The organism is Aeromonas sp. FDAARGOS 1415 (genome assembly GCF_019048365.1).
Lineage (GTDB): Bacteria > Pseudomonadota > Gammaproteobacteria > Enterobacterales > Aeromonadaceae > Aeromonas > Aeromonas taiwanensis.
Genome location: NZ_CP077363.1, coordinates 535,001 through 589,671, shown reverse-complemented (window position 1 = coordinate 589,671; position 54,671 = coordinate 535,001). Strand labels below are relative to the sequence as shown.

At 64.7% G+C, this 54,671-nt stretch carries 50 protein-coding genes (2 of these 50 running past the window's edge); 27 read left to right on the top strand and 23 right to left on the bottom strand.

The genetic code is table 11. The features are described from left to right. Together I6L45_RS02745 and I6L45_RS02740 are read left to right on the top strand one after the other, a co-directional pair. Positions 1 to 1,173: the 3' portion of an MFS transporter gene (locus I6L45_RS02745; RefSeq protein ID WP_216983397.1), read on the top strand. The gene continues 66 nt to the left of window position 1, outside the view; only the last 1,173 of its 1,239 coding nucleotides appear in the window; its start codon lies beyond the left edge, outside the window; the stop codon is at positions 1,171 to 1,173. 162 nt (positions 1,174 to 1,335) lie between these two features. Next, positions 1,336 to 2,157: a Cof-type HAD-IIB family hydrolase gene (locus I6L45_RS02740; protein ID WP_216983396.1), complete on the top strand. Its 822-nt coding sequence runs from the start codon at positions 1,336 to 1,338 to the stop codon at positions 2,155 to 2,157. Between the two features lie 59 nt (positions 2,158 to 2,216). Here I6L45_RS02740 and I6L45_RS02735 read toward each other — a convergent pair whose 3' ends face one another. Then, positions 2,217 to 2,780 (bottom strand): DUF2799 domain-containing protein, encoded by a 564-nt coding sequence (locus tag I6L45_RS02735; protein ID WP_210549556.1) that lies wholly within the window; start codon positions 2,778 to 2,780, stop codon positions 2,217 to 2,219. A 200-nt stretch (positions 2,781 to 2,980) separates the two neighbouring features. Between I6L45_RS02735 and I6L45_RS02730 the strand changes: the two genes are divergently transcribed. The 3 genes from I6L45_RS02730 to I6L45_RS02720 all read left to right on the top strand — a co-directional run bounded on the left by I6L45_RS02730 (position 2,981) and on the right by I6L45_RS02720 (position 7,090). Next, on the top strand, positions 2,981 to 3,820 hold the full coding sequence (locus I6L45_RS02730) for an isopenicillin N synthase family oxygenase (RefSeq protein ID WP_043757990.1): 840 nt from the start codon (positions 2,981 to 2,983) through the stop codon (positions 3,818 to 3,820). A 209-nt stretch (positions 3,821 to 4,029) separates the two neighbouring features. Then, on the top strand, positions 4,030 to 5,343 hold the full coding sequence (locus I6L45_RS02725; protein ID WP_216983395.1) for a sodium-dependent transporter: 1,314 nt from the start codon (positions 4,030 to 4,032) through the stop codon (positions 5,341 to 5,343). A 433-nt stretch (positions 5,344 to 5,776) separates the two neighbouring features. Continuing rightward, positions 5,777 to 7,090, top strand: a complete 1,314-nt coding sequence (locus tag I6L45_RS02720) for a sodium-dependent transporter (RefSeq protein ID WP_216983394.1) — start codon at positions 5,777 to 5,779, stop codon at positions 7,088 to 7,090. A gap of 103 nt (positions 7,091 to 7,193) precedes the next feature. Here I6L45_RS02720 and I6L45_RS02715 read toward each other — a convergent pair whose 3' ends face one another. Together I6L45_RS02715 and I6L45_RS02710 are read right to left on the bottom strand one after the other, a co-directional pair. After that, positions 7,194 to 7,658 (bottom strand): hypothetical protein, encoded by a 465-nt coding sequence (locus I6L45_RS02715; protein WP_216983393.1) that lies wholly within the window; start codon positions 7,656 to 7,658, stop codon positions 7,194 to 7,196. Between the two features lie 27 nt (positions 7,659 to 7,685). Further along, positions 7,686 to 9,062, bottom strand: coding sequence for a PLP-dependent aminotransferase family protein (locus I6L45_RS02710; protein ID WP_216983392.1), 1,377 nt, complete (start codon positions 9,060 to 9,062; stop codon positions 7,686 to 7,688). Between the two features lie 118 nt (positions 9,063 to 9,180). Here I6L45_RS02710 and I6L45_RS02705 point away from each other — a divergent pair, with 118 nt between their 5' ends. The 4 genes from I6L45_RS02705 to I6L45_RS02690 all read left to right on the top strand — a co-directional run bounded on the left by I6L45_RS02705 (position 9,181) and on the right by I6L45_RS02690 (position 12,724). Next, positions 9,181 to 9,777 (top strand): LysE family translocator, encoded by a 597-nt coding sequence (locus I6L45_RS02705; protein WP_216983391.1) that lies wholly within the window; start codon positions 9,181 to 9,183, stop codon positions 9,775 to 9,777. Positions 9,778 to 9,879: 102 nt separating this feature from the next. After that, positions 9,880 to 10,470, top strand: a complete 591-nt coding sequence (locus I6L45_RS02700) for a LysE family translocator (protein WP_043758011.1) — start codon at positions 9,880 to 9,882, stop codon at positions 10,468 to 10,470. 117 nt (positions 10,471 to 10,587) lie between these two features. Next, entirely contained in the window at positions 10,588 to 11,280 is a 693-nt protein-coding gene (locus I6L45_RS02695) for an aspartate/glutamate racemase family protein (RefSeq protein WP_043758014.1), read from the top strand. A 229-nt stretch (positions 11,281 to 11,509) separates the two neighbouring features. Continuing rightward, on the top strand, positions 11,510 to 12,724 hold the full coding sequence (locus I6L45_RS02690) for an aldose 1-epimerase family protein (protein WP_216983390.1): 1,215 nt from the start codon (positions 11,510 to 11,512) through the stop codon (positions 12,722 to 12,724). Positions 12,725 to 12,803: 79 nt separating this feature from the next. On the opposite strand, the gene I6L45_RS02685 is transcribed toward I6L45_RS02690, so the two are convergent. Then, a complete protein-coding gene (locus I6L45_RS02685) occupies positions 12,804 to 13,535 on the bottom strand; it encodes a lipopolysaccharide kinase InaA family protein (RefSeq protein WP_216983389.1) in 732 nt (243 codons plus the stop codon). A gap of 151 nt (positions 13,536 to 13,686) precedes the next feature. After that, positions 13,687 to 15,477 (bottom strand): long-chain fatty acid--CoA ligase, encoded by a 1,791-nt coding sequence (locus tag I6L45_RS02680; RefSeq protein ID WP_114523145.1) that lies wholly within the window; start codon positions 15,475 to 15,477, stop codon positions 13,687 to 13,689. 180 nt (positions 15,478 to 15,657) lie between these two features. Here I6L45_RS02680 and I6L45_RS02675 point away from each other — a divergent pair, with 180 nt between their 5' ends. Further along, positions 15,658 to 16,200 (top strand): thioredoxin family protein, encoded by a 543-nt coding sequence (locus I6L45_RS02675; protein ID WP_216983388.1) that lies wholly within the window; start codon positions 15,658 to 15,660, stop codon positions 16,198 to 16,200. A gap of 60 nt (positions 16,201 to 16,260) precedes the next feature. Here the strand turns inward: I6L45_RS02675 and rimI are convergent, their stop codons facing one another. Together rimI and I6L45_RS02665 are read right to left on the bottom strand one after the other, a co-directional pair. Continuing rightward, complete coding sequence (gene rimI, locus I6L45_RS02670; protein ID WP_043758024.1) at positions 16,261 to 16,722, bottom strand: ribosomal protein S18-alanine N-acetyltransferase; 462 nt, start codon at positions 16,720 to 16,722, stop codon at positions 16,261 to 16,263. Between the two features lie 75 nt (positions 16,723 to 16,797). Beyond that, positions 16,798 to 17,229, bottom strand: coding sequence for a DNA polymerase III subunit psi (locus tag I6L45_RS02665; protein WP_254204364.1), 432 nt, complete (start codon positions 17,227 to 17,229; stop codon positions 16,798 to 16,800). A 215-nt stretch (positions 17,230 to 17,444) separates the two neighbouring features. Between I6L45_RS02665 and I6L45_RS02660 the strand changes: the two genes are divergently transcribed. Further along, the gene (locus I6L45_RS02660; protein WP_216983387.1) at positions 17,445 to 19,052 is read left to right on the top strand and encodes an ATPase RavA domain-containing protein; all 1,608 of its coding nucleotides are present in this window, start codon (positions 17,445 to 17,447) and stop codon (positions 19,050 to 19,052) included. A gap of 85 nt (positions 19,053 to 19,137) precedes the next feature. Further along, positions 19,138 to 20,592, top strand: coding sequence for an ATPase RavA stimulator ViaA (viaA, locus tag I6L45_RS02655; protein WP_216983386.1), 1,455 nt, complete (start codon positions 19,138 to 19,140; stop codon positions 20,590 to 20,592). Here the strand turns inward: viaA and I6L45_RS02650 are convergent. After that, entirely contained in the window at positions 20,539 to 21,462 is a 924-nt protein-coding gene (locus I6L45_RS02650; protein WP_134696050.1) for a DMT family transporter, read from the bottom strand. The two genes, viaA and I6L45_RS02650, sit on opposite strands and share 54 nt — an antisense overlap. Before the next feature lie 137 nt (positions 21,463 to 21,599). Between I6L45_RS02650 and I6L45_RS02645 the strand changes: the two genes are divergently transcribed. Further along, a complete protein-coding gene (locus I6L45_RS02645; protein WP_043758031.1) occupies positions 21,600 to 22,052 on the top strand; it encodes an Lrp/AsnC family transcriptional regulator in 453 nt (150 codons plus the stop codon). Positions 22,053 to 22,058: 6 nt separating this feature from the next. Here I6L45_RS02645 and I6L45_RS02640 read toward each other — a convergent pair whose 3' ends face one another. Further along, positions 22,059 to 23,063, bottom strand: a complete 1,005-nt coding sequence (locus I6L45_RS02640) for a sensor domain-containing diguanylate cyclase (RefSeq protein WP_216983385.1) — start codon at positions 23,061 to 23,063, stop codon at positions 22,059 to 22,061. A 197-nt stretch (positions 23,064 to 23,260) separates the two neighbouring features. On the opposite strand from I6L45_RS02640, the gene I6L45_RS02635 reads away from it, so the two are divergent. The 3 genes from I6L45_RS02635 to I6L45_RS02625 all read left to right on the top strand — a co-directional run bounded on the left by I6L45_RS02635 (position 23,261) and on the right by I6L45_RS02625 (position 27,468). Further along, positions 23,261 to 25,126: a GGDEF domain-containing protein gene (locus I6L45_RS02635; RefSeq protein ID WP_216983384.1), complete on the top strand. Its 1,866-nt coding sequence runs from the start codon at positions 23,261 to 23,263 to the stop codon at positions 25,124 to 25,126. A gap of 248 nt (positions 25,127 to 25,374) precedes the next feature. Beyond that, positions 25,375 to 26,964, top strand: a complete 1,590-nt coding sequence (gene prfC, locus I6L45_RS02630) for a peptide chain release factor 3 (protein ID WP_152552594.1) — start codon at positions 25,375 to 25,377, stop codon at positions 26,962 to 26,964. Between the two features lie 165 nt (positions 26,965 to 27,129). After that, positions 27,130 to 27,468, top strand: a complete 339-nt coding sequence (locus I6L45_RS02625) for a nuclear transport factor 2 family protein (RefSeq protein WP_216983383.1) — start codon at positions 27,130 to 27,132, stop codon at positions 27,466 to 27,468. 134 nt (positions 27,469 to 27,602) lie between these two features. On the opposite strand, the gene I6L45_RS02620 is transcribed toward I6L45_RS02625, so the two are convergent. The 3 genes from I6L45_RS02620 to I6L45_RS02610 all read right to left on the bottom strand — a co-directional run bounded on the left by I6L45_RS02620 (position 27,603) and on the right by I6L45_RS02610 (position 30,282). Beyond that, on the bottom strand, positions 27,603 to 28,064 hold the full coding sequence (locus tag I6L45_RS02620; protein ID WP_216983382.1) for an acyltransferase: 462 nt from the start codon (positions 28,062 to 28,064) through the stop codon (positions 27,603 to 27,605). Next, on the bottom strand, positions 28,061 to 28,987 hold the full coding sequence (locus I6L45_RS02615) for a GNAT family N-acetyltransferase (protein ID WP_216983381.1): 927 nt from the start codon (positions 28,985 to 28,987) through the stop codon (positions 28,061 to 28,063). Before I6L45_RS02615 ends, I6L45_RS02620 begins: the two co-directional genes overlap by 4 nt. Before the next feature lie 257 nt (positions 28,988 to 29,244). Then, positions 29,245 to 30,282 (bottom strand): alkene reductase, encoded by a 1,038-nt coding sequence (locus I6L45_RS02610; protein ID WP_216983380.1) that lies wholly within the window; start codon positions 30,280 to 30,282, stop codon positions 29,245 to 29,247. A 169-nt stretch (positions 30,283 to 30,451) separates the two neighbouring features. Between I6L45_RS02610 and I6L45_RS02605 the strand changes: the two genes are divergently transcribed. Further along, entirely contained in the window at positions 30,452 to 31,024 is a 573-nt protein-coding gene (locus I6L45_RS02605) for a TetR/AcrR family transcriptional regulator (RefSeq protein ID WP_043758054.1), read from the top strand. 93 nt (positions 31,025 to 31,117) lie between these two features. After that, positions 31,118 to 32,530: a DUF2252 domain-containing protein gene (locus tag I6L45_RS02600; protein WP_216983379.1), complete on the top strand. Its 1,413-nt coding sequence runs from the start codon at positions 31,118 to 31,120 to the stop codon at positions 32,528 to 32,530. A gap of 221 nt (positions 32,531 to 32,751) precedes the next feature. Here the strand turns inward: I6L45_RS02600 and I6L45_RS02595 are convergent, their stop codons facing one another. Continuing rightward, positions 32,752 to 33,663, bottom strand: a complete 912-nt coding sequence (locus tag I6L45_RS02595) for a LysR family transcriptional regulator (protein ID WP_216984159.1) — start codon at positions 33,661 to 33,663, stop codon at positions 32,752 to 32,754. 146 nt (positions 33,664 to 33,809) lie between these two features. Between I6L45_RS02595 and aguA the strand changes: the two genes are divergently transcribed. Both aguA and I6L45_RS02585 read left to right on the top strand, forming a co-directional pair. Continuing rightward, positions 33,810 to 34,907, top strand: coding sequence for an agmatine deiminase (gene aguA, locus I6L45_RS02590; RefSeq protein ID WP_216983378.1), 1,098 nt, complete (start codon positions 33,810 to 33,812; stop codon positions 34,905 to 34,907). Positions 34,908 to 35,061: 154 nt separating this feature from the next. Beyond that, positions 35,062 to 36,765: an amidase gene (locus I6L45_RS02585; RefSeq protein WP_216983377.1), complete on the top strand. Its 1,704-nt coding sequence runs from the start codon at positions 35,062 to 35,064 to the stop codon at positions 36,763 to 36,765. Between the two features lie 79 nt (positions 36,766 to 36,844). Here the strand turns inward: I6L45_RS02585 and I6L45_RS02580 are convergent, their stop codons facing one another. The 5 genes from I6L45_RS02580 to I6L45_RS02560 form a co-directional block, all read right to left on the bottom strand. After that, complete coding sequence (locus tag I6L45_RS02580; RefSeq protein ID WP_216983376.1) at positions 36,845 to 37,615, bottom strand: hypothetical protein; 771 nt, start codon at positions 37,613 to 37,615, stop codon at positions 36,845 to 36,847. After that, the gene (locus I6L45_RS02575; RefSeq protein WP_216983375.1) at positions 37,599 to 38,669 is read right to left on the bottom strand and encodes a hypothetical protein; all 1,071 of its coding nucleotides are present in this window, start codon (positions 38,667 to 38,669) and stop codon (positions 37,599 to 37,601) included. Before I6L45_RS02575 ends, I6L45_RS02580 begins: the two co-directional genes overlap by 17 nt. 500 nt (positions 38,670 to 39,169) lie before the next feature. Then, on the bottom strand, positions 39,170 to 40,393 hold the full coding sequence (locus I6L45_RS02570) for a ferric reductase-like transmembrane domain-containing protein (protein WP_216983374.1): 1,224 nt from the start codon (positions 40,391 to 40,393) through the stop codon (positions 39,170 to 39,172). Between the two features lie 142 nt (positions 40,394 to 40,535). Continuing rightward, positions 40,536 to 41,774 carry a DEAD/DEAH box helicase gene (locus I6L45_RS02565; protein ID WP_216983373.1) on the bottom strand — a complete coding sequence of 413 codons (1,239 nt, stop codon included), beginning with the start codon at positions 41,772 to 41,774 and terminating at the stop codon, positions 40,536 to 40,538. Between the two features lie 171 nt (positions 41,775 to 41,945). Beyond that, positions 41,946 to 42,404: a hypothetical protein gene (locus I6L45_RS02560; protein ID WP_210549579.1), complete on the bottom strand. Its 459-nt coding sequence runs from the start codon at positions 42,402 to 42,404 to the stop codon at positions 41,946 to 41,948. A gap of 151 nt (positions 42,405 to 42,555) precedes the next feature. Here I6L45_RS02560 and I6L45_RS02555 point away from each other — a divergent pair, with 151 nt between their 5' ends. Next, complete coding sequence (locus I6L45_RS02555) at positions 42,556 to 43,464, top strand: S-adenosyl-l-methionine hydroxide adenosyltransferase family protein (RefSeq protein WP_216983372.1); 909 nt, start codon at positions 42,556 to 42,558, stop codon at positions 43,462 to 43,464. Positions 43,465 to 43,794: 330 nt separating this feature from the next. After that, positions 43,795 to 45,690 carry a PhoX family phosphatase gene (locus I6L45_RS02550; protein WP_216983371.1) on the top strand — a complete coding sequence of 632 codons (1,896 nt, stop codon included), beginning with the start codon at positions 43,795 to 43,797 and terminating at the stop codon, positions 45,688 to 45,690. 216 nt (positions 45,691 to 45,906) lie between these two features. On the opposite strand, the gene I6L45_RS02545 is transcribed toward I6L45_RS02550, so the two are convergent. Then, positions 45,907 to 47,856 carry a MacB family efflux pump subunit gene (locus I6L45_RS02545; RefSeq protein ID WP_367947690.1) on the bottom strand — a complete coding sequence of 650 codons (1,950 nt, stop codon included), beginning with the start codon at positions 47,854 to 47,856 and terminating at the stop codon, positions 45,907 to 45,909. Between the two features lie 2 nt (positions 47,857 to 47,858). After that, entirely contained in the window at positions 47,859 to 49,019 is a 1,161-nt protein-coding gene (locus tag I6L45_RS02540) for an efflux RND transporter periplasmic adaptor subunit (RefSeq protein WP_216983369.1), read from the bottom strand. Between the two features lie 148 nt (positions 49,020 to 49,167). Here I6L45_RS02540 and I6L45_RS02535 point away from each other — a divergent pair, with 148 nt between their 5' ends. Continuing rightward, a complete protein-coding gene (locus I6L45_RS02535; RefSeq protein ID WP_216983368.1) occupies positions 49,168 to 49,848 on the top strand; it encodes a response regulator transcription factor in 681 nt (226 codons plus the stop codon). Next, on the top strand, positions 49,845 to 51,182 hold the full coding sequence (locus tag I6L45_RS02530; RefSeq protein WP_216983367.1) for an ATP-binding protein: 1,338 nt from the start codon (positions 49,845 to 49,847) through the stop codon (positions 51,180 to 51,182). The genes I6L45_RS02535 and I6L45_RS02530 overlap by 4 nt, the downstream gene beginning before the upstream one ends. A gap of 88 nt (positions 51,183 to 51,270) precedes the next feature. Here the strand turns inward: I6L45_RS02530 and I6L45_RS02525 are convergent, their stop codons facing one another. From I6L45_RS02525 to I6L45_RS02515, 3 genes are all read right to left on the bottom strand, one after another. Then, the gene (locus I6L45_RS02525) at positions 51,271 to 51,687 is read right to left on the bottom strand and encodes a DUF6515 family protein (RefSeq protein ID WP_216983366.1); all 417 of its coding nucleotides are present in this window, start codon (positions 51,685 to 51,687) and stop codon (positions 51,271 to 51,273) included. A 1-nt stretch (position 51,688) separates the two neighbouring features. After that, complete coding sequence (locus tag I6L45_RS02520) at positions 51,689 to 51,982, bottom strand: hypothetical protein (protein WP_216983365.1); 294 nt, start codon at positions 51,980 to 51,982, stop codon at positions 51,689 to 51,691. Positions 51,983 to 52,126: 144 nt separating this feature from the next. Then, positions 52,127 to 52,687 carry a carbonate dehydratase gene (locus I6L45_RS02515; protein WP_043758100.1) on the bottom strand — a complete coding sequence of 187 codons (561 nt, stop codon included), beginning with the start codon at positions 52,685 to 52,687 and terminating at the stop codon, positions 52,127 to 52,129. Positions 52,688 to 52,921: 234 nt separating this feature from the next. Here I6L45_RS02515 and I6L45_RS02510 point away from each other — a divergent pair, with 234 nt between their 5' ends. From I6L45_RS02510 to I6L45_RS02500, 3 genes are all read left to right on the top strand, one after another. Then, positions 52,922 to 53,563, top strand: coding sequence for a ribonuclease (locus I6L45_RS02510; protein WP_216983364.1), 642 nt, complete (start codon positions 52,922 to 52,924; stop codon positions 53,561 to 53,563). 69 nt (positions 53,564 to 53,632) lie between these two features. Further along, the gene (locus I6L45_RS02505) at positions 53,633 to 53,908 is read left to right on the top strand and encodes a helix-hairpin-helix domain-containing protein (RefSeq protein ID WP_210549589.1); all 276 of its coding nucleotides are present in this window, start codon (positions 53,633 to 53,635) and stop codon (positions 53,906 to 53,908) included. Beyond that, positions 53,905 to 54,671 carry the 5' portion of a nitronate monooxygenase family protein gene (locus I6L45_RS02500; protein WP_216983363.1) on the top strand. Its footprint extends 280 nt past the window's final position, so 767 of the gene's 1,047 nt are visible here — the first part of the coding sequence; its start codon is at positions 53,905 to 53,907; its stop codon lies off the right edge, out of view. Before I6L45_RS02505 ends, I6L45_RS02500 begins: the two co-directional genes overlap by 4 nt.

Here is a 54,671-nt window from a genome sequence, read left to right as displayed (position 1 = left end):
GGATTCAGCCTGCCGTCCCCCGTGCTGGCACCGCTGATGCTGGATCCGGCCCAGGGCATGCTGACGCCGGAAGCGCCGGACTGGAGCCGCAAGGTGTGGCTGGGTGTGATCATGGGGCTCTATCCGCTGTTTCAACTGCTGGGGGCCCCCTGGCTCGGCAAGCTGTCGGATCGGCATGGCCGCAAGCCGGTGCTGACCCTCTGCCTGGTGGGCGTGCTGGCGGGATATGTGCTGATGGCGTTGGGGATCGCCTGGCGCTCCCTGCCGCTGTTGCTGCTGAGCCGGGTGGTGGAGGGTTTCTTCAACGGCGACATCGCCATCGTGCAGGCCATGGCGGCAGACATGAGCACGGCGAAAACCAAGGCGCGCAACTTCGCCCGCATCAACATCGGCATGAATCTGGGCTGGGTGCTGGGCCCCATGATAGGGGGCTATGCGGCCGTGGTGTCGGGGGATTACAGCCTGGCGGCCTGGCTGGCGGTGGGGATGACGGTGATCAACCTGCTGCTGGTGCTCTGGCTACTGCCAAATCGGCCACCGGTGTCGGCTGTGCAGGACGACATTCCCCTCACGACCCGCCAGCTGCTGCTGCAACCTCGCCTCCTACCTTACTTCGCGCTGACCCTGGCAAGCTACGGGGCGGTGCAGCTCTACTTCACCTATTTCAACGTCTGGCTGGTGGAGCGGCTCGCCTGGGATCCGGTGCAGCTGGCCCAGGCCGCCGTGCTGGTGAGCGTGCCCATGATGCTGGGTTCCTGGATCGGGGAGCAGCTGGCACGCCACTGGCGCGGCAGCTCCCTTGGCATCGTCGGCCACCTGGTGATGGCGGCGGGCATGCTGATATTCATCCTGCCGACCCAGTGGTGGGGGCTGGCGCTCACCTTCATCCCGGCCGGCATCGGCATGAGCCTGGGGGAGCTCGCGACCTCGGTAGCGGTCTCCAACCGCAGTGATGCCAGCCAGCAGGGGCAGGCGATGGGGATCTATCGCGGCCTGGCGGTGGGCAGCGAGATCCTGGCGGTGGGGCTGGGCAGCCTGGTGTTGCTGGCGGGCACCGAGTGGCCCTTCTACCTGGCGACGCTCTGCGGTGTGCTCTGTGCCCTCGGCTTCTACGGGCTGCGCCGGCGGGCGGACAGGAGAGAGGCCGTCACCGGGTGCGCGGAGGCGGGCTGATCCCGACGCGGCGGGATCACAGATTGGCGCCGGGGCGGCAGCCCGGGCTTGCATCGCGGCGCCGAGTCTGGGACGGTATGACTTCTTGCTCCGATTTACCCCGTCGCCCGGCGACCGCTTTCTCCATCATGCGCCCCGCGATGCCCACTCTTTGGAGGTGATATGAGGCAATATCAGGCCATTGCTCTGGATATGGATGGCACTCTGCTGACCCGGGATCACAAGATCTCGTCCGCTACCCGGGCCGCCCTGGCCCAGGCCCGGGCTCACGGCATCAAGGTACTGCTGGTGACCGGCCGTCACTTCATGACGGCGCGCCCCTTCCACCACGAACTGGCCCTCGACACCCCCATCATCTGCAGCAACGGTGCCTACCTCTATGATCCGGCGCAGGAGAGGATCCTCGCCGGGGATCCCCTGGCGGTGGCGCCCCTCACCGCCCTGCTGGCCGAGGTGCAGTCCCAGGAGATGGGGGCGCTCTTCCATCTGGGGGACGGCATCGGCTACCTCGGCTGCGAGGAGCACGTGGGCCGGATGCGGCGCTGGTCCGCGAACCAGCCGGATCACCTCAAGGTCTCCCTGTTGCCGGCCCAGGATCTCGACGCCTGGCTGCAACACCCCATCTGGAAGCTGGAGCTGTTTCACCAGGATCCCGGCCGGCTGCACCGTTTCGTGGGGGAGGTGGTGCAGGGGTTGCCCTTCACCCAGGACTGGGCTGCCCCCTATGCGGTGGAGCTGGTGCAACCCGGCTGCAGCAAGGGCAACCGGCTGGCCCAGTGGGCGGCGAGCGAAGGGATTGCGATGGAGGACGTGGTGGCGTTTGGTGACAACAACAACGACATCAGCATGTTCGAACAGGTGGGACTGGCGGTGGCCATGGGCAACGCGGCCCCCCAGATCCAGGCCCATGCCGACCGGGTCACCGCCGACCACAACGAGGATGGCATCGCTCTGGCGCTGCAGCGCTGGGTCCTGCCCGCCTGAGGGGAAGAAACAGACAGCGGCAGAAACAGAAAGGGGCCATGTCGGCCCCTTTCTGTTTGTCAGCTCCCGAAGGAGAACTGGATCACCCGATCCGGGAAGCGGATGCGGTTGTACTCACGGCGCACTCCCTCGTAATGGCGAATGGCGCGCTCGCGCTGGGCACGGTAGTAGTCGCGCTGCTTGCTGTCGCTCTCGCTGCGGATCTGTTGATCGAACTGGTAGATGCTTCGCTCGGTGCGCTCCAGCTCCTGTTGCAGTTCGGAGAGACGCTGCTCCAGCAGGTACTCCTTGCGACCGCGCTCGAACTGGGTGAGGAAGCTGGTGTCATTGGGGCAGACCCCCAGGTATTCGCTTCCCCCCCGCCCCTTGGTGTAGGCGAGCTCGGGGATGCAGTAGAGCTCCAGCCCCTTGGCGTAGCCGCGCTGCCACTCGGCCTCGTCCACCCTGAGGCCGTACTCCCCGCAGGTTTTCTTGTAGTCGCCGGTGGCGGCCCGGGTCTTGCCCTGCTCCCCGTCCTGATAGCCCTGGTTGTACCAGCTCATGGCACGGCACTCCTCCTCCGACAGGGAGCTGCACCCGGCGAGCAGCAAGGGGAGGGTCAACAGCAGGATCTTGGGGGACATGAAGGGGCTCCGAGAGTAAGGGTGGAGAGGCATTCTAGAAGAGGAGGCCTGCCCGGGACAAGGGCCGGGCTGCCAGGCGGTGTCATGATGTTTTTGTCAGTATTTTCAACCCGTTGCGAATGGACTGTCGGCAACCTTTTCTTGCCGGGGGAGGCAGGGTAAACTGCGCCTACTTTTAACTGGCATGTAACAAAAAAACAATGAAAGTCCTGACCGTCGATTACCGCTCCCCCGACGCGGCCGAGCGTTTCACCGAATCCCTGCGGACCACGGGGTTCGGGGTGCTGACCAATCACCCCATCCCGAAAGAACTCGTGCAGTCCATCTATGACAACTGGTATCGCTTCTTCATGAGCGAGCAGAAGCAGGATTTCCTGTTCAACCGCGAGACCCAGGACGGCTACTTCCCGCCCTCGGTGTCCGAGGTGGCCAAGGGGCACAGCCAGAAGGACATCAAGGAGTACTTCCACATCTACCCCTGGGGCCAGATGCCGGAAGAGCTGAAGGCGCAGGCGATGGAGTACTACCGCCTCGCCAACGGTCTGGCTGCCGAGCTGCTGGGCTGGGTGGAGCAGTACACCCCGGGCGACATCGCCGCCCACTACAGCTGCCCGCTCTCTTCCATGATTGAAGAGAGTCAGAAGACCTTGCTGCGGGTGCTGCACTACCCGCCGTTCGACGGGACCGAGGAGCCGGGCGCCATCCGCGCCGCCGCCCACGAAGACATCAACCTGCTGACCATACTGCCCGCCGCCAACGAACCTGGCCTGCAGGTGAAGGGGTCCGATGGCGAGTGGATGGATGTGCCCTGCGATTTTGGCACCCTCATCATCAACATCGGTGACATGCTGCAGGAGGCCTCTCGCGGCTACTACCCCTCCACCACCCACCGCGTCATCAACCCGACCGGGGGCAGTGCCGCCAAGTCGCGCATCTCCTTGCCGCTCTTCCTGCACCCCCGTCCGGACGTGGTGCTCTCCGAGCGTCACACCGCCCACAGCTATCTGATGGAGCGGTTGCGGGAGCTGGGGGTCATCTAATCCCGCCAGCCCCAGGCAGACAACAAACCGGAGCATCCCCGCTCCGGTTTTTATTTTGTGGCACGATTGGTTGGTTATCCGAATTTTATTGGTTAATGATGCTAAAAACTGAGTTTTATATCGGATATACGCCGAGTGATTGCGCGCCTGCGGGCGTACTCTGAGCGCCATTTCGGGCCTCGCTGGCAGGCCCTTCGCGTGGAGTTCTTATGAAGCAGTCCCAATGGTCATCCCGGCTCGGTTACATCCTGGCCGCCGCAGGTTCCGCGGTCGGTCTCGGCGCCATCTGGAAGTTCCCCTATGTCACCGCCGCCAACGGTGGCGGTGCCTTCCTGCTGGTCTTTCTGCTGTTCAGCTTCACCCTGGGGGTGGCAGTGCTGATGGGGGAGACCCTGATCGGCAGCCTGACCCGGCGTGGAGTGGTGGGAGCCTTTGGTGAACTGATGGGCAGGCGCTGGCGCTGGGTCGGTGCCATGGGTCTGCTGTGCAGCCTGCTCATCTTCTGTTTCTACAGCGTGGTGGGGGGCTGGACCCTGGGGTACACGGGCATGGCCCTGGCGGGGGAGCTGCAACAGGGGGACGGCGCGGCACTGACCGCCCGTTTCAACGACTACGTCGGTGATCCCCTCTGGCCTGTGCTGACCCATCTGCTGTTCGCCGGATTGACCTGGTGGTTCGTGCGGGGCGGCGTGCAGCAAGGGGTGGAGCGCACCCTGCGCTGGATGATGCCGGCCCTCTTCATCATGATCCTGTTGCTGGTGGCGTTCGGCCTCACCTTGCCCAACGCCATGGCCGGGGTGCGCCACTTCCTGATGCCCGACTTCAGCAAGCTCGGCATGTCAGGTGTGCTGGACGCCATGGGGCTGGCCTTCTTCTCCCTTTCCATCGGCCTTGGCATCCACACCACCTACGGCGCCTACCTGCCCTCCAGCGAGGGGGTCGGCCGCTCCAGCCTCTGGGTGGTGCTGCTGGCGAGCGTCATCGCCGTGCTGGCGGGCCTGATGATCTTCCCGGTACTGGCGGCGACCGGCATCGATCCCGCTTCGGGTCCGGGCCTTACCTTCATGACCATGCCGGCGGTGTTCCAGCAACTGCCCTTCGGCCAGGGGCTGGCGGTGGTGTTCTTCTCCCTGCTGGTAGTGGCGGCGCTCTCCTCCTCCATCTCCCTGCTGGAGCATTTGCAGTGCTTCCTGTGCGAGAGCCTGGGCTGGTCGCGCCGTGCGGCATGCACCTTCGTCATCGCCCTGGTGATGGCGGGCGGCATCCCGGTCAGCCTGTCGTTCGGTCCCTGGGCCACCCTGACCCTGTTTGGCAAGAACATCTTCGAGCTGCTGGATTTCATCACCTCCAATCTGATGATGCCGCTGTTCGGGCTGGCCCTGACGCTGCTGCTGGGCTGGCAGCTCGGTCGCCGGGCGCTGCCTGCCGGGCTGGCACCGCACTGGCGGACTCTGCTGATGGGCTGCTGGCGCTGGCTGGCCCCCTTGCTCATCGGTGGCATCCTGGTGCGCGGGCTGGTGTAAGGCAGGGCAAGTGGCGGGCCCGGGGCCCGCCATCAGGGCATCTCCGGGGGATTGCGCCAGACCGGGCATGTCTCCTGCGGGATTGACACTATATAAAAGTCTGTAAAATAGAAGATATTCAAAGTATTCATCATGAATATCTTTGTTTTATGTTTTTATATTCCATTTTTAGTGCCTTTGTTGACGAATAACTGTCAACTTCTCTTGCCATGGTTTAGGCTGTGGCCCCTTTTCCCGTGCAGGCGGCGCGTATCATGTCACCCCTCATCGCCCTCTTTGGCCGATTTTTACGCTCGCAAGAGAGGTGACCTTGCACGTGCCGTTTGTCTGAATGCCCATTGCAAAGGTCGCCGCCAGGCGGCCTTTTTTGTTGTGACGCAGAGCGCGTCTACCCATGGAGTATCGATGTGATGTTGTCTTGCCCGGAGGTTGTATGAGCCAGGTTCAGTGGTCTTCCCGTCTCGGTCATGTGCTGGCTGCCGCCGGCTCGGCGATCGGTCTTGGCGCCATCTGGAAGTTTCCCTATGTGACCGCCACCAACGGCGGTGGTGCCTTCCTGCTGGTGTTTCTGCTGTTCAGCTTCACCCTGGGGGTGGCGGTGCTGGTGGGGGAGACCCTGCTCGGCAGCCGCAGCCAGCGCGGGGTGCTCGGCGCCTTCCACAAGCTGGTGGGGCCGAACTGGCGCTGGATGGGTTACATGGGGATCCTGTGCGGCTTCTTCATCTACAGCTTCTACAGCGTGGTGGGGGGCTGGACCGTGGGGTATGCGGCCCTGGCCATTGGTGGTGAGCTCAACCTCGGTGAGGCGAGCGCCCTCACCGCGCTCTTTACCGGTTACGTGAGCGATCCCCTCTGGCCGGCCATCACCCACCTCATCTTCGCCGGGCTCACCTGGTGGTTCGTGCAGGGGGGTCTGCAGAAGGGGGTGGAGCGGGCGCTGCGCTGGATGATGCCGGCCCTGTTCGTGATGATGCTGCTGCTGGTGGTGACCGGTCTCTCCATGCCGGGGGCCATGGCCGGGGTGCGCCAGTTCCTGCTGCCCGACTTCAGCCAGCTCACCGGCCAGGGGGTGCTGGACGCCCTGGGGCTGGCCTTCTTCTCCCTCTCCATTGGCCTGGGGGTACATACCACCTATGGCGCCTACCTGCCGAACAGTGAGGGCGTGCTGCGCTCCGGGGTCTGGGTGGTGACGCTGGCGAGCCTCATCTCTGTGCTGGCGGGGCTGATGATCTTCCCGGTGCTCGCCTCCACCGGTATCGATCCGACCGCCGGCCCCGGCCTCACCTTCATGACCATGCCGGCGGTGTTCAACCACCTGCCGTTCGGGCAGGGGCTGGCGGTGATCTTCTTCCTGTTGCTGCTGGTGGCGGCGCTCTCCTCCTCCATCTCCATGCTAGAGCACCTGGTGCGCTTCACCACCGAGGAGTGGGGCTGGTCGCGCCGCAGTGCCTGCCGGGTGCTGACCCTGCTGATCATGGCCTGTGGCATCCCGGTCAGTCTGTCGTTCGGCCCCTGGGCCGAGTACACCCTGTTCGGCAAGACCCTGTTCGATCTGCTGGACTACCTCACCTCCAACCTGATGATGCCGATGTTCGGCCTGGTGCTGACCCTGCTGCTGGGCTGGCGGCTCGGGGACAGCATGGTGCCGGCGGATCTCTCGCCGGGGCTGCGCCTGGCCCTGCTCTGGTGTTGGCGTCTGGTGGCGCCGCTGCTGATCGCCGGGATCCTGGTGCGCGGTCTGCTGTGATCCGGGGCCGCATAACGGAGACCTTGTCCCTTGCGCGGTGTGTTGCTCATTCAAATAGACAAGAGGGGTTGGCCTGGGCCAACCCCTCTTCTGTTCTGGCGGGTTATTGCAGGCCAGGGCCCCTGGCGGAGAAGGGGCAGTCGCGCTGCTGGATGAGGCGGCTGCCCGGCTGGCCCTCTCCCTGCCAGGCGAGCTCTAGCTGACCGAGGCGACCGAGGTGGCGCAGCTCGAACTCGTAGCGCAGGCAGGGCTCGTCGAGGGGCAGGCTGGCCATGCCGGCCGGCAGGCGGTAGTCGTAGCGCAGCAGGGGGCCGTCCTGCAGCCGGCTCTGCACGGGCACCAGCCCTTCCGCCGTCGGAGCGGGGGCCTGGAGGTGGCGGCGCAGGGTCACAGGCGCATCTATGGCCTTCTGGTAGTGCAACCCGTTCATGGCCGCCAGCTCCTCCTCCAGCCGCGTCAGCTCCCCCTCCAGTCCGCTCAGGGCTGCTCCCAGCTGTTGATGGGCGGGGGAGGCGCAGCCTCCCAGCAACAGGGTGACAAGCAGCAGGGCGGGGCGGATGACAGACATGTTCACTCCTAGTGGCCGGGTCAATGACTATAGCAGGGGATTGGTGGGCGGCGTGGCGCGCAGCAGGCTGGCGAGCCGCTCCAGCCCTTCCGCGACGCGGGCGTCGGTGGCGGGCTGGCTCAGGCTCAGGCGCACCCCCTGGGGGGCGGCGAACTGGCCGGCGGCGAAGTGTTCTCCGCTCGCCACCCCGACGTCAAGGGTGTTGGCGGCCTCGGCGAACTCCTGGCTGCGCCAGGGCTCCGGCAGCGGCAACCAGGCGTGCATGGAGCCCGCCTGCCAGCGGGCTCCCGGCAAGAGGTGGCGTAGCAGCTCGCCGCGACGTGCCAGGATCTGCCGCTGCTGCTCGACCAATGGCATGATCTGGCGCTGGCTCACCAGCTTGCAGGCCAGCTCGATGAGGAGCGGGCTCACCATCCAGCTCGACAGTCGCATCGCCTGGGCGAAGGCGCCGCGCAAGTGGGGCGGGGTCAGCACGAAGCCGACCCGCAGACCGCCGCAGGCGATCTTGGCCAGGCTGCCGAGGTAGATGACCCGCTCCGGTGCCAGGTTGACCAGGGGCGTCACCGGCTGCTGGGGCAGCAGGCCGTTGACGTCATCCTCGATGATGAGCAGGTCGTGGCGACGGGCGATGGCGACGATGGCCTCCCGCCGCGCCAGGCTCATGGTGGCGGTGGTGGGGTTCTGCAGGGTGGGGGTCAGGTAGAGCAGCTTGGCGCGACGGGTGCGGCAGGCCGCCTCCAGCGCCTCGGGCAACAGCCCCTCCTCGTCCATCGCCAGCCCCACCACCTGGTTCTTCAGCTGGCGCGCATTGCCCAGCATGCCGGGGTAGCTGAGCCCCTCGCAAAAGAGGGTCTCCCCCACGCAGCCGGTGGCCAGCAGGGCCAGCATGATGCCGTGCTGGGCGCCGTGGCTGAACAGCAGGTACTCCTCGCGGCCCTCCACCCCCTGCTCGGCCAGCCAGTCGATGAACAGCTGGCGCTGGGCGGGCTGGCCCGCCTCCTTGTCGTAGCCGAGCAGGGCGTTGAGATCCCCGTCCGCCACTGCCGCCAGCATGGGGCGGATGATGGCGGCCCGATCCAGCTGCACCGGCAGGTTCTGCCACAGCTCGATGCGGTGCCCCTCCTCCTTGCGGATCACCCAGGCGTTGGCCGGATCCTCGCTCTCTCCCTTGACCCAGGTGCCGTGCCCCACCCGGGCGGCCAGCAGGCCGCGCCGCTCCGCCTCGCCATAGGCGCGGGTGACGGTGCCGACGGTGACCCCCAGCTTGTCCGCCAGCGCCCTGTGGGTGGGCAGTCGGGTCTCGGGCGGCAGGGTGCCGTCCTGAATGGCCTGCTCGATGGCCTTCACCAGTTTGAGGTAGAGGGGGCCGGCGAAGGGGGTGAGGTCCGGAGTCCAGATTGTCATGGTGACAATAAATCCATTGATCGAAGTGTATCGGCAATATAGCGTGAATTCAGACCGAATGACAATCAAGTACGGCACATTGTATCGATACAATGTGGCGGTTCAGGAGTACAAAAAGATGACGATCGAATGGTATGCCACCCTGTTTGGCTTTGCGCTGCTCACCTGCGGCACACCAGGCCCCAACAATCTCATGCTGACCGCGTCCGGCGCGAACTTCGGGGTGCGCCGCACCCTGCCCCACCTCATCGGGGTGGCCGTGGGCCAGCCCGTGCTGCAACTGGTACTGGCGCTCGGCTTCTATCCGTTGTTCGAGCGCTGGCCCCTGCTCAAGCTCAGCTTGCAGGTGCTGGGCAGCCTCTATCTGCTCTGGCTGGCCTGGCGCATCGCCGTGGCCGGGGCTCCCGGTGATCCGGCCAGCCGTGCCCGCCCGCTGACCCTGCTGGAGGGGCTGGGGTTCCAGTTCCTCAATCCCAAGGCCTGGATGATGGGGATCTCCGCCATCAGCCTGTTCAGTCTGCCGGGGAGCGACTACTGGCCCAGCATGGGGGGCATCATGGCCGTCTTCCCCATGGCGGGACTGCCGGTCTGCTTTGCCTGGGTGGTGTTCGGTCATCAGCTCAGCCGCTGGATCAACTCGGACAAGGGGTGGCGCCGGCTCAATGGCAGCCTGGGGGCGCTCACCGCCCTCTGTGTGGTGATGCTCTGGTATTGATGCTTGCCTGATTATTCATGCAAAGAAAATGCATTGCCGGCCTTGTCGCCAGGGCGTCGGCTCTGCATATTAGGAGGCTTGCCGTATCTGAAAGAGGTTGAGATGGATCTGAACTGGTTGCTTCCCCTGGCGGGCTTTGCCCTCATCACCTGTGGCACGCCGGGCCCCAACAACATGTTGCTCACCAGTGCCGGGGCCGCCCAGGGATTTCGCCGCAGCGTGCCCCTGCTGGTGGGGGTGGTAGGAGGCATCAACCTGATGATCCTGGCCACGGCCCTGGGGCTCGGAGTGGTGTTCGAGCAGGTGCCGCTGCTGCACGACGGCCTCAAGTTGGTGGGCTCGGCCTACCTGCTCTGGCTGGCCTGGAAGGTGGCCAACGCCAGTGGCCCGGCCGAGGGCAACCGGCCGCTCATCCCGGCCCATCAGGGGGCCATGCTGCAGCTGCTCAACCCCAAGGCCTGGATGATGGCGCTCTCCGCCATCAGCGGCTTCACCCTGGCGGGGGAGTCCTACTGGCCGTCTGCCGGCTGGGTGCTCGGCATCTTCTTCGTGACCGGCCTCTATACCGGTGCCTTCTGGGTGTTGTTCGGTGCCCAGGTGCGCCGTCTCATCCGCACCGCCAGGGGCTGGCGTCGTTTCAATCTGGGCATGGGGCTCGCCACCGCGGCCTGCGTGCTGATGATCTGGGTTTAGGCCTCGGCCTGAGCCTTTACCGGCTGTCTTGTTGGCCCTTCGGGGCCTTTTTTTATGCCGTCGGCGGTGCACCATGAGGCGAGCACTGCCCTGTGCCCCGAGGGGCAAGGAGGTCCCATGAAATGTATCGGTCTGCTGGGTGGCATGAGCTGGGAGTCCACCGTCAGCTATTACCAGGCTCTCAACCGGGGCGTGCGAGCGCGCCTCGGCGGCCTGCACTCGGCGCGGGTGCTGCTTGCCAGCGTCGACTTCGCCGAGATAGAGCGGCTGCAGCACGCCGGTGACTGGCCCGCCACTGCCCGCCTGCTGGCGGCCGAGGCCAGGGCCATCCAGGCTGGCGGCGCGGATTTCCTGCTGATCGGCACCAACACCATGCACAAGGTGGCGCCAGAGATCGAGGCCGCCATCGACATCCCGCTGCTCCATATCGCCGATGCCACCGCTCGTCAGCTGCAGGCGGACGGGATACAAAGGGTCGGCCTGCTCGGTACCCGCTTCACCATGGAGCAGGATTTCTACAAGGGGCGGCTGCAGGAGCGCTTCGGGCTGGAGGTACTGGTGCCAGAGGAGGCCGAGCGAGAGCGGGTGCACCGCATCATCTATGACGAGCTCTGCCTCGGCGATCTTCGCGAGTCGTCCCGGGCCGAGTACCTGGCCATCATCGCCGCCCTGGCCGCGGCGGGTGCCCAGGCGGTGATCCTGGGGTGCACCGAGATAGCTCTGTTGGTGGGGGAGTGCGAGGCAGCCGTGCCCCTCTACGACACCACCGCCATCCACGCCGAGGCCGCAGTGGCGCTGGCCCTTGCCTGATGTGATGCGGGCGGGGTGAGAGGGCCTGCTCCCTCTCGGCGCCCCGCCGGTTTTCCCTCCTTTCATAACTGTGAGTCAGCCTTCACTTCAGCAGGGCAAGTGCCGTTTTTATTGTCAATCGGCTCACATTTTCCCCTTTTGTCTCTTGAGTCCGGGGCGTCAGACGCCTAGTTTTCGATCACTGAAACGATTCAGCTTCTACAAAAACAAGAGACACGAGGATAAAGCCATGTTGAAGAAACTCTCCATCGCCGTGTTGCTCGCCCTGGGCACTACCGCAGGCCATGCCGCCGAATTCCTGCTGACTGACTCCCAGCAGGGACTGGACGTGGGGGACTGGAAGATCACCAGCGACAAGCTGGGGATCAAGAGCCCGACCCCCTTCACCATCGAGAAGAAGCGCCTGCATGGCGGCCGTCAGGAGGGGGTGGATCTGCTCATCGTCGACAACGGCGTCATGAAGATCACCCTGGTGCCGACCCGCGGCATGGGGATCAAGGAGGTCAAGGCGGCCGATCTGCGCCTCGGCTGGGATTCGCCGGTCAAGGAGGTGGTCAACCCCGCCTTCATCGATCTGGAGAGCCGTGCCGGCCTTGGCTGGCTCGACGGCTTCAACGAGATGCTGGTGCGTTGCGGCTATGAGTGGACGGGTCACCCCGGGGTGGATGACGACGGCCGCCTCAAGAGCCTGCACGGCCGGGTGCAGAACATCCCCGCCTCCGTGGTCAGCGTGACCGTGGACGAGGAGCCCCCCTATGCCATCCATGTGCTGGGCCGGGTGGACGAGCGCACCTTCAAGATGAGCGAGCTGGTCACCTGGACCCAGCTGAGCGTAGTGCCGGGCCAGGCGGAGTTTGCCCTGCAGGACAAGCTGACCAACCACGCGGACTACGAGAACGAGTACCAGATCATCTATCACGGCAACTTCGGGGCTCCCATTCTGGAGGAGGGAGCCAGGGTGAGCACGCCGGTGAAGCAGATCTCCCCGTTCAACGACTACGCCAAGGCCGGACTCAAGGGCTGGCAAACCTATCTGGGGCCCACCAAGGGCTTCGACGAGATGGTGTTCAACCTGGTGCCCTACAGCGACGCCGACGGCAATACTCTGGCGGTGCTGAACAACAAGGCCGGCAACGCCGGGGTGGCGGTGGGTTACAACACCAGACAGCTGCCGGTGCTCACGCTCTGGAAGAACACCGACACCCGGGCCCAGGGCTATGTGACCGGCATCGAACCCGGTACCAGCTATGCCTACAGCACCAAGTACCAGCGCCCGCTCGGGCTGGTCCCCAAGATCCAGCCGGGGGAGACCAAGACCTTCGATCTGACCTATCGTCTGCTGCAAAATGCCGACGAGGTGAACGAAGCCCTGGCCCGGGTGGAGAAGATCCAGGGCGGCCGGGCCACCGAGCTGCGCGAGCAGCCCCTGGTCAAGTTGCCCTGAGTCGCAGGCAGACAGCCACAAGCCGCTCCATGAGCGGCTTTTTCATTGTCCTGCCCCCGGGGGCGGGAGCACGGGCTGGTCAGCGGGGTTCCGGCTTCATAAGGGAGGGGTGAGGCAGTCCCGCCAGGCGCCGCAGCTGGGTCAGCAAGTAATCCCGGTAGCACTGCCCGAACAGCTTGCCGGGCTCAAGGGAGGCGAGGATTGTCTTGCGCAGCCGCTCCCGGTTGCCGGGCAGGCGGCGCACATGGGTATCGATCCAGACGATGTGGCCGGAAGGGGAGAGCATCAGGTTGCCCAGATGCAGATCCCGGTGGTAGTAGCCGTGCCTCGCCAGCTGATAGATGTCCCGGGCGAGCCGTTGTAGCAGGGCCAGGCGAGCCGCCTCGTCGGCCTGCTCGAAGTAGTGCTCGCCGGAGCAGTGTTCCGCCAGGTAGTGCACCGCCAGGAAGGAGGCGTGGGGATTGAGCGGGTTGAGGGCGATGCCGGCCGCCTTGCACTGGACGGTCTGGAGCCCGGCCTTGCGCAGGCGGCGATTGCTCTGCCACTCGCGCAGGGCGTCGATATGACCGACCAGGCGCTTGCTGAGCTGGTCCCGGCACCACCAGCGGAGAGTCCAGCGCGGGTACTTGTCGGGCACTATCTTGCACAGGCTGTTGCTGGCGGGATGAAGCCAGAACTGGCTGCTGGCGATGCGCTCCAGACGGCGGGTCTGGTCGGTCTGCTGCAGCGACCAGTGGTCCAGCTCGAGCTGGTCATGGAGCAGCAGGTAGTAGTGTTTCTTGCCGTGCAGGTCGAGCTTGGTCAGCTTCATGGGAATGGGCGTTGAGTGGCGTGATACATCGCTTCCTCGAAGGAGGCTCCTTGTCAGGTGTGCCAATGTGCGTTGTCGTGGCTGACTGGCGCTGAACGAGCAACAAAAAAGCCGCTCATGGAGCGGCTTTGTTGGCGATGCAGAGGCAGTGTCAGACGTGGCTGTACATGGCTTCTATCTCGCGCTGGTACTTGGCCTCGATGATCTTGCGGCGCAGCTTCATGGTGGGGGTGATCTCCCCGAGCTCCATGGAGAAGGCGCTCGGCAGCAGGGTGAACTTCTTCACCTGCTCGAACTTGGCCAGCTCCTTTTGCAGATCCTGGATGCGAGCCTCGAAGAACTCCATCACCCTGGAGTGGCGCAAAAGCTCGGTCTTGCACTGGTATTGCAGATTGATGGAGCGGGCGTACTCCTCCAGCGATTCGAAGCAGGGCACGATGAGCGCCGACACGAAGTGGCGGGCATCGGCGACGATGGCGATCTGTTCGATGAAGCGATCCTTGCCCAGCGTCCCTTCCACCAGCTGGGGGGCCACGTACTTGCCGTTGGAGGTCTTCATCAGCTCCTTGAGGCGCTCGGTGAAGTAGATGTTGCCCTGGCCGTCCAGCTCGCCGGCATCGCCGGTGCGCAGGAAGCCGTCCTCGGTCATCACCTCGGCAGTGGCTTGCGGCTTGTTGTAGTAGCCGCGCATCACGGTCGGGGAGCGCACCAGCAGTTCGTTGTTCTCACCGAGTTTCACCTCGATGCCGCCGAGGGCCGTACCGATGGAGCCCAGCTTGAACCGGGTGTCCTCGTAGCAGCAGACGGTGGCGGTGGTTTCTGTCATGCCATAGCCGTACTTGAGGTTGAGCCCCATGGCCTGGAAGAAGAGGTTCACCTCGTCGGCGAGGCGGGCGCCGGCCACCGGCAGGAAGCGGGTGCGGCCGCCGAAGCGGGCGCGCAGCTTGCGAAACACCAGGCGCTCGGCGAGCCAGAGCTGGCCGTAGAGCAGGGGGGAGGCGGTCTTGCCCGCCTGGCGGGTGGCGACCATCTGCTTGCCCACCCGGGTGGCCCAGCCGAACAGGGCGCGGCGCAGGGGCGGGGCCTCGGCGACCTTCGCCTGGATCATGGCATAGGCCTTCTCGTAGAGGCGGGGGACGGCGCACATCACGGTGGGTTTCACCTCGCCGATCACCTCCATCACCTTCTGGGGGTCGCGGATGTAGACGTTCTCGGCACCGCAGTAGAGCACGTAGTAGGTCCAGGCGCGCTCGAACACGTGGCTGAGCGGCAGCATGCACAGAGACACATCCTGCTCGCTGAGGTCGAGGCGGCGATCGTGCATCTCGAAGCAGGCGGCCATGTTGGCGAAATCGAGCATGACCCCCTTGGGCTCGCCCGTGGTGCCCGAGGTGTAGATCAGGGTCAGCAGATCGTCCATCCGGTACTTCTGCTCCCGCTCCTGACGCACCAGCTCGCTGGGCTGATGGTTGCCGGAGACGAGGAAGGTCTGGAAGTGGCTGGCCGCCGCGCAGCCGCGCAGATCGACGGTGCCGTCCAGGGCGACAATCTGGGCGATCTCGCCCGCTTGCAGCAGACTCAGCGCCTGATCGAACTGGGGCTGTTCCCCCACGAACAGCACCTTGATGCCGGCGTCCTTGACGATGTAGCGCAGCTGATCCTGGGTGCTGGTGGGGTAGATGGGCACGCTGACGCCACGGGCGGCCAGGATGCCGAGATCGGCCTGGGTCCACTCCGGCATGTTGCGGGCGTAGATGCCGACCATCTCGCCGGACTGGTGGCCGGCGCGGATCAGCCCCTGGGCGCAGTAATCCATGGCCTGGCCCAGGGTTCGCCAGCCGATGGCGCGCCATTGACCATCCTGCTGGACGCGCAAGGCTGCCTTGTTGCCAAGGCGCGCAATACGCTCGCGCATCACTCTAACCAGATGAAACTGCGACATCTCACTCATCCTCAAGTAACAGTTGTGCGCCCGCAGGGGCACTGAAAACGGGGCTGGAGTTTAAACTCTACTATTACAGCTTACAAGTGTTCGCCATTTGTCCTGGATCACAAAGTCGTCAACTTGGGGAGAGTCAGGCATGATAAGCGCAAGGGTCGGATTCATTCAGGGAGTCGAGCCATGAACATCGGGATCAAGAGTCTGTTCACCGGAGCCTTGCTGCTCCTGGCCGGGGCCGGCGCGCTCTGGTTTGCGCTGGGTGGGGGAGATGGGCAGGAGAATCCCTGGCTGAACGGGGCCGAGGGATACGAGCAGGCTCAGCGCCTGGCCCTGAGCGAGGGCTATCCCCTGCTCTATGTGATCGAACGCGCCAAGTGTCGGCGCTGCAAGGCTCTCGACAAGCTGTTGTGGCGTGCCCCCGAGATGCAGTCCGCCCTGGCGGGGCTGGCCAAGGTGCGGCTCAATCCGGAGGCGGGGGATGGCAGCGAGCATATCCTGCGCCGCTTCCCCAGGGTGGCGACGGCCCCTGGCATCTATGTCCAGCGCCCCGGGGAGCCCCTGCGCCCCGTCAAGATTGCGGTGGATCTGGAACAGATCTGGATGCCGGGCGTCACCTATGGTCGCGGCTTCTTCATGCCGCTCTCTGAACCCGCCTTCGAGGCCGTGCTGAGGGTGACCCTCAGCCTGGAGGATCCCGCCATCGACAATGCGCCCCTGCCCTGATGGGGGCGGATAACGGGATCCGGCCATGAACAGTGGCCGAAACCCTGAGATGCCGCGTTCTTAACCGAAGTCGAACAGGCGGGACATCAGCACGGCATCTTCCCGATCCTGGCCGGTGCCGTAGTAGTCGGCGCGGCGGCAATACTCGGCAAACCCCTCGCTCTCGTAGAGGTTGATGGCGGTCTGGTTGCCGGCCCTGACCTCGAGGAACCAGGCCTCGGCCTTGCCGGCCTTGCTGCGGGCCAGGTACTCCCTGAGCAGCGCCCGGCCGAGCCCCTTGCCCTGGAAGTCGGGGTGCACGCAGATGTTCATCAGGGAGCTGTCCCCCGCCACCAGATCCGAGATATAGAAACCGGCGGGGCGGTTGCCCACCAGCATCAGGCCGTTGAGATAGCGGGGCCCGAAGCAGGAGAGCAGGTTGGCCTGGCTCCAGGGCTCCCGATGGGCGGCCTGCTCTATGGGGTAGATGGCCTCGAAATCGGATTCGAGCAGGGGGCGAAAGCTGGGTGAGAGGTCAGACATGGTGACTCCGGGCGGGATTCGGACTTGCGAGGGATACCATGGCCGTGCCATGGTCGTTGCGTCAGGGGGCCCGGTTCAACCGGGCTGGCGATGCCGGCACTGCTGCCACAGGGCGCGCTTGTGCGCCGCGTCCGGGGCGAGCGGGCAGATCAGGGCGTCGGGCCAGCGGGCATCCGGCGCAGTGAGCCAGATCAGGGGGGGCGTCGTCCCCTCGGGCAGCGGGGGGATCCTGGCAATCAGGGAGACTTCGTCCGTGCCAAGACCCAGCCAGCGGCAGATATCCCCGAGCAGGGACGGGGCGGGCAGGGCGTCGGCCTGCAGCCAGAGTTTGCCGGGGGGCAGCGCGGCCGCCACCGGCGGATGCCCGGTCTCTGCCTGCGTCGGCTCGGCCTCCTGCATCGGAGCCGGCGTCTGGCCCGGCAGGGCCTGGCCTCTCAGCTGCCAGACGGCGATGCCCATACGGGCCAGGATGCGCTGGCGCAGCGGGTCCAGCAGGGGATCTTGCATGACGAAGGCTCACTCTTGATCTGCATTGGGGTAAATTCTGATGCGCAGAGTACACTCTCGCGGGTTTTGCTGCACCCCGGACGTTGCCTTTTCGCCTCGCGGCGATGGTGGGTGAACGCCGGCCGAGGGGCAGACGTGACAGACAATGACGACGGGACGGGGCCAGAGGCCGGACCCCGAATCCCTATGACCATACCAGCTTCGGAACTGTGCCTATGCCGCCTTTAGCCCAGAATACTGTTCGTGCCACCCCCATCCATGAGCGTCTGCCCAGGTTGCTGGCCGCCCTCGGAGAGGGGTTGTACGAGCGCCAGGATGCCCTGCGGCTCGGCCTCCTGGCGGCCCTGTGTGGCGAGAGCGTCTTCCTGCTGGGGCCCCCCGGCATCGCCAAGAGCCTGATCGCGCGGCGTCTCAAGCTGGCCTTCCAGGATGCCCGCCACTTCGAATACCTGATGACCCGCTTCAGTACGCCGGAGGAGGTGTTCGGCCCCCTCTCCATCCAGGCACTCAAGGAGGACGGCAAGTACCTGAGACTGACCAGCGGCTACCTGCCGGAGGCCGAGGTGGTCTTCCTCGACGAGATCTGGAAGGCGGGGCCCGCCATCCTCAACACCCTGCTCACCGCCATCAACGAGCGGCAGTTTCGCAACGGCGACAGCCAGCGCCCCATCCCCATGCGGCTGCTGGTCACCGCCTCCAACGAGCTGCCCGCCCCGGACAGCGGGCTGGAGGCACTCTATGACCGCATGCTGGTAAGGGTCTGGATGGACAGGGTGCAGGAGAAGTCCAACTTCCAGGCCATGCTGGCGAGCGATGGCCAGTCCCACCAGAACCTGACCCCGGCGGTGCAGATCCGCGGGGAGGAGTACGACGCCTGGCAGGAGGAGATAGAGCAGGTGCGCCTGCCCGACGCCTGCTTCGAGCTCATCTACCAGCTGCGCCAGCAGCTCGACAGCCAGCTCGGACACGGCTGCTATGTCTCTGATCGGCGCTGGAAGAAGGCCGTGCGGCTCATCAAGGCGAGCGCCTTCTTCAATGGCCGCGACGAGGTGGCGCCGCTGGATCTGCTGCTGTTCAAGGATTGCCTGTGGCACGACGAGGCGTCCCGCACGTCGCTGCTGGAGATGATCGGCGAGTTTTCCCGCCTCTACGGCTATCAGCAGCTGGCGCTGACCCGGGAGCTGCTCTCCTTGCGCGAGGCGTTCAAGCAGTTGCAGGGGGCCGTCGCCCAGCGCATCGGCTGCAAGGCGGTCAAGCGCAAGCAGTGGTTCGGCCGTCGTGCCCGCGGCACCGAGCTGCCGCTGGCCAACGCCAAGCCGTTCGGCAAGCTGGTGCATTTCCAGCTGCTCACCCCGGCGCCCCTGGATGGCAGCGACCCGGAGCGCCTCACCGGCACCCTCACCTTCGATCGCGCCCTGCTCTCCCACTGGCACCCCACCGGGGAGGCGCTGGTGGGCTGGCCGCTTGGCAACCCCAAGGAGGGGCACTACGAGCTGGTGCTGGACGAGCAGCTGCGGCTGCACGTGCTGGACATCCAGCGCCAGCCCGTGCCCCTGATGCTGGTGGAGCGGACCCCCATCCCCGAGGTGGTGATGAGCCCCTGGCTGGCGGAACTGGGGGAGCTGGCGAGCCGGGTGAACCGGGTGCAGCAGAGCCTCAAGGGACAGCGGAACCTGTTCGAGCGCCACCAGCCCCACCTGTTCGTGGGGGAGCACTGGCTGCGGCAGGTGGAGGACAGCTTCTTCGTGCTGAACCGGGATCTGGAGCGCCTGGGGGCCGAGTTGCAGCAGTGGCGGGATCGCCTGCCGGGTCTCGACGGGTGAGGTGCCTGTCGCCGACGGCCCGGACCGGGATGCCGCGAGTTGAGCGGCCCGGCGACGCCGCGCGCCACCTGAACGGGAGGTGCGGATGCTGGAGATAGGCATGATGGATCTGGGGCTCCTCATGGGAGAGGGGGAGCTGGCGGGGGAGATGGCGCTCTTGCTCGCCTCCAGCCCCAAGATCTCCGAGTTTCTCAAGCGCTCGCCCCTGCAGGGCAAGCTGCTGCAAAAGCGCATCCGGCGCTGGAGCGAGCAGCTTGGGGAGGAGATGCGCCACAAGCCGGTGCCGGTGGCCCTGGAGCGAGAGTACCTGCTCTATCAGGCGCATCGCCAGTTGCCCCTGCCGGAGCTGGTGGGACGGCTGCCGACCCTGCTGGAGGCCCTGGAGCAGCACAGCCCCTTCGCCGGGGACGCCCGCAGCCTGGTGCGCCAGATAGTGGCCCAGCCCACCGAGAGCCTGCGCCAGCTCTTCATCGAGAAGTGGCGCGCCAGCCTGGTGGGCAGCCTGCTGCAGTTGCAGCAGCAGATCGCCGAGGCGGAGCGGGAGAAGCAGCGCCAGGAGATAGAGGATCAGCTGCTGGCGAACCGGACCCTGGCCGATGCCCTGGATCCGCACCAGATTTCGGCGGGTGGGCTCTGGGATCTGGCCCAGGGCAGCTGGCACAAGCGCAGCCTGGTGCTGGTGAAACAGTACGCCCGCATGTTGCAGCAGGAGCCCCTGCTGGCGGAGATCGCCGCCCTGCTGGGGCGCAGCGAGCGGGAGCAGCGCAGCGAGGACAGGACCCAGCCGCCGATCCCCGTCCATGAGCTGGAAGAGGTGCAGAGTGACGACGTGCCTGACGATCTGGTGGGGGTGCACCCGGCCAGCGATCTGATGCGGTTGCTGCCGAGCGAGGCGGTGATGCTGGCGCTGCCGGAGCTGGAGCTGGAGTTCTATCGCCGCTATCTGGAGCGGCGCCTGCTGAGCTACCAGTCCAGGGGCACCCTGCCGCGGCAGCGCCTGATGCTGCGCTCCCCCGAGCAGGGGGGGCAGGAGGTGCAGCCCCGCGGCCCCTTCATCGTCTGCGTCGATACCTCGGGCTCCATGGGGGGTTACCCCGAGGAGTGCGCCAAGGCGCTGTTCCTGGCGCTGCTCAAGGTGGCGATGGACGAGAAGCGCGGCTGCTATCTGATGCTCTTCTCCACCGAGGTGGCGACCCTGGAGATCACCGCCGACACCGGGTTGGAGAAGGCGGAGCGCTTCCTATCCATGAGTTTCCACGGCGGCACCGATCTGGTGCCTTGCCTCGAGCAGGCGCTGATCCAGCTGGAGCAGCCGACCTTTGCCAAGGCCGATGTGCTGGTGGTCTCCGACTTCATCGCCCAGAGCCTGCCCCACGACCTGCTGGCGCGGATGAACCAGCGGCGGGCGCAGCAGACCCGCTTCCACGCCGTGGCCATGTCCCGCCACGCCAAGGCGGCCATCCTGCGGGTGTTCGACAACAGCTGGCTACTCGACTGCGGCCTGCGCGGTCGCCTGCTGCGCCGCTGGCAGCGCAGCTGACACGCGCCGTGCCGGCAGACTGGCCAGCACCACCCCGACACACAAGAGGCCAAGCGCAAGCCACACCGGCGGCGTGACGGTTTCCCCCAGCAGCCACCAGGCCAGCATGGCCGCCATCACGGGCGTGAGGGAGCCCAGCGCCGAGCTCACCTCGGCGCCCAGGGTGCGGATGGCATGGGCGTAACAGAGCGCCGCCAGCAAGCCGGCGCCTATCCCTTGCAGCAGGCCCTGCCACAGCCAGACGCTGGCATGGCTCACGGTGGGCAAGGGGCTCCACAGGAGCGTCGGCAACAGCAACAGGGCCGAGGGCACCGCCACCAGCGCGGCGGCATCCAGCGCCGCCAGCCCGCTGCGTCTGACCGCCAGCGTAAACAGGGCCCACAGCAGGGCCGCCCCCAGAAAGCAGAGTTGTCCCTGCCATAATCCCGGTTTTCCGCCCAGCAACAGGATTGCGGTGGCCAGGGCGATGAGGGCGAGCCCCCAGCGTCGCTGCACGGGGCAGGGGGCGCGCCACAGCAGCAAGCCCAGCAGGCTGACCATGAGGGGCACAGTGCCCGGGATCAGGGCGCTGCCCTGCGCCACGGGGGCCAGCTGCATGCCGGTGGCGCCGAGCCAGAAGAAGGGCAGGCCGGCCCCCGCCAGCATGGCCAGCTGCCAGCGCAGGGGCGTGCGGCGCAGGCGGATGCGGTGACGCCAGTAATAGGGGAGGAGCAGCAGGGCCGGGATGCCAAAGCGCAGCAGCGCCAGCGCCTGCGGCGGCAGCTTCTCCTCGGCGCCCAGGCGCAGGGAGAGAAAGAAACCGGACCAGAGCAGCACGGTGGCGAGGGCGGCGGCCCAGCCGCTGCAACGGGGTGATGGTGTGAATGACATCGGGCTCCCTCCATGGTGTGTCCCGGGTCATTATCCCGCCAGGGGGGAGGGTGTTGCAGGGCAAACTGTTTGAGAAATCCGGGGGTAATTGCTAGTTTCAGCCAATTCAAAAGGGATTTTTACCGGATATCACCAAGATGCTCGACAGGATTGATTTACATCTGCTGCGCTTGCTGCAACAAGATGGGCGCCTCACGACCGTGGAGCTGGCGGAGCAGGTCGGCTTGTCTGCCTCCCCCTGTGCCCGGCGTCTGAAGCGGCTGGAGGGGGAGGGCCATATACGGGGGTATCGCGCCGTGCTGGCGCGGGAGAAGCTCGGGCTTGGCATCACCATCTTCGTCAACGTGCGGCTCAGTCAGCACAGGGAGCCGCTGGTGGAGGCCTTCGAGCAGGCGGTGGCGGCCATGGCGGAGGTGATCAGTTGTCACACCGTCTCCGGCAACTACGACTACCTGCTGGAGGTGGTGGTGTCCGACCTGCCCGCCTACGAGCAGTGGATCCGGCGGTTGCAGTCCCAGGACATGGTCAACGACATCAGCAGCCACTTCGCCATTCGCGCGGTCAAGGTGATGGGGCCGCTTCCCATTTGACCCTCTTCAGGTGCGGGGCCTGTGGTAGAGACCCCGCTCGTTGACCTGCTCCTGGTCCAGCAATGGCTGACCGCTCGGGTGGGCGATGTGGAAGCCGTGCTTGGTGCCGCGCTTGACCCTGTACATGGCCTGGTCGGCCCGGGCCAGGGCCGTGCTGAAGTCGTCCTGGGGCCGGATGGCAGCGATCCCCATGCTCAGCCCCACCGAGGCGTCACCGTTGGGCAGCTCGAATGGCGTGGCGATGGCGTCGATGCACTGGCGGGCGAGGTGACTGGTCCTGGGATCGTCGCTCGGCCAGGGCAGCAACAGCACGAATTCGTCCCCGCCAATCCGGCCGAGCCTCACCTCCTCGCCGCAGCAATGGCGAAGGCGCTGGGCGAGGGCAATCAGCAGTTCGTCGCCGGCGCGGTGACCCAGGTTGTCGTTGACCAGCTTGAAGTCGTCCAGATCGATGAAGCAGATGGCCTGATGCTCGCCGGGGAACTGGCGGTGCAGGGCCGTGCGGTTGAGCAGGTTGGTGAGGGGATCCCGGTGGGCAAGCTGGGCAAGCTGCTGCTCGTACTCCTTCTCGTGGGTGATGTCGATGTGGGTGCCCATCACCCGGACGGGGTTGCCCTGCTCATCCCGCTCCACCACCCGGCCCCGGTCCAGCACCCAGGTGGTCTTGCCATCCTTGGCGATCATCCGGTGCATCGCCTGATAAAACGGGCTCTTGCCCGCCAGGTGATCGAAGAAGGCCTGCAGCACCTGTTCCCTGTCCTCCGGGTGCAGGTGTTCGCGCCAGACGTCGAAGTGGGCCGACAGCTCCTTGGGCTGATAGCCGAGCATGGAGCCCCAGCGCCGGTTGAAGATGATGAGTTTGCCGGTGGGCACATGGTTCTGCCAGATGCACAGGCCGGTGCCGTCCATGGCGGCATCCAGCTTCTCCCGCGCGTCGTCGGCGATGCGCTTGAGGCGTTCGTTCTCCAGCAACAACCTGTCGTAAGCCTCCCGCAGCTCCTCGTAGGTCATTCCTCATCCCTTCCTCGTTTGAAAGCCTATATAGTCGATGCAGACTTTCCTTCTGTAAAGAAGGAGATAGCAGGGGGCGGTTTCGTGGGCGATGAAGGTCTCGATGCCCTGGCGACTGTGCGGCCGGGGGGCAGGAGGGATATGATTGGAGCGTTGAACGCGGCATCCTGGCTGGCGAACGGGGGGAGTGAATCTGCATGAAGATCCTGATGGGATTGAGCCTGCTGCTGTGGCTGGGGATGACCCCTGCCCTGGCGCAGCCCTCGGGGCCCGAGCTGCTGCATGAATTGCAGCAGCTGGAAGACTCGTCGCTGCCCGTCCAGCACTTTCGCGAGCGCGTCGCCGCCCTGGCCGCCGCAGAAGCACAATATCCGCCCGAGGTACAGGGGCGCCTCGTTCGTCTGCTGTGCTGGGCCCAGCCGAGCGAGCGGGACGACGACTTCCGGCGCGCCGTGGCATTTGCCGAGCAGGGGCTGGCCGAGGCCAGAGCCCGCAAGGACAGGGTCACGGAGGCGGGCCTGCTCGCCTGTCGCGGCTATCACCGCCAGTTGCTTGGCAACATGGTCGAGGCCAGAGAGGATTACGACGCGGCCCTGACTCTGGCCCGCCGGCTGGGTGACGAGCGTCAGCGGGCCGACACCCTCAACCTGCGGGGGGAGATGTACGCCTATCAGGGAGAGCTGGCCGAGGGGCTGATGGATCTCATCGATGCCCACCGCCGCTACGAGTCCCTCGGACTGGAGGCCAAGGGGCGCGAGGTGCTGACCCGGATCGCCAACACCTACCGCAGGATGGGCTTCTACGAGCGGGCCGAGAGCTACTTCAAGGATCTGGAGCACGACTACCGGCAGCTCGAAGACGAGGAGCATCTGGTGGACATCCACAGCCAGCAGGGGCTCCTCTATATGGAGACGGAAGAGTACGGCAAGGCGCTGCCCCTGATGGCGGAGGCGGAGCGCTACTACCTGGGGCAGCAGCAGGAGGCCATGCTGGCCTGGACCCGGATCGAGATGGCCACCATCCTGCTCAAGCAGGGCAAGACACCGCAGGCCAAGACCAAGCTGGCAGAGGCCGCCGCTCTGCTGCACCAGAGGGAAGGGGCCGATAGCGTGACCCTGGGCCACTGGCACATCGTCATGGCCATGGCCCTGGAGGCCGAAGGCAAGCTGGCCGAGGCCCTGCAACACCTCGGGAAGGCGGAACCCGTCTTCACCCGGGAGCAGAACCTGCGTTTTCTCGCCCGGGTGCATGAGGTGCGTGCCCGGGTGCTGGAGCGCCAGGGGCACATCCAGGCGGCGCTGACCAGTCTCAAGAGCTTCGTCCAGACCCGTCATGCCCTCGAGCAGCGGCTGCGGGAGCAACGCACCCTGCAGATGCGCTTCGAGTTCGATCTCTCCCGCAAGGAGCTGGAGAACCAGACCCTGAGAGCGAGCCAGCAGTTGCAGGCCGAGAAGCTCAAGCAGTTGCAGGAGCGGCGCTACTGGCAATATCTGGTGTTGTTCCTGCTGCTGCTGGTGATGGGCATTCTGGTGGTGCACCAGCGTGGACGGACCCGCAAGATGCAGCGCCTCGCCATGACGGACGAGTTGACGGGCATCCACAACCGGCGCCAGATCCAGGCCAAGGGGCGCAAGTGGTTTATCCAGGCGCGGGAGGAGGGCAAGCCCCTGTGCGTGCTGCTGCTGGACATCGACCACTTCAAGCGTGTCAATGACACTCTTGGCCACCACGTCGGGGACAGGGTGCTGACCGCCGTGGCCCAGTGCATCGAGTCTCAGCTGCGCAGCCTGGACAGGGTGGGGCGCAACGGCGGCGAGGAGTTTCTGGTGCTGCTGCCGGACACCCGTCTCGACGAGGCCGCCGAGGTGGCGGAGCGGATCCGCCAGGAGGTCGCCCGTCTCGTCATCGAGGAGGTGCCGGCGGATCACCCCATCCGCATCAGCATCGGCTGCGCCGAGTTCAAGCGCGAGGATGACAACCTGGGCGAACTGATCCGCCGCGCCGATGAGGCCATGTACGAGGCCAAGCTGGCGGGCCGCAACCGGGTGATGAGGGCGTCGTGATCCCGCCCGGGCCAGCGCCGTCGATGCCGGGCTGGGTATTTTTCACTCGCGCGGGTATAATGCCGCGCAATTTTGCTTTGGCTCAGGCGAGAAGACCCATGTAACGCAACCCTCTTCCTTGTTTCCACCGGCCGGTCCCTGACCCGCCCGCGTGGCGCTGTTGCCTGCATGGGCGCCCTGATCCCGAGGTGCTGTCCCGCATTTATTCCCACGGTGGCCCGTGCCGCCGCTCAATAGAAGAACGTCGAATTATGTCAGCTGAATTTCTGAGTGAAGTCTCCAAGAGACGCACTTTTGCGATCATCTCGCACCCGGATGCGGGTAAAACCACCATCACCGAAAAGGTCTTGCTGTTCGGACAGGCCATTCAGCGCGCCGGTACCGTCAAGGGCCGTGGCTCGGGCCAGCACGCCAAGTCCGACTGGATGGAGATGGAGAAGCAGCGCGGTATCTCCATCACCACCTCCGTGATGCAGTTCCCCTACGCCGACTGCCTGGTCAACCTGCTCGATACCCCGGGTCACGAGGACTTCTCCGAAGATACCTACCGTACCCTGACGGCGGTCGACTGTTGCCTGATGGTCATCGACGCCGCCAAGGGTGTTGAAGACCGGACCCGCAAGCTGATGGAAGTGACCCGGCTGCGCGACACCCCCATCCTCACCTTCATGAACAAGCTGGACCGCGAAGTGCGCGATCCCATGGAGGTCATGGACGAGGTGGAGCGTGAGCTCAACATCATGTGCGCCCCCATCACCTGGCCCATCGGCTGCGGCAAGTCCTTCAAGGGTGTCTACCACCTCTACAAGGACGAGACCTATCTGTATCAGAGCGGTCAGGGCCACACCATCCAGGAGAAGCGGGTGGTCAAGGGGCTGAACAACCCCGAGCTGGACGCCGCCATCGGCGAGGATCTGGCAGCCCAGCTGCGCGGTGAGCTGGAGCTGGTGCAGGGCGCCTCCCCCGAGTTCGATCATGACGCCTTCATCGCCGGCGAGATGACCCCTGTCTTCTTCGGTACCGCACTCGGCAACTTCGGTGTCGACCACATGCTGGACGGCCTGACCGACTGGGCGCCGGCCCCCATGCCGCGCAAGGCCGAGAGCCGCGAAGTGGTGGCGACCGAGGAGAAGTTCTCCGGCTTCGTGTTCAAGATCCAGGCGAACATGGACCCGAAACACCGCGACCGTATCGCCTTCATGCGCATCGTGTCAGGCACCTACTCCAAGGGCATGAAGATGCGCCACGTGCGCATCGGCAAGGACGTGAACATCTCCGACGCCGTGACCTTCATGGCCGGTGACCGCGAACAGGCGGTCGAGGCCTGTGCCGGCGACATCATCGGCCTGCACAACCACGGCACCATCCAGATCGGTGACACCTTCACCCAGGGTGAGGATCTCAAGTTCACCGGCATCCCGAACTTCGCGCCGGAACTGTTCCGCCGCATCCGCCTGCGCGATCCGCTCAAGCAGAAGCAGCTGCTCAAGGGGCTGGTGCAGCTCTCCGAAGAGGGGGCGGTGCAGGTGTTCCGTCCGCTCATCAGCAACGATCTCATCGTCGGTGCGGTCGGTGTGCTGCAGTTCGACGTGGTGGTCTCGCGCCTCAAGAGCGAGTACAACGTCGAGGCCATCTACGAGGCGGTCAACGTCGCCACCGCCCGCTGGGTGGAAGGGACAGACGTCAAGAAGTTCGAGGAGTTCAAGCGCAAGAACGAGGTCAACCTGGCCCTGGATGGCGGTGACAACCTCACCTACATCGCACCGACCATGGTCAACCTGCGCCTGGCCCAGGAGCGGCACGCCGACGTCCAGTTCCGCCAGACCCGCGAACACTAATCACCACGCCCGCGCCCAGCGGGTAGCTGATGACCAGAGAGACCCCGCTTCGGCGGGGTTTTTTGTTATGGGGCGTTTTCTGGGAGGGGGGAGATCCCCATCCGGGGCTTGATGGGTGAATAAAAAAAAGGATAAGTGATTTAAATTTCATTCATGGAGAGGAACATGTCCGTCATCCAACCCGTAGAGGTGCAGTTTGCCGCCTACAATGCCCACGACCTCGACGCCTTCGTGGCCTGCTTTGCCACGGATTTCAGAGGCTATCGCATGCCGACCGAAACCCCCTCCCTCGTCGGCAAGGAGGCGCTGCGGGCCTTCTATGCGGAGCACAGATTCAACAAACCGCTGCTCAAGGCCGAGCTGTTGTCACGCACTGTCATGGGCAACAAGGTGTTCGATCACGAGAAGATCCATGGCCTCTCCCCCGAGCCCATCGAGAGCGTGGCGGTGTTCGAGGTGGAGGACGCCCTTATCAAGACCGCCTGGTTCTATTTCCCCTCCTGAGTGCCCACTCCCGAAGGGAGAGGGCAGACATCCTGTGTCTGCCCGAAACTGGGCGGGATCTTGTTTGCCTCCTTCCCCCTCCTTGCCAGATAAACGGGAGAAGGGGTTGGGATGACGGACAGAGGACGCGCTGACTAGAAGGTGCGCAGCAATCTGGCGGGGTTGCCGGCATAGGTGCCGGGGATAGTGATGTCTCGGGTCACCACGGCGCCGGCACCGATGACGGCCCCCTGACAGATCCGCACCGGCAGAATGGTGGCGTTTGAACCGATGGATACATTGTCCCCGATGTGGGTGCGGCCCCAGCTGGCGGGATCCGGGTCGGGGGCTCCACCTTGAAAGAGGTCATTGGCAAACATGACGCCGTGGCCGATGAAGCAGCGCTCCCCTATGGTCACATGCTCGCAGATGAAGCTGTGGGACTGGATGCGGGTTGCACGCCCGATGGAGACGTTCGACTGTATTTCCACGAAGGGGCCGACAAAGACATCGTCAGCCAGGGTGCAGCCGTAGAGATTGACGGGTTCAACCAGCCTCACCCGTTCGCCGAAGCTGACATCCCGTATGCCGGCAGAGAGCCGTATCGGTTCATTCATATTGCCTCCTTCCCGTCGAGCGCCAGCACCATGCAGATCTCGCAGGCGTCGTGACCGGTGCAGCCCAGGGGGCCGGGCAGGTGCTCGAAGCCCAGGGACTCGTAGAGGCTGGTGGCCTCGCGCAAGACTTCGGTGGTCTCCAGATAGCAGCGCTGATAACCCAGGATGCGGGCCTCGGCCAGGGCCTGCAGCACCAGGCGCCGCCCCAGCCCGAGCCCGCGCAGGGCGGGCAGGAAGTACATCTTCTGCAGCTCGCACACATCCGGTGCCCCCGCCAGCGGCGCTATGCCGCCGCCGCCCAGAATGGTGCCATCGGGGCCCTCGATCACCCAGTAGCGGCTGCGCTCCCCCTGATAGGTCTCGTGGAGGAAGTCGAGGTTGGGATCCGCCACCCCGTAGCCCTTGTCGGCAGTGAGGCCGTATTCGGCGGAGACGGCGCGCACCACGGCGGCGATCCGGGGATCGTCGTCGGCCCGGATGGGGCGGATGACGTAGCCGTGCTGACGGCGGGCGCGGGAGAGGGCGCTGCGATAGAGTCGTATCCCCTCCCAGATCTGCTCGCACTCGGCGGGGGAGAGCTGGGCCAGGGCGCCGGCCATGGTCTCGTCCATCTGCCGGTGCAGCTCCTCGAGCTGTGTCGCGCCCTGCTCTGTGAGGGTGGCCTCCTTGCTGCGCCCGTCCGAGGGGTGGGGCTGCCAGGCGATGAGCCCCCGCTCAGCGAGGCGGGTCAGGGGGCGGCTGGCGTTGGATTTGTCGATGCGAAGGCGCTCGGCCAGCTGCTGGTTGGTGGCGGGGCCGTTTTCCAGCTCGATCAGCAGGTGGGCTTCCAGGGGGCTGAGGGCCAGGGAGCCACACTGTTGGGAGAGCATGCCGAGTTCGCGTACCAGTTCCCGTGACAGGGCGCGCAGGGGGCGGGGATCCATGGATGAGTGTCCTTCTGGTGATGTTGGTTGTGATACGCAACCAATATAGCCTTTTGGTTGTTGGTGACAACTATTTTTTCGGTGGGCAGAAGGGGGCGAACGGGCGGAGAAAAACGGGCAGAAAAAAGGGCCCGGGAGGGGGCCCAAACATTGGAAACCCGCGCCGGGGCGCGGATCCCATCCTTGGTCAGTGACGTTGCCCGCCACACCCGCTTAGCCAGCCAGGTATCGGCTGCGGAGCGGTGTCGGGGCGTGGCTTATACCAGTTCCGCCAGCATGGTGTCGGCATAGGGAGTCAGCGCCTCCCCCTTCTTCACCTTGGCGAGGTAGTCCGGGTTGGCGATGAGCGGGCGACCGATGGCGATGAGATCGAAGCGCTCGGCATTGATGGCATCGAGCGCGGTCTCGGCGCTGTAGTTGCCCACCCCCACCAGGTGGCCGTCGTAGCGGGCACGTAGGTAGTCGGAGGCGCGGCCGTCCAGGTAGTCGAAGGTGAGGCTGTCATCGAAGATGCCAAGGTGGACATAGGCCAGGGTGCGCTGGTTCAGTTCGGCCAGCAGGTGGTCGAACACGGCGCGATCCCGCGCATCCCCTGCCAGGTGCACGTAGGCACCGGGGGAGAGGCGAAGGCCGGTGCGATCCCCGCCGATGCGGGCGGCGATGGCATCCACCACCTCCAGGGCGAAGCGGCTCATCTTCTCGGGGCTGCCGCCGTAGCTGTCGGTGCGCAGGTTGCTTGAGTGGTGCAGGAACTGATCGATGAGGTAGCCGTTGGCACCGTGGATCTCCACCCCGTCGAAGCCCGCCTCGATGGCGTTGGCGGCGGCCTGGGCGTAATCCTCGACCAGCTGGGCAATCTCGCTCTCGGTCAGGGCACGGGGCACCTGATAGACCAGGTCGCGCATGCGCGGCACCGTGCCCTCATGGGCGACGGCGGAGGGGGCCAGCACCTCGGCGTTGTGGAAGAAGGGGTGGGAGAGACGGCCCACGTGCCACAGCTGGGCGAAGATCTTGCCGCCGTTGGCATGCACGGCGCCGGTTACCTTCTTCCATCCTTCGATCTGCTCGGCGCTGTAGAGCCCCGGCGTGTTGGGGTAGCCTTGGCCGTCCGGACGAATGATGGTCGCTTCGGAGATGATGAGGCCGATGTCGGCGCGGCGGCCGTAGTAGGCGGCCATCTGCTCGGTCGGCACCAGTCCCGGGCCCGCCATGCAGCGGGTGAGGGGAGCCATCATGAAACGGTTCGCGAGGGTGAGAGTGTCGTTGAGGCGGTACGGCTGAAACAGGGTATCCATGGTCGTCTGTCCTGAGGGGATGATTCTTGAATGCGCATTCAAGACGTTTTTTGGTTTGTGTGCAAGTCTTTTTTGAGCAAGCATTCAACATGGATTGGACAGGTCTGCTGGGGTAAACTTGCCGCCCTGTTTTTCACCGTCCTGCGGGACCATAGCCAACGGAGACCCCATGCGCACTGCCGAATACGATCGGGCGTTTGTCCTGCGAAGCGCCATGGAGGCGTTTCGCGCCAAAGGGTATGCCAAGACCACTATGCAGGAGCTGGTGGCGGCGACCGGTCTGCACCCGGGCAGCCTCTACGCGGCCTTTGGCAACAAGCGCGGCCTGCTGCTGGCGGCGGTGGATCACTACGTGGAAGAGAAGGGTTCCCTGCGTCGCAGCTGTTTTGCACAGGGGAGTCCGCTGGTCGGGCTGCACGCCTACTTCACCCGGCTGGTGGACGATGCCCTCTGCGGCACCTGCCTGGTGACCCGTACCCTGATGGAGCTGGCGGCACAGGATGAAGAGCTGCACCAGCGCTTCAAGGCCATCTATGGGGAGCTGGAAAGCGACCTGGCCTGGCTGCTGGGCCAGGCGAGCGAGCAGGGGGAGCTGGTGGCCGGGTGCGACGTGCCCACCCTGACCGCCTTCCTGCAGGTCAATATCCAGGGGCTGATCACCTTCGCCCAGTGTCACCCCGATCGCGCCCTGCTGGAGGGGGTCGTCAACCAGGTGATGGCCGCCCTGCCCAGAACGCGCTAACGCGTTATTCTACCGCTCATTTTTCCTCTTCCCCCTTGCCCTTGCGGCGCCCCTCTTCCATCTTGATGGGGGGATCCCGTGGAGGAAGATGAAATGCCCAAAAAGTCCAAGTCACAGGCGATGCTGCTGCACTTCACGTCGCCGCGCCTCTCCATCGAAGAGCGCTTTGCCGCCGGCAAGGCCCTGCGTGAACACGTTCCTCGTGAATCCCATTCCCTGTTGCCAGCCCCCCATCCGGGACGGGATCCCATTGCCGTGCTCAAGGCCCAGGCCGACACCCGGGTGCAGTGGCTGGTGCCGGTGCGCCACGCCCGAATGCAGGAGTCCCCCTTCGCCTTCCTGCGGGGGGCGGCGGCCATCATGGCGTCCGATCTGGTGGACACCCCGAGAACCGGGCTCATGGTGCAGGCCTGCGGTGACATGCACGTGGCCAACATCGGCCTCTATGCGAGTGCTGAGCGCAATCTGGTGCTGGCCATCAATGACTTCGACGAGACCCACATCGGACCCTGGGAGTGGGATCTCAAGCGTCTCGCCACGAGCGCCCTGGTGGCGGCGGACTACCTCGGGGCCAGCGCCGCCCGCCAGCGGGAGGCGGCCAGGATGATAGTGAGCGGATACCGCACCCGGATGCGGGAGTACGGCAAGATGGGCTTCATGCATGTCTGGTACGATCGCATCGATCAGGCCTCCGTCCTTCACGCCTTCTCCGAGGATGCCCACCGCAGCGTCGAAGCCGCCTTCGCCAAGGCCAGGGGGCGCAACCACCTGCAGGTGCTCGGCAAGATGACGGATCTGGTGGACGATCAGCACAGGATCCGCGAGCTCCACCCCTTCGTCATCCGTGAAACCCACACCGAGAACGGCGAGCCCATCGATGTGGTGCTCGGCGATCTGCTGGAGGCCTATCTGGCTTCCCTGCCGGCCGACAGGCGCATTCTGCTCAAGCGCTATCGCGTGGTCGACGTGGCCCGCAAGGTGGTCGGGGTCGGCAGCGTGGGCACCCGGTGCTGGGTGATCCTGATGACGGGGGCCGACGACGATGACCCGTTGTTCCTGCAGGTCAAGGAGGCCCAGCCCTCGGTGCTGGCGCCCTATTTCACCTCCGAGGATGACAGCGGCAACCAGGGGCAGCGGGTGGTCAGGGGGCAGCGGATGATCCAGGGCTCGCCGGATATCTTCCTCGGCTGGTGCGAGCTGCGGGAGCGCCACTACTACGTGCGCCAGCTGCGGGACATGAAGGGGGGCATGGATCTGACCCCAGGCACGGTCAAGCCACGCCACTTCGTGGAATATTGCCAGCTCTGCGGCTGGGCGCTGGCCCTGGCCCATGCCAAGTCCGGGGATGCGGCGCGGATCGCCGGCTATCTCGGCAAGTCGGACGTGATGGACGAGGCCATCACCGAGTTTGCGGTGGCCTATGGAGAGCGCACCCGGGAGGATCATGGCCGCCTGCTGGCCGCCATCGCCTGTGGCGAACTGGAGGCGGCCAGCGAGGCCCGCTAATCCTTGGGGCATCACGGCATCAGCGGCGGTGCCCCGGGCGCCGCCGCTCCTTTTCCGCTTGCTCCCCTCTATCCCTCTTTGCACTAGACCCGCCAGGATGCCCGCATGTGGTATGCCAGACGCAGGGGGCTAGTCCGGATTAACCAGCGCCCTCATCAGCGCTTTCAGCCAGATCAAGGCCGGCTGCTGCGCGTGGTACCTGGCATGCCAGACGCAGGGGGTTACTCCTGATTGACCAGCTCTCTCATCAGCGCTTTCAGCCAGACCAAGGCAGGCTGCTGCGCATGCACCGGGTGCCAGACGCAGTTGAGGTGGTAGTCCGGCACGTCCTCGGGCAGGGGCAGGCTCTTGAGCGGCCAGTGATGGGCGAGCAGCTCCGCCACCATGCTCGGCAGCACCAGCAGGTGATCGCTCTGGCTCACGATGGCGGCGGCGGACATATAGCTCTGGCTGTTGACCGAGATGGTACGACTGAAGCCAAGCGTCTTCAGGTAGCGATCCAGGCTCGCCTCCGAGGTGCCCAGCGGCGAGTGGAACACGTGGGGCATCGCGATCAGCTGCGCCAGCGTGATGCGTTCGTCCTCCAGGGGCAGGGTGTCGCGCACCAGCCCGGCCAGGGGCTCGGTGAGCCAGGTCTCCTTGCCCAGATACCCCGGCACCTGCATGTATTCGTCAAACCCCAGCACCAGGTCTATCTCGCCGCTCGCCAGCTCCGCCTCCGGCAGGGTGTCGCGCAGGATGCGGATCTCGATGGTGACGCCCGGCGCCAGCCCCCTGAGGCGCTGGATAAGGGGCGGGATCAGCACGCACTCCACGTAGTCCGTGGTGCAGAGCACAAAGCGCCGCTTCGAGTGGCGCGGGTCGAACTCGTCCTCCTCGCTGAGCTGCTGCTCCAGCAGCCGCAGCGCCTGCTGCACCCCCAGGTGCAGGCGCTGGGCGCGGGCGGTCGGCAGCATCCCCTGGGGGGTGCGCACCAGCAATGGGTCGTCGAAGAAGGTGCGCAGGCGATTGAGCGCGTGGCTCATGGCGGGCTGGCTGACGAAGAGCGATTCGGCGGCGCGGGTCACGCTGCCTTGCGTCATCAGGGCGTCAAAGGCGAGCAGCAGATTGAGGTCGAGCTGGTGCAGTTTCATGGGGGGATTATTCGCCATATCTATGGGACAATCCATCCTATTCATTTGATGGATGGGCGCGCAACTTCTTACACTGCGGCTCACTCTTATTTTTCCAGGGTTCCCGTCTCAATCCGGGGGCCTCAATCCATGCAAGGAGCCTTGCGATGAGCATCAAGACCATGAACACCACGCCGGCCGCCGACGGCTTCACCATGCCCGCCGAGTGGGCGCACCAGCAGGCCGTCTGGATGATCTGGCCGTTCCGTCCGGACAACTGGCGTGAGGCCGGCCGCTTCGCGCAAGCCACCTTCGCCAAGGTGGCCGATGCCATCGGCGGCGCGACTCCGGTCTTTATGGGGGTGCCGGCCCAGTTCATGGAGCAGGCCCGCGCCGTGATGCCCGCCCACGTCACCCTGGTCGAGATGGCCAGCGATGACTGCTGGGCCCGCGACAGCGGCCCGACCGTGGTCACCAACGCCGCCGGCGAGTGCCGCGGGGTGGACTGGGGCTTCAACGCCTGGGGTGGCCACAAGGGCGGCCTCTACTATCCCTGGGATCAGGACGAGAAAGTGGCGGCCCAGATGCTGGAACAGCACGGTATGGATCGCTACGACGCGCCGCTGATCCTGGAAGGGGGCTCCATCCACGTGGACGGCGAAGGCACCTGCATGACCACCGCAGAATGCCTGCTCAACGAGAACCGCAACCCGGATCTCACCAAGGCGCAGATTGAAGCTCACCTGCGCGACTATCTGGGCGTCACCAGCTTTATCTGGCTGGACGAGGGCGTCTACATGGACGAGACCGACGGCCACATCGACAACATGTGCTGCTTCGTGCGCCCGGGTGAAGTGGCCCTGCACTGGACCGACGACGAGACCGATCCCCAGTACGCCCGCTCCCTGGCCGCCCTCAAGGTGCTCGAGGCTGCCGTGGACGCCAAGGGTCGCAAGCTTAAAGTCTGGAAGCTGCCCCAGCCGGGCCCGCTGTTCTGCACCGAAGAGGAATCCGCCGGCGTCGAGAGCGGCACCGGTGTACCGCGTGAGGCAGAGGGTCGTCTGGCCGGTTCCTACGTGAACTTCCTCATCACCAACGATCGCATCGTCTACCCGCTGCTGGATGCCGCCACCGACGGCGAGGCCCAGCGCATCCTGGAGGAGATCTTCCCGGATTACAAAGTGGTCGGCGTGCCGGCCCGCGAGATCCTGCTGGGCGGTGGCAATATCCACTGCATCACCCAGCAGATCCCCTCCGGCCAATAAGCCGCCGGGTAACGCCCCCCGGTCTTGGGGGGCGCTGATTGCTATCGTGGTTGCATCGGCAGAGCAGCTGCTGCGACCACTGCCTCACGGCGCCAAGCCTGCCCCGTGCGGCCCATATCCTGACACCGTCACCCTATTGCAGGAGATCCCAAAAATGATCGAAGTGACCGAGGTTTCCATTGCCGAGCTGCGTGCCGCGCTCGAATCCGGCCGTACCACAGCGGTCGAACTGGTCAAGGCCTATCTGGCCCGTATCGAGGCCTATGACGGCCCCGAGACAGACACCAAACTTAACGCCGTCGTGGTGCGCAACCCCGATGCCCTGAAGGAGGCCGAAGCCTCCGATGCCCGCCGCGCCCGTGGCGAAACCCTGGGGCCGCTCGACGGCATCCCCTACACCGCGAAAGACAGCTACCTGGTCAAGGGGCTGACCGCCGCCTCCGGCAGCCCGGCCTTCAAGGATCTGGTGGCCCAGCGCGATGCCTTTACCGTTGAGCGCCTGCGCGCCGCCGGTGCCATCTGCCTGGGCAAGACCAATATGCCGCCGATGGCCAATGGCGGCATGCAGCGCGGCGTCTATGGCCGTGCGGAGAGCCCCTACAACGCCGACTACCTGACCGCGCCCTTTGCCTCCGGCTCCTCCAACGGTGCCGGTACCGCCACCGCCGCCAGCTTCTCCGCCTTTGGTCTCGCCGAAGAGACCTGGTCGAGCGGCCGGGGCCCTGCTTCCAACAACGGTCTGTGTGCCTACACCCCGTCCCGTGGCGTGATTTCGGTGCGCGGCAACTGGCCCCTGACCCCGACCATGGACGTCGTGGTGCCCTATGCCCGCACCATGAGCGATCTCTTGGAAGTGCTGGATGTGGTAGTCGCCGACGACGTCGACACCCGCGGTGATCTGTGGCGCATGCAGCCCTGGGTGCAGCTGCCCAAGGCTTCCGAGGTGCGCCCTGCGTCCTATCTGGATCTGGCCGCCCAGCCCGATGCCCTCAAGGGCAAGCGCCTCGGCGTGCCGCGCATGTTTATCAACAAGGATGAACTGGCGGGCACCAGCGACCACCCCGGCATCGGCGGCCCGACCGGTCAGCGTATCCAGACTCGCGACTCCGTGATTGCCCTGTGGGAACAGGCCCGTCAGGCCCTGGAAGCGGCCGGCGCCGAAGTTATCGAGGTGGACTTCCCGCTGGTTTCCAACTGCGAAGGGGACCGACCCGGCGCGCCCACCGTGTTCAATCGCGGCATCGTGAGCCCTGAATTCCTTAACGACGAGCTGTGGGAGCTCTCCGGCTGGGCGTTTGACGACTTCCTGCGTGCCAACGGCGATCCCAAGCTCAATAAACTCGCCGATGTCGACGGGCCCAAGATCTTCCCCCACGATCCGGGCACCCTGCCAAACCGCGAAGGGGATCTGGCGGCGGGCATGGACGAGTACGTCAATATGGCCAAGCGTGGCCTCAAGCGCTTTGACGAGATTGCCTCGGTGCCGGATGGCCTGCGCGGTCTGGAGCAGACCCGCAAGCTGGACTTGGAAGAGTGGATGGACGGGCTCAAGCTCGACGCCGTGCTGTTCCCGACCGTGGCCGATGTGGGCCCGGCTGACGCGGACGTGAATCCGGCCTCCGCCGATATCGCCTGGAGCAACGGCATCTGGGTTGCCAACGGCAACCTCGCCATTCGCCATCTCGGTGTGCCGACCGTCACCGTCCCCATGGGTGTGATGGCCGATATCGGTATGCCGGTGGGGCTGACCTTCGCCGGTCGCGCCTATGACGACAACAACCTGCTGCGTGTCGCCTCGGCCTTCGAGTCCACCGGCAACAAGCGCAGGGTGCCGCCACGCACGCCGCCGTTGGGGTGATTGGTGTGGTGGGTTAATTCTCTCGGAGTCATTCTGAGATAATGAAAAAACCACCCGTTATGCGGGTGGTTTTTTGTTTCTACTTCTCAGCTTTAGAGGCTTCTATTTCTAATAATTTTATCTTTTCAACAAGAGATGCATTCTCTGCTTTTAAAGTTTCAATTTCGGACTGTAATATTTTTTTCTTATTAGGTATATTTAGATTTAAACCTATTTCCAATTCATCCTTATATGGAATGATTGACTCAAATAATTGTTGGTATGCTCGTCCTACAGCACCTGAAAAAAGTTTGAGGTTTGGTATGTTTTTACCACAGTTCAATATGTGGTCATTAGCTATACCAGGATATGGATCTATAAAAACAACGGTGTTTATACCTAATTGGTATGCTTTTTTTGCACAGAGTTCACATGGGCTTGCTGTTGTGTATAACCGTCCGCCCTTAATTGACATCCCTCCATGTTTTGAAATTTGCAAAAAGGCATTTTCTTCTGCATGCAGAGCCCTTGTGTGGACTTGATTTTTTTCTCCATCAATCGAGTTTTTAATATCTTTAAAGCAAAAAGAAACAGGTTTCCCACCAAAAGGTATACTTTTTCCAGGTTTGAATGAATATATTTCACCAATTCTTTCTTTGAAAGTAGTATTGTTTTTTTCAAAAAGGCTGAAAGCCGATTCATCTTCGTTATTAATTAAATCTTCTACTCTTCTTAGATTACATGGAGTTTGTCCTTGAGCAACATTATTCCAACCAATAGATTTGATAGATAATTCGGCATCAGTGACAACGGCCCCAACCTGACGAGATAAACAGCCTGAATTTAGTTTCGCATTAAAAGCAATGTGCATGCACCATCTCATCCTGAGATGGTGTAATAATTCCTGGGTGCATAATCAATGAGAGATATTTTACGAGTTGTGTTTTTAGCTCTTTGAGCTTACCAGCATTGTCTGGATTATAGAGGTGGATATCTGATATCTCTATACAACGTTGAATATCCAAGGACCAGAATCTATCTTCCCCCTTTAGCGAACTGGGGTTTTCTCTGTCGTCGATACCCGCAACCTCTAAGTTTGATATTCCAGGTTGGCTGAGCAAACGGTTAACTCGCATTTGATGTTCTGTAGAAACGGATATGAGATAGAATGCAGAATATCTTTCTTTAAAGAAAAATGCCTCGTATGGGTTTCTTATGGCATCTAAAACAACACAAACATTCTCATTTGTTACTTTGGATTTATGTCTTAGTATTTTTATTAATTTACTCGCTCTTTGAGCAAATAAATATATTTTCTCTCCATCATAATTGTTACTATCAGCACTGCCTGACTTTCTTATATTGTTACCTACTAGTTGATATAGCTTTGTGTAAGAGCCTGATTGTATTTTATTTAGGAATTTTTTAAGCTTGCTTGTAAACTCTGGAACTTGTTTGAAGTAGAAATCATATGTCACTGCATCATATAGATTACCTTGTTTTTGTTGAGCAAACTCTTTTGCATGTATACGAGCTTGATGGTGTTCATCATAATATGCTTTTATTTTTTCATCTAGGCTTGGGTCGTTATTGCCGATCTTCCCATCTAAAACAGATTTGTAAAGGGCATCGAATTTTTCAAATGAAAGCTCCAAAATAAAAGTTGATACAATATCACTCATCCGGATATGGTAAAATTTCACCCATTGCATTTTTAGATAATCATAAACAACCTTATATTTCCTCTCCTCATCATTGATAAACAAACTGGACTTAGGTCTTGGTGGGTTAAATTCTCCAAAAGTGTCATGAGTAAGAAGATTAGCTAATGTTGTACACCCTGAACCTGTTCGTCCAGTTAGACCTAAAATAATAAATCTCCTTCTCTCTTTATATATGGTGTCTAGTCCGCTAGTAGTAGTCATAAAAACCTCAATAAAATTTAATTATATATATCAGTTGCGTTTTCTACGCAGTTTACCGCTGTATGGGCTTTGCATGAAGCCTTTCTGTGCAGGGGTGTGAAGCTCCGCATATTCATGAGAGGTGCGTAGGTTCGAATAGCGAAGCGTATTCGGACGTTCGCGAACAGGAGGGCGCAGCCGATTATTCCGGACTTCCCCCAGACTTCACCCTGGCTTCACACTGCCTCATTTTCCCCTCACATATCCCTTCTATCTTCTGCCCACTGATAAATGGGCCCGCTTGCCACAGGGTGGCAAGGGGCCAAAGAGAGGGGAGCAAGACGATGAAATCCTGGATCAAATACGGGTTGGCCGGGGCCCTGATACTGGTGGCGAGTTTCTGGGGTGGCAGCGTGCGGGCGGCGGGGGCGTGGCCCGCTCAAGGGGGCCCGTGCCCACCCGTCTCCCAGCCCCTTTTATATCAACCGGCGGCCAATGACTGAACGCGCCGGTCTGGCCCCTCAGCGGAAGCGGAACAGCTCCCGGTGCAGCGGCGAGGTGAGGTGGACATCCAGGGCATGGGCCATGGGCTCGGGACCGCAGAACCACACGGGGGCGTGCTGGCGCTCACCCAGAGCGGCCAGATCCAGCCGGCCGCGTTCGGCCTCCAGGTGCAGGCGGTAGTCTATTCCGGCCCGACGGCACAGCTCGGCCAGCCGGTTGTGATAGGGGGCGGCCTCGGCGGTGGGGGCGCATTGCAGCAAGGTGGTGCCGGGGCGTTTTTCACCGCGGCGCACCAGGGCCTCCAGCCAGGCGACGAAGGGGGTGATGCCGATGCCGGCCCCCACCTGGAGGTGCTGGTGCAGCCAGCGGGTGTGATCCCCGAGGGCGCGCACCGCCAGGGTGAGGGTGCGACAGTCCGCCGAGACATCCACCAGGGTGTAGGGGTGAGGCTCACCGCGACCGGCGAAGTCGAAGAAGGCGAACTGCCCCGGACGATAGTGAGCGAGGGGGCTGGCCAGGGCGACCCGGATCTCCAGGGTGCGATCGTCCAGAGGGGCGAGGGCGTTCACGGTCCCGCGGTGGCGCTGGTCGCGCCCCACCCGGCCAGAGAGGGAGTAGAGCGCCCCCAGGGCTCCCACCCCGCCGCCGACAAGCAGGGTCAGGCCGACCGGGGTCAGGGCGCCGATGCCCGGCAGCAGGCAGAGCCCGTGCACCCAGCCCATCAGATAGATGACCGGGGCCAGCCGGTGAACCACCTTGAAGCGCTCGTAGCGCACCACCGCCAGCAGGCTCACCACCACCAGGGCCAGCAGCAGATAGAAGCCCCACTCGCCCAGGGTATTGCCGAGTTCGTGCCAGAGGGCATCGTGGCCGGCTCCGGCTCCGGCTCCGCGGCGCGCCGGCCGGGCCAGCCAGCCTGCGGAGACGGCCCATTTGGGCGCCTCTACCAGCAGCCAGTGGGCCACCAGGGTGCCGGTGGCCCAGAGGGCGCTGGTCCGGTGCAGGCGCAGCATGCGATCCAGCCCCCCGCACCAGGCTTCGAGCCTGGGCAGGCGCAGGGCCAACAGCAGGGAGAGGGTCATGGCGCCGAGGCCAAGCACGCCGGTCAGGATCAACAGTTCATGGCGCCAGGGCCAGATGCCGGTGGGCCACTGCGCAAGGCCAAACAGCCAGAGCAGGGTGAGAGTCAGGGGCAGGGTCCAGGCGAGGGTGGCGGGTTTCATGGTGTCCTCCTTGTCCATGTCCCTATTGCACACCCGCTTTGTGGCGAAAGTGTGCCCTTGCACTACCTCTTTTGTAGCAGATTGTGGCAAGGGCGGGACGGGAGGAAACAAGGGGCTGGCCCCCTGAAAGCCCCCCGGCGGAGCAGGGGGCAGGCGGGTCTTAGCGTCGCTTGCCCCTGGCACCGAGGGCCTGTTGCCTGGCCTTCTGCTTCTGGGCGCCCTTGCTGTTGCGACGCGAGACGGGGGCCTCGCGGGTGAGATCCGGCTCGAAGCCCGGGAACCACTGCTGGGGCAGCCGGGTGTCGAGCACCGCTTCGACCTTCTCCAGGAGCGGCGTGTCCTCCGGGCTGAACAGGGTCACGGCAAGCCCCTTGTTGCCAGCGCGGCCGGTGCGCCCGATGCGGTGCACGTAGTCCTCGGCCTGATGCGGGAACTCCACGTTGATCACGTAGTTGAGATCGCTGATGTCGAGGCCGCGGGCCGCCACGTCGGTGGCCACCAGAGCCTGCAGGGTGCCGGCGCGAAACTCGATCAGCACTTTCTCCCGCGCGCTCTGGGACAGGTCCCCGTGGAAGGCGAGCGCGTTGATGCCCCCCTTGCCAAGCTGCTGGGCCAGCTTGTCGGCCCCCTGGCGGGTGCGGCTGAAGATGAGCGCCGGCGCCCACCCCTTCACCTTGATAAGGTGTTCGATCAGTTCTACCTTGCGCTCACCGTCCACCGCATAGACCCGCTGCTCCACCTCGGCCGCCGTGGTGTTGCGCGGTGCCACTTCGATAAGCTCGGGGTCGCGAAGCAAGACCTTGCTGAGCGCAAACAGGTTGTCATCGCAGGTGGCCGAGAAGAGCAGGGTCTGGCGATCCTGTGGCAGGTGCTTCAGCAGAGCGGTGATCTCGTCCATAAAGCCCATGTCGAGCATGCGGTCCGCCTCGTCAAAGACCAGGTGGGCCACGGCGCCGAGGCTCACCGCCCCGTGGCGCAGGTGATCGAGCAAGCGCCCCGGGGTGGCGATCAGGATATCCACGCCCGATTTGAGAGCCTCCACCTGGGCGGCGATGCTGACCCCGCCGTAGACAAGCGTGCTGGTGAGGCTGGAGCCCCTGGCGTAGCGCACGACGCTCTCTTGCACCTGCACCGCCAGTTCGCGGGTCGGCACCAGCACCAGGGCGCGCACCGGGCGCGCCTCGCCGACGGGCATCTTTTGCAACTGCTCAATCAGCGGCAGCACAAAGGCGGCAGTCTTGCCGGTGCCGGTCTGGGCGCCGGCCAGCAGATCCCGCCCCGCCAGAATGACCGGGATGGCGCTGGCCTGAATGGGGGTCGGCGCCGCGTAACCAAGTTCACTCAGGGTCTGCTGCAGGCGGGGGGAGAGGGCCAGATCGGCAAAGGAGGCAATGGACATAGGGGCACCAGATAGGGTTATCGCGGCCGCGCCGCGATGGAAACAGTCATCGTGGCGGGGATGGTAACAGATACAGCGGTACTGGCAGAAGGCGGACCGGCGGGGCCGCAGGGTCAGATGCAGTGAAATCCCTCTGACCGCGCCTCGGCAGACTCTTCATGCCGGGCTGGCTCAGTCGACCAGGGCGACGCTCCCGGCATCCAGGTGGTGCATCCATTCCCGCAGGATCAGCAGGGCGGCGGCCACGCGTCTCTCCCTCGGCAGCTGGGCGGAGGCGAGGGGATCCCCCTCCATCATGGCGGCCAGCTGGCCGAACAGGCGCTCGACGATCTCCCTGCTCTGCACCCGGCCGCCGAGCACCTCGGCCAGGGGCACCGGGCTTTGCAGGTGCAGCACGGGGTGGGGCGGGATCCGCGCCGCGAGCGGCATCAGCACATCCTCCACCACCATGATGGCTTGCTCCAGTTCGAGGGGCGTCGGCGGGTCCCGGCGAAAGGGGCCCGGCGTCACGGCATCCAGGCCCAATGCCAGCGCAAATGCCTGGCTGGCGCCATCCTCCCCGGTGATCTGTACCCGGCTCTGGGTGTCACCCAGGCTCAGCAATACGGTGTCGTGCCCCTGTGCTGTCATGTCGTGGTCTCCTGCGTGTGAATAGCCCATGGATACACCCGTGCGGGCCGGATTGGCGAGTCATTTCGCCCCCCATTCGGGCATCAGGGGTTGCAAAGAATTTCCTGAATGGCAATCTGGACGTCCAAACGTCTTTCAAAGGAGCCCTGACATGGATATTCGTATCGTCCCCCGCGCCCTCGTGCTCGCCCTTTCTCTAGTGGGATCAGGCGCCTTCGCCAACGAAGCCCTGGTATTCCAGACCGACTTCGGGCTCAAGGATGGCGCCGTCTCGGCCATGAAGGGGGTCGCCTTCGGGGTGGACCGCACCCTGCCGCTCCATGATCTGACCCACGAGATCCCGGCCTACAACATCTGGGAAGCCTCCTACCGCCTCTATCAGACCCTGCAATACTGGCCCGCAGGCACCGTCTTCGTCAGCGTGGTGGACCCCGGTGTCGGCACCGAACGAAAGTCGGTGGTACTCAAGACCAGGAGCGGCCACTACATCGTCAGCCCGGACAACGGCACTCTGACCCTGGCGGCGGAACACTTCGGCATCGAGGCGGTGCGCCAGATCGACGAGAAGACCAACCGTCTCAAGGGCTCCGAGAAGTCCTACACCTTCCACGGCCGCGACGTCTACGCCTACACCGGTGCCCGTCTCGCCTCCGGAGCCATCAGCTTCGAGCAGGTGGGGCCAGAGCTTCCCGCCGAGGTGGTGACCATCCCCTATCAGCCGGCAGTCGCCGAGCAGGATGGCACCCTGAAGGGCACCATCCCGATCCTGGATGTGCAGTACGGCAACGTCTGGACCAACATCGACGACGCCCTGCTCGGCAAGGCAGGCATCCAGAAGGGGGACAACGCCTGCATCAGGATCAGCGAAGGGGATGCCCTGAAATACGAGGGCAAGGCCCCCTACGTCAGCAGCTTCGGCGATGTGCCGGAGGGCCAGCCCCTGGTCTACCTCAACAGCCTGTTGCAGGTGTCGGTGGCCCTCAATATGGACAGCTTCGCCGCCAGACATCAGGTGCAATCCGGCGCCAACTGGCATATCAGCCTGAAGAAGTGCGGCTAGCGGGAGGCTGTCAGAGGGTGCAATCCGGTACAAACGGCATACCAGCCTGAAGAAGTGCGGCTAGCGGGAGGCTGCCAGCGAGTGCTATCCGGTACAAACGGGCAGATCTGTCTGAAGAAGCGCGGCTAGGGGTCATCCCTTCTGTCGGCGATACGTCTTTCGGGGCGGTGGGACTCCTGTCCACCGCCCCTTGTCTTGGACGGTGGCGCCCTTTGTCACACCTGGGAGCTATCTCATCGACTGTCATCCTCGTTTAATAAAGTGCCCCCATGCTGTGGCCGGACGCAGTGATTACGCAATGACGCCAGCAGAGACGACAAGGAACAATCGATGAGCCGTTTTGACGAGAGAGACAGCGCCAACCACCCCCGCGAGCAGGAGCCGGAATTCAACCGCCTCATCGAGGCGGGCCTGAGCCGCCGTGGCTTCCTCAAGGGGGTTGGCGCCGCCAGCATGGCCGCCTTCTTTGCCGCCAGCCCCGTGGCCCGCGCCGTGGCCGCCGCCACCCGGCCGCTGCTCGGCTTCCAGGCCGTGCCCGCCTCGGTGGCCGACACCCTGGTGGTGCCGCCCGGCTACCAGGCCGAGGTGCTGATCGCCTGGGGGGATGCCCTGTTCCCCGACGCCCCCGCCTTTGCCCAAAGCAACGACGCCCGGGCCCAGGCCCGCCAGTTTGGCGACAACAACGACGGCATGAGCTTCTTCTCCCTGGGCCCGGATCGCGCCCTGCTCGCCGTCAACAACGAATACACCAACTACGAATACCTGTTTGCGGATGGTGGCAAGGCCCTCAGTGCCGGCGCCGTCGCCAAGGCCCAGGCGGCCCACGGGGTCTCCCTGGTGGAGCTGGTCCGCAAAGATGGCAAATGGCAGGCCAACCCCAAGGGGGCCCTCAACCGCCGCATCACCGCCACGACCCCCATGACCCTGAGCGGCCCGGCGGCGGGCCATGCCCTGCTCAAGACCCAGGCCGATCCCGAGGGGCGCACCGCCCTTGGCACCTTCAACAACTGCTCCAACGGCCAGACCCCCTGGGGCACCTACCTCACCTGCGAGGAGAACTTCAACGGCTACTTCGGCAGCGAGGGCAAGCCGGCGCTGGACAAGCGCGCCGCCCGCTACGGCCTGGCCGCCGAGGATGCAGGTTTTGGCTGGCACAAATTTGACGAGCGCTTCGACCTCGCCAGACACCCCAACGAGCCGCACCGCTTCGGCTGGGTGGTGGAAATCGATCCGCTGGATCCTGCCTCCACCCCGAAGAAGCGCACCGCCCTTGGCCGCTTCAAGCACGAGAATGCGGCCTTCACCGTCAACAAGGACGGCCGCGCCGTGGTCTACCTCGGCGACGACGAGCGGGGGGAGCACATCTATCGCTTCGTCTCGAAGAACAGGGTGGCGCCGGGCAATGACCCTGCGAACCGGGATCTGCTGGACGAGGGCACCCTCAGTGTGGCCCGCTTTGAGGCCAGGGAAGGGGAGCTCAAGGGCACAGGCCAGTGGCTGCCCCTGGTTCACGGCCAGCACGGTCTGACCCGGGAGAACGGCTTCGCCGATCAGGGGGAGGTGCTCATCTTCGCCCGGGAGGCGGCGACCCGGCTCGGGGCCACCACCATGGACAGGCCCGAGTGGGTGGCCGTGCATCCCCACCGCAGCGAGGTCTACTGCACCCTGACCAACAACAAGAACCGCGGCATCAAGGAGAATCAGCCCTTGGATGGCGCCAACCCCAGGGCCGAGAACCCCTATGGCCAGATCATCCGCTGGCGCCCCATGGGGGACGATCACGGCAGCGATCGCTTCGAGTGGGATCTCTTCCTGCTGGCGGGCAACCCCGGCGTGCATAAGGAGGGGTTGATGGCGGGCAGTGCCAACATCCACCCGGACAACATGTTCAACAGCCCGGACGGCATCGGCTTCGACGAGGCGGGGAGGCTCTGGATCCAGACCGACGGCGACTACTCCAACGAGAAGCAGTTTGCTGGCATGGGCAACAACCAGATGTTGTGCGCGGATCCCGTGAGCGGCGAGGTGCGCCGCTTCCTGACCGGCCCCGTGGCCTGCGAGATCACGGGTCTCACCTTCAGTCCGGACTGGCGCACCATGTTCGTCGGGGTGCAGCACCCGGGGGAGGAGGGGGCGCCCTCCCACTTCCCGGACGGCGGCACCGCCATTCCCCGCTCCGCCGTGTTGCGGATCACCCGGGACGATGGCGGCATCATTGGCGCCTGATGGCCCGGGATAACCGCCTGGCCCGTGATGAAGAGAGCCGCCTTCGGGCGGCTCTCTCGTTGGCCTTGCGGGAGACAAAAAAAAGACCGGGTTGGGGACCCGGTCAAAGAACCCGCGCAGTCTGGGAAGAAGAGCGGGCGTTCAGGCTTCGTGGCGGGGCCGGGCATCGGCCCCCGATCCGGTGTCGGGGTGGCATCACCCCGGCGTCAATGCTGGCTATTCGCGCTCCAGTGCGTGGATGGGATCCAGCCTGGCGGCCCTGCGGGCCGGGGCGAAGCCGAAGATCACCCCGATCAGGCTGGCGCAGAGGCAGGCTATTCCCATGGCGGCAAGGGAGTAGCTCATCCGGACGCCGCTGCTGAAGTGGTCGAACAGCTGGCCCAGCAGCAGGGAGAGGGCGATGCCGAGCACGCCCCCCAGCAGGCAGATCAGCACGGCTTCAATGAGGAACTGCTGCTGGATGTCCCGGGTCCGGGCGCCGACCGCCATCCGCACCCCTATCTCCCGGGTGCGCTCGGTGACCGAGACCAGCATGATGTTCATCACCCCTATGCCCCCGACAATGAGGGAGATGAGGGCGATGAGGGCGATCAGCGTGGTCAGGGTGGCGCTGGTCTGACTGATGGTCTGGCGGATGCTGTCGGTGTTGAGCAGGAAGAAGTCCTGGCTGCCGTGGCGCAGGGTGAGCAGGCGGCTGATGCCGTCCTGGGCTGCGTCCAGGCTCACCTCGTCACGCACCCGCACGCTGATGCTGCGCAGGTAGCTCTGCCCCAGCATGCGGCTCATGGCGGTGGTGTAGGGGATCCAGACGTTCAGGGTCTCGTCGCTGCCAAAGCCGCTCTGGTTCTTGATGGCGACCCCGATCACCCGGCAGGGGAGATCCCCCAGCAGGATCACCTGACCCAGGGGGGACTGGGCCTGGGCGAACAGCTTGTCCCGGGTGTTCTCGTCGATCACCACCTCCTGGGCCAGGCTCTCCTCGCTCTGGCGATCGAAGCCCATGCCCTGGGCCAGGCGATAGCCCCTGACCTGGAAGAACTGGGCGCCGACCCCGTTGATGGTGCCGGAGACGGCGGTACTGCCGAGGCGCAGGGTGGCGCTGGTGCTGAGGCTGGGGGTGACGCTGTGCACGTAGTCCAGCCCGGCGATGGCCTCGGCATCTCCGATCCGCAACGTCTGTATGGTGGCGGAGCGCATGTCCCCGAAGCCGCGGCCGGGGAACACCTCCAGAGTGCTGGTGCCCATGGCGTTGATGTTCTCCAGCACCCGCTCCCGGGAGCCCTGGCCGAGGGCCACCACGGTCACGACCGAGGCGATGCCTATGATGATGCCGAGCATGGTGAGAAAGGTGCGCAGGCGCTGGGCGACCATGGCCCGCAGCGCCATGCGCAGGGCATTGCCGAGCCCCGCCATCAGCGGGATCTGCCCCCTGGCGTGCGCCTTGGCGGCGGCCTGGGAAGCCTGGGGAACGGCCTCTGGCTCGCGGGTGCGGCGATCGGCGATCACCCGGCCATCCTTGAGCTCGATGATCCGCTCGGCGTGGCGGGCGATCTCCATGTCGTGGGTGACGATCACCAGGGTGTGGCCCTGGCGGTGCAGGGCCTGAAGGCTCGCCATCACCTCGGCGCCGCTCTGGCTGTCGAGGGCACCGGTCGGCTCGTCAGCCAGGATCACCTCGCCGCCGTTGATGAGGGCGCGGGCGATGCTGACCCTCTGCTGCTGGCCGCCGGAGAGCTGGCTTGGCTTGTGGCTGAGCCGGCTGGCGAGGCCGAACCGGGTCAGCAGGGCCTCGGCCCGCTGGCGTCGCTCGGCCGGATCCAGGCCGGCGTAGAGGGCGGGCACCTCCACGTTGGTGCGGGCGTCGAGATCCGCCAGCAGGTGATAGCGCTGGAAGATGAAGCCGAAGTGCTCCCGGCGCAGGGCGGCGAGCTCGTCACGGCTGAGGGTGGCGGTATCGCGCCCGGCCACCAGATAAGCCCCCTCGCTCGGCTGATCCAGGCAGCCCAGCAGGTTCATCAGGGTGGATTTGCCGGAGCCAGAGGCGCCGACGATGGCCACCATCTCCCCACGGGCGATCGCCAGATCGATACCGTCGAGCACGGTGACGGTGCGCTCACCCTCTCCGAAGTGGCGGCGGATGCCGCGCAGTTGCAACAAGGCGTCCATGGTCACATCCCCATGGGGGGCGGCATGCCCCCGGCGGCGTTGCTCTGGCTTGCGCTCACCTCGCTGACGATGACCCGCTCACCGGCGCTCAGGCCCGACAGGATCTGGGCATCCACCTTGTTGTTCAGACCGACCTTGACCCGGCGCAGGCTGATCTTGCCCCCGTCGTCGACCACCCTGACCTGATCCCCCTGCAGGGCGATGGCCGGGATCACCAGCGCCTGTTTGAGTCGGGCTATCACCAGATAGACCTGGGCCGTCATGCTGATCCTGAGCTGACCGTCCTGGTTGGGCACCTCGAACAGGCCGTGATAATAGATGGCGCTGCTGTCGCTGCTGCTGGTGGTGGTGTCGTCGTCGTTGATGGTGTCGGGGGCGGGCTCGATGGCGCGCAGGGATCCCTCGAACCGGCGCTGGCTGTTGCCAAGAATGGTGAAATAGACCGGCATGCCGACCCGGGTGTTGATGACGTCGGCCTCGGAGATCCTGGCCTCCACCGTCATGGTGTCGAGCTGGGCAATCTTGAGCAGGGTGGGGGTGCTCTGGCTGGCGTTGAGGGTCTGCCCCTCCTCCACCGGCACGGCCACCACGGTGCCGGAGAGGGGAGCCAGGATCCGGGTATAGCCCAGGTTGACCCGGGCTGTGTCCACCGCGATCTCGGCCTGCACACGCTGGGCCTGGAGGGCCCGGATATCGGCCTGGGTCTCGTCCAGAGTCGCCTTGGCGCTGTCATGGTCGGCCGTGCTGCCAAGGCCCCTTGCGACGATCTGCTGCTGGCGCTGGTACACCAGGCGGGCATTGCGCAGAGTGGCCTCTTTGGAATCCAGCTGGGCCTGGAGGTTGTCGCGCTGGGCCAGGGCGTCCTTGAGGGCGTTCTGCTGGGTCAGATCGTCGATCTCGACCAGCAGATCCCCCTGTTTGACCTCCTGCCCCAGGGTCACGTGCAGCCGCTTGATCTGGCCCGACACCTGGGCGCCCACGCTCACCTGCTTGCGCGCCTTCAGGGTGCCGTCCGCCATCACCAGCTGCTCCAGATCCCGGCTCTCGGCGGTGGCGGTGATGTAGTCGCTGGCGGGCGCCTTGGCCTGGGGGCGCCAGGCCAGCAGCAGGGCGAGGGCGCACAGGGGCAGTAGCCAGAACAGACGAGGGGAGAGCTTGGGCATGACAACCTGTATCCTGAATGACGATAACGGCGGCACTCTACCCCAGAGCCGGGTTAAGGCTCTTTGCTTCAAGCGTAAGGGTTTCGTAAAAATGGCTGCCAAGGGCGGAGCAAGCGGCGAAAATGGCCGCCGACAAGGGAGACCGTATATGAAGATCCTGCTGGTGGATGACGACGCCGAACTGGGCGCCATGTTGAGTGAATATCTGGGGGGAGAGGGGTTCGAGACCACCCAGGTGCTGACCGGGGGGGAAGGGGTGCACCATGCTCTGTCCGGCCGTTACAGCGCCCTGCTGCTGGACGTGATGCTGCCGGATCTGGGAGGCACCGAGGTGCTGCGCCAGGTGCGCCAGCGCAGCCGTCTGCCGATCATCATGCTGACCGCCAAGGGAGACAACGTGGATCGGGTGGTGGGGCTGGAGATGGGAGCCGATGACTATGTGCCAAAACCCTGCTACCCCAGGGAGCTGGTGGCCCGGCTGCGGGCCGTCCTGCGGCGGGTCAACGAGGGGAGCGCCCCGGCGCCCTCTCCGGAGGCCCTCATCCTGGGGGCCCTGACGGTGAACCCGGCCAACCGCGTCTGCCTGTGGCAGGGAGCGCCGGTGGAGCTGACCGCCACCGAGTTCAACATGCTGGTGCTGCTGCTGCGCACCCCGGAGCAGGTGGTCACCAAGGACACCCTCTCCCTGCAGGGGGTCGGACGCCCCCGTGAGGCCTATGATCGCAGCGTCGATGTGCACATCTGCAACCTGCGGCAGAAGCTGCAACAGAAGGCGGGGGAGGCCGTCACCATAGAGACGGTGCGCAGTATAGGGTACAAGATACTGTGATCCTCAAGGGCCGGTTGTTCTGGAAGATACTGCTGGGGTTCTGGCTGGCCATCGTGCTGGTCAGCCAGCTGTTGTGGATCGGGTTCAGCGCGCAGCGTGAGCGTCCGGAGGATCGCCTCGCCCACCGGCTGGCGACACGGCACCTGGACATGGCGGCGGCCGTGCTGGCGCAGGGGGGCATAGAGGCCGCGACGGCATTGAGCGAGACCATGCCGCCGCCGTTGCTGCAGATAGCGCCCCTCGATGCCGCCGATGCGCCTTCCCGGCCAGCGCCCCAGGCATCCGGGCAGCCTGTCCCCGGGGAGCCGGGCCCGGGCGCCGTGCTGACGCGCACCGTGATTGCCAACGACGGGCAGGCCTACCAGCTGCGGGCAGGAGCGGATCCGCTCATCACCCCGAGGGGACCGGAGCCCGGCCCCCTCTCCTGGCTCAACATCCCCCCGCCCATGCTCTGGATCGGCGGCCTGGGGGGGCTCTTGTTCAGCATCCTGTTCGCCTGGCACCTGACCCGGCCCATGAACGCTTTGCGGCGCAGCTTCGGCCAGGTGGCCAGGGGGGATCTGGGGGTACGGCTGTGGCCCGCCCTGCGCTGGCGTCGGGACGAACTGACCGAGGTGGCGCAGGAGTTCGATCTCATGGTGGAGCGCCTGCAGCAACTGGTCGAGGGGCGCGAGCAGCTGCTTCACGACGTCTCCCACGAGCTGCGCTCCCCCCTGGCCCGCATCCAGATGGCCATCGGCCTGGCGGAGCAGAGCCCGGAGAAGGTGAGCGATGCCCTGGCGCGGATCCGGCTCGAGACGGAGCGGATGGACAGGATGATAGGGGAGCTGCTGACCCTCTCCCGCGCCGAACAGGGCCACGGCCTGGGGCAGAGCCACTATGACCTGCTGGCGCTGGTGGACACCGTCATCCAGGATGCCAGGTTCGAGGCCCAGCAATCCGGGGTCGAGATCGAGCTCGAGCAGGCGCTGGGGGAGGGCTGCCTCCTGCTGGGTCATGCCGAGCTGGTGCGCCGCGCCGTGGAGAACGTGGTGCGTAACGCCCTGCGCTTCTCGCAGTCGGGCCAGACGGTGAGTGTCAGCCTGATGCGCCTGGGTCAGGAGGTGCAGCTCTCCATCGCCGATCGGGGGCCCGGGGTGGAGGAGGGCAAGCTGGCGGGGATCTTCGACCCCTTCGTGCGCATCGGCTCACCCCGGATGGGCAAGGGCTACGGGCTCGGGCTCGCCATCGCCCGCAAGGCGGTGATCCTGCAGGGCGGCAGCATCCAGGCCCGCAACCGCACTCAGGGTGGATTGAGGGTAACCATGACACTGCCCCTGCATGAGCCGTCCTGAGGGGGGCGCTCTGGTTTGAGCAAGGGGGAAACCCCGGGAATAAGGAAGGGGGCCTCCGCCCCCTTCTCGTATCTGTTCCACCTTGGTCTCAGCGCAGCGCCGCCGGTGGCGGCACCTCGGTGTAGCGCCCGTCTATTTCCCGCAGGTAGTAGTGACCATCCTTGACGTAATAGCGGCGGCCGTCCAGATCCAGGGGGACCAGGCCCGACTCCGCTGCGACCAGGACCTGAGGGGGCGGGGAGACCACCACATAGTGGTTCTCCTGCTGCCGGTAGAAGATGCCGTCGAGCACATAGTAGGTGAGCCCGGCCAGCAGCAGGGTTTCCACCCCTCCCGGGAGCCTGTCGACGCGGTGACCGGGGCCAAAGCCGGGGCCCGCATCCTTGCCGTGCCGGGGGACTGGTCTCTCCCACCCGCCCGGCCTGTCCATGTCACCGGGACCCGCGAGGGCGGGCAGGGTGATGAGCATGGAGAGCAGCCAGAGTGAGGCGCGGCGCGTGCTCATCTCACTGCCCCTTGAGCGGCGCACTGGCGGGTTGGGGTTTGGGCGGCTGTGGCGGCAGCTCGCGCACGCTGACCATGACCTCGTAGCGGGTATCCGGCCTGGCGGTATCAATGTTTTTGGACAGTGCCTGGACCAGGGCCTGGGGATCCGCACCCTGCTTGCTGGCGTGATAGAGCACGGAGGGGGGCGGCGCCATGGGGCCTCCCTGGCGGGCGCCCATAGGGGGCGGCATCTCGCCGGCATGAACGAGCGTGGTGCCCAGCAGCAGGGCAAGGGCGATGGGATAGCGTGACATGATGATGACTCCATTGATGGGACGGCTTCCATCAAACGCGACTCCCGCGCCCGGCTCAATCACCTTTACACCCTCTTTTCGCCCCCTTTACAGACGTGACAACGGGCGCCGTGGCACCCGTTGTATCTTGTGTCTGTCTCTAACTCAGAACTCGTTGGAGAGCGCCTTGTAACCCTTGACCAGGTCGATGTTGGTGTGGGCCACGTCCTCGGAAAATTCGGTGGCATCCACGGTGACGCGGGGGATCTGGGCCAGATCGCTCTGCTGGTTGATGCGGGTGGTGGAGGGCACGTAGAAGCCGGGGGGGATATCGCACCCGTCAACCACGGAGTTGTGGCGCACCACGGAGCCGTCGCCGATGTGGCAGTTGAACAGCACGCTGTTGAAGCCGATGAAGACCCGGTTGCCCACCTCGCACGGCCCGTGGACGATGCTGCGGTGGGCAATGGAGCTGAACTCGCCGATGGTGACGGCGGCGCCGGACTTGGAGTGGATCACCACGCCATCCTGGATGTTGGAGTTGGCGCCGATGATGATGGGTTCCATGTCACCGGTCTCATCGACCTCGTCGGCACGGATCACGGCGTAGGGGCCGACAAAGACGTTCTCCTTGATGATCACCTTGCCGCAGATGATGGCGGTCTTGTCGACATAGGCGGATTCGTGGATGACGGGCAGGTGACCTGAGGGATTCTTGCGGATCATGTTACATCCTGTTGCTGATGAAATCGGGGAAAAGTGGCGCGTCATGAGGGCCCGCCGGAGAGCCAGCTTACGCCTCTGATCCGGGAGGGGAAACCCTTTACTGGTCTGACCCATCTTTCATAGGGGCATTGCTCGTGGTTGTTCTTTGACTCCCTGTTATGGGAGCATGAGGACGGTTTCGAGCATGCAACTGCGTGCCGGCAGAGGGGAGACGAAGGTGAGGGGGAGCGGGAGATGAGACGGATCATGGTGTTGCTGGCAGGGGCCCTGCTGTGGGTCTCTGCCGTAGAGGGCAAGGGGCGTGCGGGGGAGTTTGACTATTACGCCGTGGCGCTCTCCTGGTCGCCGGAGCATTGCGCCATCAAGCCGGCGGATCGGGAGCAGTGCAGTCGGCAGCTGGGGTTCGTGCTGCACGGGCTCTGGCCCCAATACCAGCGCGGCTACCCCAGCTCCTGCACAAGCGAGCGGCTGGATCCTGCGATGGAGCAGCGGTTTGCCGGGCTCTACCCCAGCCGCTTCCTCTATCGCCATGAATGGGAGAAGCACGGCACCTGCTCGGGTCTCAGCCAGGCTGACTTCCATCAACTGGCCAGCGACCTGCGTCAGAAGGTGCAGATCCCGCAGGCCTATCGCGCCCCGGCGGAGCCCCTTCGCAAGAGTACTTTCCAGCTCAAGGCGGATCTGGCCGATGCCAACCACTGGCTGGCGCCCGACAGCATCACGGTGGCCTGCGCCGATGGCGGCCGTTTCCTGCGGGAGATCTACGTCTGCATCGACAAGGAGGGGAACGAAGCCGTTCCCTGTTCGGACGAGATGCAAAAGCGGGAACGCCGCTCCTGCGGTCAGCCCGATTTTCTGCTGCGCAGCGTGCGTTGAACCCGGTGATCCCGTCAGGCCCCTCGCGGGCCTGATGTGCAATGAACCCTGTGGCAAGGAGTCTGATGGATGAAAGGCAACGAAGGATTTTCGGCAGAGGAGCGGGCCCTGCTGCTCGCCGTGAAAGGCGTGGGGCCCACCGTCATCGGCCGGCTCGAACAGCTTGGCTACCATAGTCTGTCGGCATTGGCCGACGCCGACACGACTCATATCGTGACACTGGTCGCCAGCATGCTGGGTTCGACCTGCTGGCAGAACAGCCCCCAGGCCCGCGGAGCCATCGATGGGGCCATTGCGCTGGCGCGCAGCCAGATCGCCCGTGGCAGGCAGGACGTCGCCCCATGACGCTCTTCGCCGAACTGGGGATGCGCTATCCCATCATCCAGGCGCCCATGGCGGGCGTACAAAACAGCGCCCTGGCGATGGCGGCAACGGGGGCGGGAGCCCTGGGGTCCCTGCCGGCCGCCATGCTGAGTGGTGACGAGTTGCGCCAGGAGCTGATCCGCCTCGCCGCCAGCGGACCGGGGCCATTCAACATCAACTTCTTCTGTCATCGGCAGCCTGAACCTGATCCGGCCCAAGAGCGCCGCTGGCGCCAGGTGCTGGCACCCTATTACGCCGAGTTCGGGGTGGATACCGCTGCCCAGTCGCGCGCGCCCGGCCGGGCCCCCTTCAATGGCGAGCATGCGGCCCTGCTCGAGGAGTTCAGGCCGGCCGTGGTCAGCTTCCATTTCGGTTTGCCTGAACCCGGGCTGCTGGCCCGTGTGAAGGCCACGGGGGCCAAGGTATTTGCCAGCGCCACGACGGTGGCCGAAGCGAAATGGCTCGCGGCCCGCGGGGCGGACGCCATCATCGCCCAGGGGCTGGAGGCCGGTGGCCATCGCGGCCACTTCCTCGACGAGGATCTCGGCCTGCAGCAGGGCACCTTAACCCTGTTGCCACAGATAGTGGCGGTGGTGGACCTCCCTGTCATCGCGGCGGGAGGCATAGTCGACGGCAGGGGGATCCGGGCCGCGCTGGCGCTGGGGGCAAGCGCGGTGCAGATGGGGACGGCGTTTCTCTGTTGTCACGAGGCTACCACCTCGGCTCTGCATCGGGCGGCTATCCG

What these genes read in the sequence shown, in the direction of transcription:
- I6L45_RS02740 (WP_216983396.1), top strand. Translation starts at nt 1,336, where the DNA reads ATGAGGCAATATCAGGCCATTGCTCTGGATATGGATGGCACTCTGCTG.
- I6L45_RS02735 (WP_210549556.1), bottom strand. Translation starts at nt 2,780, where the DNA reads ATGTCCCCCAAGATCCTGCTGTTGACCCTCCCCTTGCTGCTCGCCGGG.
- I6L45_RS02730 (WP_043757990.1), top strand. Translation starts at nt 2,981, where the DNA reads ATGAAAGTCCTGACCGTCGATTACCGCTCCCCCGACGCGGCCGAGCGT.
- I6L45_RS02725 (WP_216983395.1), top strand. Translation starts at nt 4,030, where the DNA reads ATGAAGCAGTCCCAATGGTCATCCCGGCTCGGTTACATCCTGGCCGCC.
- I6L45_RS02720 (WP_216983394.1), top strand. Translation starts at nt 5,777, where the DNA reads ATGAGCCAGGTTCAGTGGTCTTCCCGTCTCGGTCATGTGCTGGCTGCC.
- I6L45_RS02715 (WP_216983393.1), bottom strand. Translation starts at nt 7,658, where the DNA reads ATGTCTGTCATCCGCCCCGCCCTGCTGCTTGTCACCCTGTTGCTGGGA.
- I6L45_RS02710 (WP_216983392.1), bottom strand. Translation starts at nt 9,062, where the DNA reads ATGACAATCTGGACTCCGGACCTCACCCCCTTCGCCGGCCCCCTCTAC.
- I6L45_RS02705 (WP_216983391.1), top strand. Translation starts at nt 9,181, where the DNA reads ATGACGATCGAATGGTATGCCACCCTGTTTGGCTTTGCGCTGCTCACC.
- I6L45_RS02700 (WP_043758011.1), top strand. Translation starts at nt 9,880, where the DNA reads ATGGATCTGAACTGGTTGCTTCCCCTGGCGGGCTTTGCCCTCATCACC.
- I6L45_RS02695 (WP_043758014.1), top strand. Translation starts at nt 10,588, where the DNA reads ATGAAATGTATCGGTCTGCTGGGTGGCATGAGCTGGGAGTCCACCGTC.
- I6L45_RS02690 (WP_216983390.1), top strand. Translation starts at nt 11,510, where the DNA reads ATGTTGAAGAAACTCTCCATCGCCGTGTTGCTCGCCCTGGGCACTACC.
- I6L45_RS02685 (WP_216983389.1), bottom strand. Translation starts at nt 13,535, where the DNA reads ATGAAGCTGACCAAGCTCGACCTGCACGGCAAGAAACACTACTACCTG.
- I6L45_RS02680 (WP_114523145.1), bottom strand. Translation starts at nt 15,477, where the DNA reads ATGTCGCAGTTTCATCTGGTTAGAGTGATGCGCGAGCGTATTGCGCGC.
- I6L45_RS02675 (WP_216983388.1), top strand. Translation starts at nt 15,658, where the DNA reads ATGAACATCGGGATCAAGAGTCTGTTCACCGGAGCCTTGCTGCTCCTG.
- rimI (WP_043758024.1), bottom strand. Translation starts at nt 16,722, where the DNA reads ATGTCTGACCTCTCACCCAGCTTTCGCCCCCTGCTCGAATCCGATTTC.
- I6L45_RS02665 (WP_254204364.1), bottom strand. Translation starts at nt 17,229, where the DNA reads ATGCAAGATCCCCTGCTGGACCCGCTGCGCCAGCGCATCCTGGCCCGT.
- I6L45_RS02660 (WP_216983387.1), top strand. Translation starts at nt 17,445, where the DNA reads ATGCCGCCTTTAGCCCAGAATACTGTTCGTGCCACCCCCATCCATGAG.
- viaA (WP_216983386.1), top strand. Translation starts at nt 19,138, where the DNA reads ATGCTGGAGATAGGCATGATGGATCTGGGGCTCCTCATGGGAGAGGGG.
- I6L45_RS02650 (WP_134696050.1), bottom strand. Translation starts at nt 21,462, where the DNA reads ATGTCATTCACACCATCACCCCGTTGCAGCGGCTGGGCCGCCGCCCTC.
- I6L45_RS02645 (WP_043758031.1), top strand. Translation starts at nt 21,600, where the DNA reads ATGCTCGACAGGATTGATTTACATCTGCTGCGCTTGCTGCAACAAGAT.
- I6L45_RS02640 (WP_216983385.1), bottom strand. Translation starts at nt 23,063, where the DNA reads ATGACCTACGAGGAGCTGCGGGAGGCTTACGACAGGTTGTTGCTGGAG.
- I6L45_RS02635 (WP_216983384.1), top strand. Translation starts at nt 23,261, where the DNA reads ATGAAGATCCTGATGGGATTGAGCCTGCTGCTGTGGCTGGGGATGACC.
- I6L45_RS02625 (WP_216983383.1), top strand. Translation starts at nt 27,130, where the DNA reads ATGTCCGTCATCCAACCCGTAGAGGTGCAGTTTGCCGCCTACAATGCC.
- I6L45_RS02620 (WP_216983382.1), bottom strand. Translation starts at nt 28,064, where the DNA reads ATGAATGAACCGATACGGCTCTCTGCCGGCATACGGGATGTCAGCTTC.
- I6L45_RS02615 (WP_216983381.1), bottom strand. Translation starts at nt 28,987, where the DNA reads ATGGATCCCCGCCCCCTGCGCGCCCTGTCACGGGAACTGGTACGCGAA.
- I6L45_RS02610 (WP_216983380.1), bottom strand. Translation starts at nt 30,282, where the DNA reads ATGGATACCCTGTTTCAGCCGTACCGCCTCAACGACACTCTCACCCTC.
- I6L45_RS02605 (WP_043758054.1), top strand. Translation starts at nt 30,452, where the DNA reads ATGCGCACTGCCGAATACGATCGGGCGTTTGTCCTGCGAAGCGCCATG.
- I6L45_RS02600 (WP_216983379.1), top strand. Translation starts at nt 31,118, where the DNA reads ATGCCCAAAAAGTCCAAGTCACAGGCGATGCTGCTGCACTTCACGTCG.
- I6L45_RS02595 (WP_216984159.1), bottom strand. Translation starts at nt 33,663, where the DNA reads ATGAAACTGCACCAGCTCGACCTCAATCTGCTGCTCGCCTTTGACGCC.
- aguA (WP_216983378.1), top strand. Translation starts at nt 33,810, where the DNA reads ATGAGCATCAAGACCATGAACACCACGCCGGCCGCCGACGGCTTCACC.
- I6L45_RS02585 (WP_216983377.1), top strand. Translation starts at nt 35,062, where the DNA reads ATGATCGAAGTGACCGAGGTTTCCATTGCCGAGCTGCGTGCCGCGCTC.
- I6L45_RS02580 (WP_216983376.1), bottom strand. Translation starts at nt 37,615, where the DNA reads ATGCACATTGCTTTTAATGCGAAACTAAATTCAGGCTGTTTATCTCGT.
- I6L45_RS02575 (WP_216983375.1), bottom strand. Translation starts at nt 38,669, where the DNA reads ATGACTACTACTAGCGGACTAGACACCATATATAAAGAGAGAAGGAGA.
- I6L45_RS02570 (WP_216983374.1), bottom strand. Translation starts at nt 40,393, where the DNA reads ATGGACAAGGAGGACACCATGAAACCCGCCACCCTCGCCTGGACCCTG.
- I6L45_RS02565 (WP_216983373.1), bottom strand. Translation starts at nt 41,774, where the DNA reads ATGTCCATTGCCTCCTTTGCCGATCTGGCCCTCTCCCCCCGCCTGCAG.
- I6L45_RS02560 (WP_210549579.1), bottom strand. Translation starts at nt 42,404, where the DNA reads ATGACAGCACAGGGGCACGACACCGTATTGCTGAGCCTGGGTGACACC.
- I6L45_RS02555 (WP_216983372.1), top strand. Translation starts at nt 42,556, where the DNA reads ATGGATATTCGTATCGTCCCCCGCGCCCTCGTGCTCGCCCTTTCTCTA.
- I6L45_RS02550 (WP_216983371.1), top strand. Translation starts at nt 43,795, where the DNA reads ATGAGCCGTTTTGACGAGAGAGACAGCGCCAACCACCCCCGCGAGCAG.
- I6L45_RS02545 (WP_367947690.1), bottom strand. Translation starts at nt 47,856, where the DNA reads ATGGACGCCTTGTTGCAACTGCGCGGCATCCGCCGCCACTTCGGAGAG.
- I6L45_RS02540 (WP_216983369.1), bottom strand. Translation starts at nt 49,019, where the DNA reads ATGCCCAAGCTCTCCCCTCGTCTGTTCTGGCTACTGCCCCTGTGCGCC.
- I6L45_RS02535 (WP_216983368.1), top strand. Translation starts at nt 49,168, where the DNA reads ATGAAGATCCTGCTGGTGGATGACGACGCCGAACTGGGCGCCATGTTG.
- I6L45_RS02525 (WP_216983366.1), bottom strand. Translation starts at nt 51,687, where the DNA reads ATGAGCACGCGCCGCGCCTCACTCTGGCTGCTCTCCATGCTCATCACC.
- I6L45_RS02520 (WP_216983365.1), bottom strand. Translation starts at nt 51,982, where the DNA reads ATGTCACGCTATCCCATCGCCCTTGCCCTGCTGCTGGGCACCACGCTC.
- I6L45_RS02515 (WP_043758100.1), bottom strand. Translation starts at nt 52,687, where the DNA reads ATGATCCGCAAGAATCCCTCAGGTCACCTGCCCGTCATCCACGAATCC.
- I6L45_RS02510 (WP_216983364.1), top strand. Translation starts at nt 52,922, where the DNA reads ATGAGACGGATCATGGTGTTGCTGGCAGGGGCCCTGCTGTGGGTCTCT.
- I6L45_RS02505 (WP_210549589.1), top strand. Translation starts at nt 53,633, where the DNA reads ATGAAAGGCAACGAAGGATTTTCGGCAGAGGAGCGGGCCCTGCTGCTC.